Genomic DNA, 56,974 nt, shown 5'->3' on the forward strand with positions numbered 1-56,974 from the left:
GGTTTGGCACCTCGATGTCGGCTCGTCGCATCCTGGGGCTGGAGTCGGTCCCAAGGGTTGGGCTGTTCGCCCATTAAAGCGGCACGCGAGCTGGGTTTAGAACGTCGTGAGACAGTTCGGTCCCTATCCACTGCGCGCGTAGGAATCTTGAGAAGAGCTGTCCTTAGTACGAGAGGACCGGGACGGACGAACCTCTGGTGTGCCAGTTGTCCTGCCAAGGGCACGGCTGGTTGGCTACGTTCGGAAGTGATAACCGCTGAAAGCATCTAAGCGGGAAGCACACTTCAAGATGAGGGTTCCCACAGAGTTGATCTGGTAAGGCCCCCGGCAGACCACCGGGTGATAGGTCGGATGTGGAAGCACAGCAATGTGTGGAGCTGACCGATACTAATAGGCCGAGGGCTTGTCTTACTACAAAGATGTTACGCGTCCACTGTGTTGTTCCCGAGGTACGGTCGGGAACCGGCCCCCGCACTGATGGGGGTGGTTGTTGGTTGATATCTCCATAGTGTTTCGGTGGCCATGTCGAAAGGGAAACACCCGGTCCCATTCCGAACCCGGAAGTTAAGCCTTTTAGAGCCGATGGTACTGCAGGAGGGATCCTGTGGGAGACTAGGACGCCGCCGGACTTATACATACCCCCTGTCGGGACTCTTCATGGGTTCCTGGCAGGGGGTATTTTCATGCCCGAGAACGGGTGCCCGCGGGCGGCGGTATGTCCACTCGCGGCGGTGTGTCCGCAAACGACAGTGGCAGCGCGGGGTGGTGGTGTTGGGTGGGGGTGGGGTGTGCTCACCCGCCCGTTCCGGGACGGGGCAGTCACGGTTGCACGATGCGAATCATCCGCAGCACCTGGTTGCGCGGCAGCCCAGCCTCGACCATTTGCTCCCTGAAGCCTGCTGAAGGGGTCCATGACAGAAAGCCGGCGGAACTCCTTGCCAGCAATCCCAGTGACCGCTGCGTGGCGTGGCCAGGGGGCGAGGGCCTCGGACATCGATGGGCCGGAACCCATCCTCGTTTGAAAGTCGACATGGAGACAGTCGTCGGTGATGGCTCCGATCACGGGGCGGCAGGGGCGGTCGGGCCCGCGCAGGTTCCATCGTGACCATCCCGGCAGCGACCCAGCGGCCAGGAGTGGCGCGGCTCAATGGTTGAGGGCCGGTCTGCGAAACCAGATTCGGCCCCCGGTTGAAGGCCACATAGGCTGGCAGGTATGCAGAATGTTCCCGCGTCCAGTGAACTCTTCGATCGCGCCCAGGAGGTCATCCCCGGCGGCGTGAACTCCCCGGTACGCGCCTACCGGGCAGTGGGTGGGGTGCCGCGCTTCGTCACCAGCGCCAAGGGCGCCTATGTCACCGACGCGGACGGCAATGAGCTGGTCGACCTCGTCGGATCCTGGGGTCCGATGATCCTCGGGCACGCCCATCCTCAGGTGCTGGATGCGGTCCAGGCCACCGCAGCGCGTGGCACGTCCTTTGGTGCCCCCACCCAGGCCGAGGTGGAGCTGGCCGAGCTGATCGTCGAGCGCACCCCCATCGAGCAGGTGCGCCTGGTCAACTCCGGCACCGAGGCCACCATGAGCGTGCTGCGCCTGGCCCGTGGCATCACCGGCCGCAGCAAGATCCTCAAGTTCGCCGGCTGCTACCACGGCCACGTCGACTCCCTGCTCGTCGCCGCGGGCTCAGGCCTGGCGACCCTGGGAGATGCCGAGAGCCGCGCCATCCCGGCAAGCCCCGGCGTCCCGGAGGTCGTCGCGGCAGACACACTCGTTGCCCCCTACAATGACCGCGCAGCCGTCGAGCAGATCTTCGCCGAACACGGCAGCGAGATCGCCTGCATCATCACCGAGGCCAGCCCCGGCAACATGGGCGTCATCGAGCCGGGGGTGGAAGACGGCGAGCATTTCAATGCCTTCCTCAAGCGCATCGCCCATGAGAACGGCGCCCTGTTCGTCAGTGACGAGGTGATGACCGGATTCAGGGTCACCCGCAGCGGACAGTTCGGCAAGGACGGCGTCGAGCCCGACCTGATGACCTTCGGCAAGGTGATGGGCGGCGGCTTCCCGACCGCAGCCTTCGGCGGCCGCCAGGAACTGATGCTCAACCTCTCACCGGTCGGGGGCGTCTACCAGGCAGGCACGCTCAGCGGCAACCCCGTCGCCTCGACCGCCGGCGCCACGACCCTGCGGCTGTGCACCGACGAGGTCTACGCACACCTGGACGAAGTCTCGGCCACCCTGCAGCGCGCCGTGCACACGGCCCTGGGTGCCTTCGGCGTCCCTCACACGATCAACACCGCCAACTCCATGTTCAGCGTCTTCCTGGGCACCGAGGGGCCGGTGACCAACTACGAGCAGGCGCAGCAGCAGAGCTCCGATGCCTTCGCAGCCTTCTTCCATTCCATGCTCGACCAGGGCGTCTACCTCCCGCCGTCGGGCTACGAGTGCTGGTTCCTGTCGGCGGCACACGACGATGCGGCGATCGAGCGCGTCGTCGAGGCCCTGCCCAAGGCCGCTGCCGCCGCAAGGAAGGCACTGTGACCATGGCTGCCTCGCGCCGTGCCCTGATCACGGCCGGTCTCGGGCTCCCGTTGGCCACCCTCGTCGGGTGCTCCGACGCAACGGGCGCCAGCGAGGAGGACGGCTATGCCGTGGGTGACGGCAGCTACACCCGCATCCCCGTCGACAAGCGCACCGCCGTCCCAGAACTGTCCGGGACGACGCTCGACGGCAAGAAGCTCGCCCTGTCCGACTACAAGGGGTCTGTCGTGGTGCTCAACGTGTGGGGATCGTGGTGCCCGCCGTGCCGGGCCGAGGCCTCCGAGCTGGTGAAGGCGGCCACGCGCACCAAGGGCAAGGCCCAGTTCGTCGGGCTGAACACCCGTGACCTCGACCAGGCCCAGGCACAGGCCTTCGTCCGCTCCTTCAAGATCAACTTCCCCAACATCTACGATCCCGACGGCAAGCTGCTGCTCAAGTTCGGTGCGGTTCCGGCCAAGGCAATCCCCAGCACGATCATCATCGACCGCGAGGGACGCATCGCCGGGCGCATCCTGGGACAGACCACCGCCTCCACCATCATCGGGTCCGTCGAGGACATCGCGGCAGGCAAGTGAGCCGATGACAGTCGATCCCACCGCGGCCCTGATGGTTCCGCTGCAGACCACCTGGGCCACCGAGGCCCTGGGCGGTTCCATGCTCGTCGCGATCCCCGTCGCGGCCCTCGCCGGGCTGTTGAGCTTCTTCTCCCCGTGCGTGGTGCCCCTGCTGCCCGGATACCTCAGCTTCGCCACGGGCATGAGCGCCGCCGAGGTCGCCGAGGGCGGCAACCGGCGCCGGATGCTGGCAGGCACCAGCCTGTTCGTGCTCGGCTTCGCCGCCGTCTTCATGCTCACCGGCGCCCTGATGGGAACCCTCGGCACCCTCATGCTGGAACACCAGCGGGGCCTGAGCATCGGCATCGGAGTGGTGACCATGCTGCTCGGCGGGATCTTCATGGGCCTGGTCCCCCTGGGCCAGCGCGACATCCGCCTGCACCGCGTACCGCGCCTGGGCCTGGTGGCCGCACCCCTGCTCGGCATCGTCTTCGGCCTGGGATGGACGCCCTGCATGGGCCCCACACTCGGCGTCGTGATGGGCCTGGCGCTCAACGAGGGCTCCAGTCAGCGAGGCGCACTGCTCGCCTTCTGCTATGCCCTCGGGCTCGGGGTACCCTTCATCATCGCGGGGCTTGCCATGGGCCGGCTGGCCACCGCGATCGGCTTCGTCCGTCGCCACCAGCAGGCCGTGCAGCGAGTGGGCGGGGCCCTCATGGTGCTTGTCGGACTACTGCTGGTCACTGGCGCCTGGGACCAACTGATGGCCGTCATCCGCCAGTGGACGCTGGCCTACGGCGCACCCATCTGATCCAGTAACGAGCACCACCAGGACCCCCGCGGTCCACCACCTGCACCACCCCGGGTCACCGGCGAGAGGACACGATGAGTACACCGAGCGCGCCACGAGCGACTGGGGGCACAGCTGGCACCCCGTCGTCCAGCGGGAGCACCGCCGCCACGCCCCCCTCGGGCCGCCCATCGCCGCAGGCCCTCGGTCCCGTCGAGATGCTGCGGTGGGGCTGGACGCAGCTGACCAGCATGCGCACCGCCCTGGCCCTGCTCTTCCTGCTCGCGCTGGGCGCCATCCCCGGATCACTCATCCCGCAGCGCAGCCAGTCCGCCCTCAAGGTGCGCGAGTTCGCCGAGCGCAACCCCGGGCTGGACAAGTTCTACCAGCCGCTGGGCATGTACGACGTCTACACCTCGGCCTGGTTCAGCGCCATCTACCTGCTGCTCTTCGTCAGCCTCATCGGCTGCATCCTGCCCCGCATCAAGGTCTACTGGCGCGCCGTCAAGGGAAGGCCGCCGCGCCTGCCCGCACGACTCGACCGACTGCCCGAGCACCGCAGCGCCCCGCTGGAGTCCGACACGACCCTGGCCATGGACTCCGCCGAGCAGTGGCTCAAGCGCAAGCACTTCCGCACCGAACGCCAGACCCTGCCCGACGGCAGCCAGGCCATCAGTGCCGAACGCGGCTACCTGCGCGAGTTCGGCAACCTGCTCTTCCACACCAGCCTGGTCCTGGTGCTCATCGGGATCGCGTGGAACAACCTGCTCGGCTTCAAGGGCTCCTCGATCATGGTCGAAGGCCAGGGCTTCAGCAATGCCATCACCCAGTACGACGAGTACCGCGCGGGATCCTGGGTGGACACCGACAACCTGCCGCCCTTCATGCTCAAGCTCAACAAGTTCGTCGTGCGCTTCGAGACCGGCGAGGTGCAGCGCGGCGCCGCACGTGACTTCCAGGGCCGCCTCGACGTCACCACGGCCGAAGGGGAGAGCTCCCAGCAGACCGTGCGGGTGAACCACCCCGTCACCGTCGACGGCAACCGGATCCACCTGATCGGCCACGGCTACGCCGCCCACGTCACCGTCCTCGACGGCAATGGTGACAAGGCCTGGTCGGGCCCGGTCGTCTTCCTGCCCCAGGACGGCAACTTCACCTCCTCGGGCGTCATCAAGGCACCCGACGGGCGCCCCGAACGGCTGGCCCTGCAGGGCATCTTCCTGCCCACCGCCCCCGAGAAGGGCATGATGGGCCACTCACTGTTCCCCGACGCGATCAACCCCAAGCTCTTCCTCAACGCCTGGTACGGCCCGCCGAAGGCCGAGACGGGCAAGCCCGAGAACGTCTACGGCCTCGACACCGCCGGCATGACGCAGTTCACGGAGGGCGACGACGTCCTGCGCTTCGTCCTCAAGCCGGGAGAGGGCTATGACCTGCCCGGCGGGAAGGGCAGCGTCGTCTTCGACGGCTGGTCGCGCTGGACCAAGGTGCAGATCAGCCGCTCGCCCGGCCTGCCCATGACCTTCGCCTCCACCGCCGCCTGCGTGCTCGGGCTCTTCCTCAGCCTGTTCGTGCGGCCCCGCCGGCTGTGGGTGCGCACCCGGCAGGTCGGCGGACAGCACCTGGTCGAGGTGGGCGGACTCGACCGGGCCGACGCCCGTACCGGCCTGCCCGAGGACGTCGAGGCACTCACCACCGCCGCCACCGGCCGCGCCCCAAGGGCATCAGGAAGCACCGCGGCAGCAGCAACCAAGGAGAAGCAGTGAACATCCAGGAACTCTCGTCGCTGGGCATCGTCACCGCGGCGGTCGTCTACCTCGTCGCCTTCATGGCCCACGCCGCAGAATGGGCCTCCGCGCGCGGCCTGCCCGTACTGGCCGGGGGAGAGCAGCTCGATGCCGACCACGAGAAGGCACTGCTGCGGATCGACACCTGGGGCCGGATGGGCCTGGGGCTCACCTTCGTGGCCGCCGCCTGCCACCTGCTCGGCACGGTGCTGCGCGGGGTCTCGGCCGGGCGTGCCCCCTGGGGCAACATGTACGAGTTCACCATCTCGTCGACCCTGTTCATCGTCATCGCCTACCTGGTGCTGGCCGTCACCCGCAACATGCGTTGGCTGGGCCTGCCCATCACGCTGCTGCTGGCCATCGCCAACGGTCTGGCCGCCACGGTCTTCTACGTCGCGGTTGCCCCGTTGGTGCCGGCCCTGCACTCGGTGTGGTTCCTGATCCACATCGTGGCGGCCTGCATCGGAGGTGCCGCCTTCAACCTGGGCGGCATGGCCTCGGTCATCTACCTCTTCCAGTCGCGCGCCGAGCGTCGGGCGCAGGAGACCGGCCAGCCCCGCACCGGCTACCTGGCCAAGCTGCCCACCGCCCGTCAGATGGACACCTTCGCCTACCGCGCCCACGCCTTCGGCTTCCCCATCTGGACCTTCACCATCGCCGCCGGGTCCATCTGGGCCGAATACGCCTGGGGTCGCTTCTGGGGCTGGGATCCGAAGGAGACCTGGAGCCTGGTCACCTGGGTCGTCTACGCCATGTACCTGCACGCCCGGGCCACCGCCGGCTGGCGGGGCCGCCCGGCCGCAGTCATCGCGATCGTCGGCGTGATCAGCTTCTGGTTCAACTTCGTCGGCATCAACCTGCTGGTCAGCGGCCTGCACTCCTACGCCGGCATCTGATTCTCGCTCAATGACCCGTCTGTGGGGCCGGTCGCGCTGGACGGACAGCGCGACCGACCCCGCCGTCTAGGCTGGGTGCCATGCATGCACTCGTGACCGGAGCATCCGGCGGCCTCGGCCAGGCCTACTGCGACCACCTCGCCGCCCAGGGCCACGACATCGTCCTGGTGAGCCGCCGCACCGAGCAGATGGAGCAGATCGCCGAGGGGCTGCGCCAGCGCCACCATGTCGAGACGCTGGTGCTGGGCGTCGACCTGGCCCAGCAGTCGGAGCGCGACCGGCTCGCCGCCGAGCTGGAGGATCGCGGCGTCGAGGTCGGTGTGCTGGTGAACAATGCCGGCTTCGGCACCATCGGCGACTTCGCCGAGGCCGACGTGGAGCGGATGAACGACGAGATCGCCCTCAACTGTGCGGCCGTCGCCCACCTGTCGCGGCTCTTCCTGCCCGCCATGCTGGAGCGGGGGCGCGGCACCGTCATCAACGTCGCCAGCACCGCCGCCTTCCAGCCCATCCCCACCATGGCCGTCTACGCCGCCACCAAGTCCTTCGTGCTGAGCCTCAGCCAGGCCCTGTGGGAGGAGACGCGTCGCACCCCGGTGCGCGTCATCGCCGTCTGCCCCGGTGCCACGAAGACCCCCTTCTTCGACACCGCCGGCGACGACAAGGTGCTCTCACGCCGTCGCACCCCCGAGCAGGTGGTCACCAGCACCTTCACGGCGCTGGAACGCAGGGCTCCCAGCGTCACCGACGGCGTGTTCAATGCGCTGCAGGGACAGGTGGCCAAGTTCTCCCCGGCCCGGATCGCGGTCCCCGTGGCTCGGCGCGTGGTGCGCCCGGACCAGTGAGCGTCCTGGACGGCATCGACTGCCCCTGCGGCAGCGGCGACGACTTCGGCAGCTGCTGCGGGCCACTGCTCGACGGGCACCGCGCCACCACCGCCGAGGCCCTGATGCGCTCACGCTACACGGCCTTCGCACTGGCCGGCCGTCATCCCGCGGCCGCCGACCACCTGTGGCGCACCTGGCACCCCGCCAAGCGGCCGGCTGACATCGCCCCCGACCCCGGCCAGCAGTGGCTCGGCCTGACGATCGTCGAGACCGTCGACGGGGGAGCCGAGGACCAGGCCGGCGAGGTCCGTTTCGTCGCGCGATACCAGCACGGCAAGGCGCTCGGGGTGCTCAGCGAGCGCAGCTTCTTCGTGCGTCGGGCCGGTCGCTGGGTCTACCTCGACGGCGAGGTGGACTGAGCCCGTCGGGCAGCCTTCGCGGCCCGTCGCGCGATGGCTGTCGGTGGCTGCCGGTACGGTGGCTGTCATGGAGCACTTCGACCTGGTCATCATCGGTTCCGGCTCGGGCAACTCGATCGTTGACGAACGGTTCGCCGACCTGCGCGTGGCCATGGTGGAACGCGGCATCTTCGGCGGAACCTGCCTCAACGTGGGCTGCATCCCCACCAAGATGTTCGTCCTGCCCGCCGACCACGCCGTCTCCCCCGAGGAGGCAGGGCGCCTGGGAGTCGAACTCGAGCTCCAGGACGTGCGCTTCGACGAGATCCGCGACCGCATCTTCGGCCGCATCGACCCGATCAGCTCCGGGGGCAAGCAGTGGCGTGAGCAGTCGGACAATGTCACGGTCTTCACCGGCAATGCCCGCTTCGTCGACACCGACGTGCTCGAGATCAGCCTTCAGGGCGAGGACGAGCCGGTGCGCGTCAGCGCCGACCGCTTCGTGATCGCCGCCGGCTCCCGGGCGCAGCTGCTCGACGTCCCCGGCGCCAATGACCCGGCCGTCGCCCCGCGGGTGCACACCTCCGACACGATCATGAGGCTTCCGGCGCTCCCGAAGTCGATGGTGGTGGTCGGCGGCGGCTACATCGCGGCCGAGTTTGCCCACGTCTTCAGCGCCTACGGCACCGAGGTGACCCTGGTGAACCGCAGCGAACGGCTGCTGCGCCGCGAGGACGACGAGGTCGCCGCCCGCTTCACCGAACGGATCGCCGAACGGGTCCAGCTCAAGCTCAACCAGAAGACCACCCGCCTCGAGGCGCACGAGGATGGGGTCCTGGTGGTCACCCAGGACCCCAATGGCATCGAGTACAGCTACCCGGCCGAGGTGGTCCTGGTCGCCACGGGCCGCATCCCCAACGGTGACGGGCTGGAACTCGAGCGCACCGGCGTCGAGATGGACGACAAGGGCTATGTGATGGTCGACGAGCACCAGCGCACCAGCCGCGAGAACATCTGGGCCCTGGGCGATGTCAGCTCACCCTGGCAGCTCAAGCACGTCGCCAACCACGAGATGCGTGTGGTCCAGCACAACCTGCTGCATGAGATCCAGGGCACCGGGGAGTTGCGCAGCTCCGACCACCGCTTCGTCCCGCACGCCATCTTCACCGACCCGCAGATCGCCTCGGTCGGCGCCACCGAGCAGGAACTGCGCCAGGCCGGGACCCCCTACCTGTCCAAGGTGCAGGCCTATGGCGATGTCGCCTACGGCTGGGCGATGGAGGACCAGCACCACTTCGTGAAGCTGCTCAGTGATCCCGAGGCCAAGCAGCTGCTGGGGGCCCACGTCATCGGACCCCAGGCCTCCACCCTGGTGCAGCCGCTGGTGCAGGCGATGAGCTTCGGGCTGGGCATCGAGGAGATGGCGCGCGGCCAGTACTGGATCCACCCGGCGCTGACCGAGGTGGTCGAGAACGCCCTGCTGGGGCTCGTCGAGCAGGCTGGGCAGAGCCAGGAGGCCACTGATGCCTGAGCAGCGCAGGAGCCGCACCGCTGTCGTCGCCCTGGCCGCGGCACTGGCCATGGCCGGATGTTCCGCCGGTCAGCAGGCCGCCGCCCCCGAGGCGAGCCCCGTCGCCAGCGAGGCCTCCCCGGCCGTCTCCGCGCCGGCCTCGACACCGGCTGCCAGCACAGTGGCATCGCCGAGCGGCACACCGTCGGCCAGCACGGCTGCGAAGACCTGCAGCGCGCTGGCCGGCGAACTCGACACCGCCGAGAAGATCGGGCAGCTGTTCATGGTGGGCACCACCTCGGGTGAGAGCACCAGCCTGGAAGGGCTCGTGCGGGAGCACAAGGTGGGTTCGGTGATCCTGCTCGGCAGCGACCCGCGCCCGCTGGCCAAGACCGCCTCGCTGTCCCATGAACTGTCCGGCTTCAGCACCCGTGAGGACATCCCCGTCCTGGTCGCCACCGACCAGGAGGGAGGCGAGGTGCAGCGGCTGCAGGGCGAGGGCTTCAGCGACATCCCGCCTGCCGTCGAGCAGGGCCGGCTCACCAACGCCGAACTCAGCGCCCAGTGGGCCCGCTGGGGCCAGGAACTCAAGGCGGCCGGGGTCCTGTACGCCTTGGCGCCCGTCGCCGACGTCCCCACCGCCGGCAAGGAACAGGGCAATGCCGCCATCGGGGCCCTGGGGCGCCACTACGCCACCGACCCCGCCACCGTCGCCAACAAGACCACGGCTGTGGTCAAGGGACTGCAGAAGGCCGAGATCGCCTCGAGCCTCAAGCACTACCCGGGCCTGGGCAGGGCCGCGGTCAACACCGACCATGGCGTGGCCACCGATGCGGTCACCACGCTGGCCGATGCCAAGCCCTTCCTCGCCCCGATGAAGGCCGGAGCCAGCTCGGTGATGATCAGCTCCACCATCTACTCCAGGATCGATCCGGGAGTGCCGGCCGTCTTCAGCTCCAAGTTGATCACCGATGGCCTGCGCAGCACGCACGGCTGGGACAAGGTCGTGATCAGTGATGACCTGGGTGCGGCGGCCGCGGTCGCCGACGTGCCCGTTGCCGAGCGGGGAGTGCGCTTCATCGCCGCCGGTGGGGACCTGGTGATCGACGCCGACCCCGCCAGCCTGGCCGAGATGGTCGGCGGCGTCACCGAGCGCGCCGAACAGGACCCGAAGTTCGAGGCCGCCCTGGGCACACACGCCGCGAGGGTGCTGGCGCTGAAGTCCGAGGTCGGACTGGTCGACTGCACGCCCTGAGCCGGCCGCTCCGGCGATCAGCCAAGGCAGTCGGCGGGGGCAGTAGCGTGCCGTCATGCCCATTGCCACCGTCGACGACCTGCGAACTGCCCAACGGGTGCTCTGCTACGGCGTGACGGGCGCCGGCAAGTCGACCGCCGCCCGGGAGCTGGGAGGCAGGCTCGGCCTGCCCGTGCACCTGGTGGACGACGAGATCGGCTGGTTGCCGGGCTGGGTCGAGAGGTCCGTGCCCGAACAGCGCGAGATCGCCGCCCGGCTGGTGGCCGGTGACCGTTGGGTCCTCGACTCGGCCTACGGCCACTGGCGCGACCTCGTCCTTCCCCGAAGCCAAGTGGTGCTCGCCCTCGACCTGCCGGGCTGGCTCTCCCTGGCACGGCTGGTGCGGCGCTCACTGCACCGGGTGCTCACCCGCCAGGAACAGTGCAATGGCAATGTCGAGACCTGGCGCAAGCTGCTGTCCCGCGATTCCATCCTCTGCTGGCACTTTCGCTCCTTCGACAACAAGCAGCGACGGATGCGTGCCATGGAGGCCGCTCCGGACGGGCCGCTGGTGCTGCGGGTGGGCAGTGCGCGGGAGCTCCGAAAGGTGCTCGAAGGGCTCGGGTGAGGCCGATACGGCGCAGCGATCGCAGCACATACGGCCACCGAGGCAATTGGAACGTGTCATGAGCCGCCGGCATTGCAATCGCTGCGGACCAGGTGCCGGAGGCCAGGGTCTGGGGCAGGGGACCAGCACCTGTGCGCCGACCAGTGCCGGGTGAGGAGTGGGATAACCTCGACGGGTACGTCGCGAGACGACTTCCGACGAGCTTTCGAGGGATGCATGAACGAGCCGCAGCACCGTTACACCGCCGAACTGGCTGGCCAGATCGAGACCGCATGGCAGGACCGCTGGGAGTCCGAGGGCACCTTCCGCGCCCCCAACCCCGCCGGCCCCTGGGCCGAGCCCGACAAGGTCGCCGGATGCGAGAAATTGCTCGTGCTCGACATGTTCCCCTACCCGTCCGGGTCAGGCCTGCACGTCGGCCACCCGCTGGGCTACATCGCCACCGACGTGTTCAGCCGCTACCAGCGCATGCTGGGCAAGAACGTGCTGCACGCCATGGGCTACGACGCCTTCGGCCTGCCCGCCGAGCAGTACGCCATCGAGACCGGGACACACCCGCTGGCCACCACCGAGAAGAACATCGCCACCTACATCCGGCAGCTGCGCCGCCTCGGCCTGGCCCACGACGACCGTCGCACCATCCGCACCATCGACCCGGGCTACTACAAGTGGACGCAGTGGATCTTCACCCAGATCTTCAACGCCTGGTACGACCCCGAGGCCACCCGCGCCGACGGCGGCAAGGGCAAGGCACGTCCCATCAGCGAGCTTGTCGAGCAGTTCGCCGCCGGCCGCCGTGAACTGCCCAAGCCCTTCGCCGGCAAGGCCTGGGGCGAGCTGGACGCCAAGCAGCAGGCCGATGTCCTGGACCAGTACCGCCTGACCTATGCCGACGAGGCGCCCGTGAACTGGGCGCCCGGCCTGGGCACCGTGCTGGCCAACGAGGAGGTCACCAACGACGGCCGCTCCGAGCGCGGCAACTTCCCCGTCTTCAAGGCCAACCTGCGCCAGTGGAAGATGCGCATCACCGCCTACGCCGACCGTCTCGCCGAGGACCTGGACCGCGTCGAGTGGCCCGAGAACATCAAGTCGCTGCAGCGCAACTGGATCGGCAAGAGCCACGGTGCCCGCGTGCACTTCACCGGCCCCCACGGCGAGGACATCGAGGTCTTCACGACCCGCCCCGACACCCTCTTCGGTGCCTCCTTCATGGCGCTGGCCCCCGAGCATCCGCTGGTGGAATCGCTGTTGGGTGACGGCTCCAGCTGGCCCGAGGGCACCCGCGAGGCCTGGACCGGCGGCAAGGCGAGCCCGCGCGAGGCCGTCGAGGACTACCGCCGCGAGGCCGGGCGCAAGAGCGACGTCGAGCGCCAGATGGACGACAAGACCAAGACCGGTGTCTTCACCGGCGCCTGGGCCACCAACCCGGTCAACGGAGCCCCCGTGCCGGTCTTCGTCGCCGACTACGTGCTGATGGGCTACGGCACCGGCGCCATCATGGCCGTGCCCTCGGGCGACGAGCGTGACTTCGAGTTCGCCAAGGCCTTCGACCTGGACATCATCGACGTCATCAGCCCCGCCGATGCCGATGGCAGGCCGCTGGTCGACTGGCCGGGCACCGTCGCCAGCGATGCCGCCTTCACCGGCGCCGGGGTCCTGGTCAACTCCGCCACCGATGGACTCGACCTCAACGGCCTGCCCGTCGAGGAGTCCAAGCAGCAGATGATCGCCTTCCTCGAGGCCAAGGGTGCCGGGGAGGGGACCGTCAACTACCGCATGCGCGACTGGCTGTTCAGCCGCCAGCGCTACTGGGGCGAGCCCTTCCCGATCGTCTACGACGAGCACGGTGCACCGCATGCCCTGCCGGAGTCGATGCTGCCGCTGGAACTGCCGGAGGTGGACGACTACTCACCGCGCACCTTCGCGCCCGACGACAAGGACTCCCGCCCCGAGGCGCCGCTGGCGCGCGCCACCGAGTGGGTCGAGGTCACCCTCGACCTGGGTGACGGACCCAAGAAGTACCGCCGTGAGACCAACACCATGCCCCAGTGGGCCGGCTCCTGCTGGTACTACCTGCGCTACCTCGACCCGGCCAATGACCAGAGCTTCGTCGACCCCGAGGTGGAGCAGTACTGGATGGGCAAGCACGACCAGCCCGTCGCCGGTGCCCCCGAGGGCACCACCGACCCGGGTGGCGTCGACCTGTATGTCGGCGGCCAGGAGCATGCCGTGCTGCACCTGCTCTACGCGCGTTTCTGGCACAAGGTGCTCTTCGACCTGGGCCACGTCAGCTCCGAGGAGCCCTTCCGCAAGTACTTTGCCCAGGGCATGATCCAGGCCTACGCCTACCTCGACGAGCGCGAGGTCTACGTGCCCGCCGCGGAGGTGGAGGAACGTGGCGAGGGCAAGCAGGCCACCTACTGGTACAAGGACGCCCCCGTCGAGCGCCGCGCCGGCAAGATGGGCAAGAGCCTCAAGAATGCCGTCAGCCCCGACGAGATGTACGAGCTCTACGGTGCTGACACGATGCGCGTCTACGAGATGAGCATGGGCCCGCTCGAGATCAGCCGCCCGTGGGAGACCCGTGCCGTGGTTGGCTCTCAGCGCTTCCTGCAGCGTCTGTGGCGCAACATCGTCGACGAGGCCACCGGCGAGGTGACCGTGGTCGACGAGCCCGCCGACGAGGCCACGCTGCGGGCCATGCACAAGACGATCGACGCGGTCGGGCGCGACTACCGGGCGCTGGGCTTCAACACCGCCATCGCCCGCCTGATCGAGTTCAACAATGCGCTCACCAAGCTGGACGCGGTGCCGCGTGAGGCGGCCGAGGTGCTGGTGCAGATGGTGGCCCCGGTCGCGCCGCACATCGCCGAGGAGCTGTGGAAGCGGCTGGGCCACGACCAGACCATCGCCTATGTGCCCTTCCCGCAGGCCGACCCGGCGCAGCTGGTGGAGGACACCGTCACCTGCGTGCTGCAGATCAAGGGCAAGGTGCGTGCCACCCTGGAGGTGCCGGCCAGCATCTCGGCCGACGAGCTGAAGGAGATGGCACTGGCCCATCCCAAGGCAGTTGCCGCCACCGAGAACGGCGTGCGCACCGTGATCGTGCGCGAGCCAAAGCTGGTCAACGTGGTTCCCCTCTGACGATGCGGACGCCGTCGTGAGGGCTGGTGCGGTGGTGGTGCTCGTGGTGAGCACCTCCATCGACGCCCACGTGCTCAACGCCACCCTTCCGGTCCAGGGGCTGGTGGAGCGCGGGGCCAGGGTGCTGTGGTGCCTGCCCGAACGCTTTGCGGAGCATGCCCGTGCCTGTGGCGCCCAGGTGATGCCGCCCCTGCACCCCGACCCGTTACGCGCGGAGCCCAGCCGGTGGACCTCGCGTGGGGCAGCCGACGCCTTGGTGCGGGTGCGCTCGATGTACCGCGACGCGCTGGCCGCCCCCGCCGGCGACCAGGCGGCGCAGCTGCGCGCACTAGTGCATCGCCACGGCGTGGACGTGCTGGTTGCCGACAGCCTGATGCTGGCAGCGGGAATCGCGGCCGAGGCCGAGGGCATCGCATGGGCAAGCCTCGGTGACGGTCCGCTGCAATGGCCCGACCCAGACCTGCCACCTTTCGGGACCGGGTTGCCCCTTCTGGCGGGCGCACCCGGGCGGCACCGCAACCGCACCGTGCGCCATGTCGTGGACTCCACGGTCTTTGCTCCCGCGTTGGCCGAGCTGAACCTCGCTCGTGGCCGGCACGGGCTGTGGCCGGTGGCCGACCTGCTCACGGCCGCGGTGTCGCGACAGCTGCATCTGCAAGGATGCGCTTCCGGTTTCGAGTACCCCAGTAGCCGAAGACCGGGCTTCGTCCACTTCGTCGGGGCGCTGGGGCCGGGGCCCGGGTTCGCGCCGCCACTGCCCGAACCGCTGCGCCGCGCCACTCGCACCCAGCCGCTGGCGGTGGTCACCCAGGGCACCCTGCGGCCCGATGCCACCGAGCTGGCGCTGCCCGCCGCCACGGCCCTGCGACGCGAGGGATTCGACGTCCTGGTGCTGGGCCGTGGGGCCGTCACTGTCGCGGAGCGGGTTCCCGGGACGACCGGCATGGCCGCGGTGGACCTGCCCGACGCCCTGAGCGAGGCCGACCTGCTGGTGACAAACGGCGGGTGGACGACGGTCACGCTGGCACTGGCCGCCGGGGTGGGCGTGCTGCAGTGCGGGGCCACGGAGGAGAAGGCCGACATCGGCGCCCGGATCCGTCACACCGGGGTTGGTGCGTCGCTACGGCTGACCCGCCCGCCGCACTGGTGGGTGGCCCGGCTGGCGCGCAGGGTGCTGGACGACCCCCAGCGTCGGCAGGCCTCGGCACGGATGGCCGCCGACTTCGCCGTCCTCGATGCTCGGGAGATCAGCGCCAGACAGATCATCGCCCTGGCTGGTGGCCGTCCATGAGTGGGACAGTGCTGGAACTCGTGGGGGTCGTGCAGGGCTTCGGTGACCGCACCGTCCTGGACCGGATCGACCTGACGGTGGCCCGGGGCAGCACCGTCGCCCTGATGGGTGCCAATGGAGCAGGCAAGTCCACCCTGCTCGACCTGGTCTGCGGCCTCACCCGCCCCCGCGCCGGGTGGGTGCGCGTGGACGGCACCGATGCCCACACTGCCGTCCGCACCGGCCGGGTGGGTGCGATGCTGCAGAGCGGTGGCCTGTTGCCAGACCTGAACGTGGGGGAGACCTTGGGGCTGTTCGTCGAACTCTTCGACCACCGGGTGGACCGCGATGGCCTGCTCGACGAGGTGGGGCTCGCGGCCCTGCGAGACAGGCGGGTCGGGGCGTGCTCGGGCGGCGAGCAGCAGCGGCTGCGCTGGGCGATCGCCCGCGCCTCGGACCCAGACCTTCTGGTGCTCGACGAGCCGACGGCCGGGATGGACTGGCTGGGACGCCACGAGTTCTGGGAACAGGTGCGGGCGCTGACCCGCCGCGGGTGCACGGTGCTCTACAGCAGCCACTACGCCGACGAGGTGGAGGCCATTGCCGACCGGGTGCTGCTGTTGTCGGGTGGCCGGCTGGTGGTCGACGCCGGCCCGGGCGAGCTGACCGCCGCCGGGGACGGGCGCTTCTTCGACGGACTCGCCCGACGCGCGGGGCAGCGACCATGAGCCGACCGAGGAGCCTGAACGCCCGACTGACGGCGCCACTCGTGCGTCTTGAGCTGAGACGGGCCTGGCGCGACCCGGTGCTCCTCTTCTTCGTGGTGGTGCTGCCGCTGGTCTGCTACCTGGGCTTCGGTGCAGTGCTTCCGCTGGACTCCCTGCCGGGTGTCGACGGCGGCTTGCTGAACACCAGCCTGATGGTCGGCCTGGCCGGCTACGGCGCGGCGACGGCGGCTGCCACGATCACCGGCCAGGCGGCGGTCGAACGACTGCAGGGCTGGGGGCGCCAGCTGGCACTGACCCCTGCCGGGGACACCGGCTATGCGACGGCCAAGGCGGTGGTGGCCAGCGTCGTTGCCTGCCTGCCCATCGGCCTCACCTTCGCCGCCGGTGCCGCCACCGGGGTGCGGCTGCCGTGGTGGGGCTGGTGCGGATCTGCGCTGGTGCTGGCCACCGGTTCAGCGATGTGGGCGGGCTATGGACTGGCGGTCGGGCTCACCGGTCGCAGCCAGTCGGCGCTGGCCATCGCCTCGGGAGGGCTGGTGCTGTTCAGCTTCATGGGCGGGGTCTACCTTCCGCTGACCGGCCAGCTGCTGTCACTGGGGCGCTGGACGCCTCTGTACGGCTACGTCACGCTGGCCCGGTGGCCGGCGACCGGCGGCCAGTCACCACTGCTGGGCGAGCCCTCTGACCAGCTGGGGATGGCCGTGATGAACTGCCTGCTGTGGACCATGGCCTTCGTGGCCGTCGCCGGGCGACAGGTGAGCGCCTCTCGAGCCCGCTGACCTGTGCAGGTACGCACCACCCCGGGCGCGGTGGTGCCCCAGGCCCAGGCGTACACAATCAGGCCCAGGCGCGCACAATAATGACCACCTCGACCCCAGGAGAACTTGATGAGCAACCATGACGTGATCGTTGTCGGAGCGGGAGTCACCGGCCTGAGCTGCGCAGCACGACTGCACCAGCAGGGACTCGACGTGCTGGTGCTGGAGGCCGGCGACAGGGTGGGCGGCCGGGTGACCACTGACGAGGTGGACGGCTTCCTGGTGGACCGCGGCTTCCAGGTGCTCAACCCCGCCTACCCCCACTTGGCGCAGGCTGTCGACCTGCGTCGTCTCGGACTGCGCGGATTCCCGCGGGCGGTGCGGGTGCGCACGGAAGATGGCCTCCAGGAGGTGGTGGATCCGAGCCGCCGCCCCGACCGGCTACCCGCCACGCTGCGCACCGGACTCGTCACGCCCCGGGACGCCTCGTTGGCCGTCGTGGCCGGACGTGCCGCCCTCACCGATGAACCACGCGGCATGGCCTTCGACCGGGCAGGATTCACCTCGACCCTTCGTCGCCAGGTGGTGGACCCCTTCCTGGCGGGTGTGGTCTGCGAACGCGACGGCAGCACCTCCTCCCGATTCACGGCCTGGCTGCTGGCCATGTTCGCGGCCGGAACCCCCGGCCTGCCCAGCGGTGGCATGCGGACCCTGCCCCGGGTGATGTCCGAGGAACTCCAGGTGGTCCTCGACAGCCCCGTGGCGGAGGTTGACCCCAAGTCAGGTCTCGTGCGCACTGCGCGCGGGCAGTTCGGTGCCGGTGCCGTCGTCGTGGCTGCCGGTCTGGAGTCCACCCCGAGGCTGGCGGACGAACCGGCCCCTTCCGTGCACGGCACCCGAACCTTCTGGTTTGCCACCGACACCGCCCCCAGTGACACCGCTGCGATCCACGTCGACGGTTCGGGCCGGGGTCCGGTGGCCACCACCACCGTTGTGAGCCACGCCGCGCCGGAGTACGCCCCGGCCGGTCAGCACCTGGTGGCCGCGCTGTGCCTCAGTGTCGACGCGCCCGACGAGCAGTCGGTGCGTGAGCACTGCGCCCACCTCTACGGGGTGGACGCCGTCGGCTGGCGACTGCTTGCCTGCCACGACATTCCGGCTACCCTGCCGGCGCTCGAAGCGCCCTACCGTCCGCGTCACCGCACCGAGGTGAAGGGGCGGCTGGTGGCCTGCGGTGACCAGTACGGCAATGCCTCCCTGGACGGGGCCGCGGCCTCGGGTCAGGCAGCGGCGCAGCGGGTGCAAGAGCTGCTCGGATGAGCAGGGGTGCCCACCAGGTGGTCGGCCGCCCGTCGGGCGCCATCATCTTCCGGGCTGGATGCCATCTGTGCCACCTGTGCCGCTCGTCGGACGGTCGGCGTGGCCAACGCCCCCTGCAGGGCCCAGACGAGGGCGTCCTCCCGTAGCCGCCAGCGAGGGCCGGGGCTGGTGCCGGCGCCGAGCTCCCGGACCCGTCGGGCATGCCACGCCTGGTCGCCCAGGTGGGGGATGACCACTTGGGGCCTTCCCGAGGACAGCGCCGTGGCCGTCGTGCCCGCCCCGCCGTGGTGGACGACGGCCGCCAGCCTGGCGAGCAGCAGCCGATGGTCGACGCCGGGGGCATTGGCCACTGTCGAACCCGCCGGCCCGGTGGGCAGCAGTGAGGTCTGCACCAGCAGAGGTCGGCCGAGGCGACGCGCGGCGACCTCGAAGAGGTGCAGGTCGGCGCGCTCATCGGCCACCGGGCAGGTGCCGAAGCCCATCAGTACCGCGCCGGGGTGAGCCTCCAACCACTGGTCGAGCCAGGTGGGCACGGTGCTGTCCAGGCGCGGCGCGATGCGTCCGGTCTGATGAACCTCCAGTGCGCCGACACCGTGGGCCCACGACGGATCGGGTGTGCAGAGCACCGGCTCGGTAGCCAGCAGCAGTGGGCCAGGGCGTGCTCGTGATGCTCGTGCGGCCTGGCGACCCACGCGTGCCAAGGCGCGGGCGGTGATCGCTGCTCCCATCGAGCGCATCATCTGCCAGCCGACCGTGGAGACCCCCAGGGTCACCGGTGCCGGCAGGTACGCAGGGGCGAGCACGGTGCTGGCGGCGCTGCCGGAAGGAAGGATCGGCCCGAGCAGCAGACCGGCCGACGTGGTGCCGCGGCGGGCCGCAAGCAGTCGGGTGGCGTCGTGGGTGAGGATGCCCGAGACCACCAGGTCGGCGTCGTCCAGGGCGTCGGTGAGGGTGTCCAGGATAGCGCCCGCGGCCAGCGTGACCCGGCCGGTCATCTGGCCCCACATCGCCCCTGGCTGGGCCAGGGCCAGGCGCCGCATCCCGGGGCTGTCCGGCCAGAGCGCCTCGGTGCCGCGAGGCACCGGGCAGGCTTCCAGCCCGGCCTCGCGCACCAGCGGAGCACCGGATTCGAGGACCACGACCCGCACCCTGTTGCCACGGGAGGCGAGCTCCTGGCCCAGTCCGACGAAGGGGACCACGTCGCCCCGAGAACCGATCGAGACCAGCGTGCAGCGCATCGATCAGGCCCGGGCCCGCACCAGGTGCAGGATGTCGCGCTGCCAGCCGCCGACCGTGCGGGAGGCCACGTCATGGAAACCTGCCCGGTGCAGGTGCTCGGCCAGCTCCGGCATGGTGCAGAAGTCGTCGACCGAGCCGTGAAGATACTCGTACAGGCTGCGATCGCCGGTGATGATGCCGGCCAGCGGCAGGATGATGCGACGGTTCACCAGGCCCCATCGGCGGCGGGCCGCCACCGACCCGCGGACCGAATAGTCCTCGGCCACCAGGACACCATCGGGAAGCAGTGCCGCCTGGATGCCGACCAGAGTGGCGTCCAGGTCGGTGACATTGCGCAGCAGATAGCAGGTCAGTGCCCCGTGGGCAGGTGGCAGACCAAGGTCCTCGAGTCGCTCACCGCGTCCATGGACGAAGGTGACACCCTCGGGCCAGCGCCGGGAGCGCGCTCGCGCGAGCATCCCGGCCGAGGCGTCGACGCCGATGATGCGCGGGGTGATGCCCCGGCGGCGGGCGGCGCGCAACAGCGCGCGGGTGGACAGGCCAGACCCGCATCCGAGGTCCAGCAGGGTGGGCAGCGGATCGTCGATGCCGTCCAGCAAGGCCTCGGCGGCGGCGCGCAGGTGCCTGCGGTACCCGGGGTTGAGGGCCACCATCAGGTCGTAGTGGGTGGAGGCCTCGTCGAAGCCACCGGACAGGTCGTCGCGGGTGAGGGGCTGGTTGGTAGGTGTCACACGTCCTCCTGGGGTCGGCCCCACTGTTGCACACGATGCGGCCCGGCAACGGGTCAGGCGGCACGTTCCGCACCCACCCTGCCGACAGCCAGCAGCACCACGACGCTGGCACCCAGGAGTGCCAGTGACAACGCCACGGCCACGTCGAGGTTGCTCTCGAAGCCGACGAAGATGGCCAGGGGCATGGTCTGGGTGACGCCCTCGCGGTTACCGGCGAAGAAGATGGTGGCGCCGAACTCGCCCAGTGCGCGAGCCCAGGCCAGGACCAGGCCGGCGCCCAGGGCTCGCGCCGTGCAGGGCAGTGCGATGTGGCGGAACAGGTGCCCCTCCGTGGCGCCGTCGACGAAGGCGGCCTCCCGCACGGCCGGGTCGAGCGCGGCGAAGCCGACGCGGGCGGCGCGCACGAAGAAGGGGCCTGCCACGAAGACCTGGGCGAGTACCACGGCGGTCGTGGAGAAGGGCACCGTGATGCCCAGTGCGGCCAGTGGCGTGCCGGTGGCGAGGACCAGGACCATCGAGAGGGTGCTGGTCTGCAGGGACAGCCGGATGGCCCTGCCGACGTCGGGGTCGGACAGGGCCTCCAGTGGTGTGTCGGTCAGTCCTACCCAGGCCAGGGTGGCCACGGGTAGGACGAGCAGGGCGACCAGGGGGACGGCGAGCCACAGGAACAGTGTGCCCGCCGGTCGGGTGCGTGGGCAGGTCACGCGGACTGGTAGCCCGCGTCGGTCAGGACGGCGTGGCCGCGGCCCGTGGCGAGCCAGTCGACGAAGGCCTCGGCGGCATCCTGCTGGCGGCCGGCAGTCACGGGGGCGGCCGACAGTGCCAGGGAGGTGTTGAGGTCCTCCGGGATCTCTACGGTGTCAATGTCGGTGGAGTACTTGGGGACGTCGGTGACGAAGACGATGCCCGCATCGGCCTCGCCCATCCGCACCTTGCTGACGATGGCCTGGACCCCCATCTCCCGGGAGACGGTGTTGGCCAGGACCTTCTGGGAGAAACCTGGGTGCGCGGCGTCGATGCGGGCAAAGGTCTTGGCCGTGGTCTTCCAGATGGGCAGGGTCTCGGCGGCGAGCAGCACCGTGACGTCCTTGCCGGCCAGGTCCTCGACGGAGTCGATCCGGGCCGGGTTGCCGGGGGCGGTGAGCACCACGAGTCGCGTGGTGGCCACGGGGGTGACGGCCTTGGCCGCCACGAGGTTCTCCTGGGCCGCGGCAGCCATGTCCGTCGGGCTTGCGGAGATCCACACGTCGGGGGCGGCGCCCTTGGCGAGCTGCTCCCGCTGGACCGGGGTGTGTCCCACCTCGAAGACGACTGTGCCCAGACCCTCCGCCGTGTACGCGGCGGTCAGGGCCTGGGTGTGGGCCGCGAGTGCCCCGGGGGCGAAGACGGTGAGCTCGGGCGCGGTGGACGGCGAGCTGCTGCCGTCCTGGACGGGAGCGCTCGGCGTGGTGCCGCAGGCGGCCACTGGGAGCAGCGCGGGAGTGGCGAGGAGGGTGCGTCGGGTGGTCATGGTGTTTCCTTGGGGTGAGTTCCCTGTGTCCTGTCAGAAGTCGTCGGACGGGGCAGCGTGGTTCCCGGCGGTGGCGGATCGTGACCCTTTTGTGACCGACGACCGGGTCAGGTGGCGGCACGTGACCATGAATACCCCTGGGGCATCAGGTGGCCATGGTCGACTTCCCGGGGATCGAGGGGGCGCCTCGGCATCATGGCCCCGAACCCGTGGCAGTGTGTGTTTCGTGATGGCATGGTGGCTGCTCCCCCTGGCGCTGGCAATCGGCACCCTGCTCGGTCTCCTCGGGGGTGGGGGAGCGATCCTCACCGTGCCGGTCCTCACCACGCTCATCGGCCAGGACGCCCACCGGGCGACCACGGGATCACTCGTCATCATCGGCCTGGCATCCATCGTGGGTGTCGTGCCGCTGCTTCGGCAGGGCCGGGTCCGAGTGGCCGATGGCCTCCTGTTCGCCGCATTGGGCGTGGCAGGATCGCTCATCGGGTCACGCCTGTCCGCACGGGCCCCCGAGGACCTGCTGATGGCCCTGTTTGCGGGGCTGCTGCTGGCCGTGGCCACCCTCATGGCGCTCAAGATGCGGTCTCCAGCTCCGGTTGGTGCGGGCGAGCGCGGATGGACCGTGCGTACGCTCGCCGCGACCGCCGTCGGGCTTTTCACCGGTTTCTTCGGGATCGGTGGTGGCTTCGTCGTCGTGCCCGCACTGACGCTCGTGGTCGGCCTGTCAATGTCCCAGGCAGTGGGGACATCGCTGCTGGTGATCGCCATCAACTCCGCCGTCGCCCTGGCTGGAAGGGCTGCACACGGACTCGATGTCGACTGGACCGTCATCGGCCCCTTCGCGGTGGCCACGGTCCTCGGCACGCTCCTGGGCGGGCGCCTGTCGAGCCATTTCGACCAGCGGAGACTGCGGATCGGCTTCATCGCAATGCTCGTGCTCGTCGGCTTGGCCACTGCAGCCCAGTACCTGCCGAAGCTCGTGAGCTGAGCGCCCGGTGCGGCCACTCCCGGAAGAACCATCCCTGACCGCCAAAGGGCGCGGGCGGCGCGACGTCGCCGGGATGGGTAGTGTCGAACCATGATGCGCATCCTGAGCCGTGACCGCGATTCACTGACCTGGCGTCCTGGGCGCGACGCCCGCGCGCAATGCCACCCCGGTCCCAAGGGAACTCCTCGCGCGCACGGCCGCAGCGTGGTCGTTGTGGGTGGTGGGATCGCGGGTCTGTCGGCCGCCACCGAACTGGCCGAGCGCGGCGTGCAGGTGACTCTCGTGGAGCGAGAACGGCAGCTGGGTGGCCGCGTCGGGTCCTGGCCGGTGGAGGCGGCGGGCAGCCCCACCACCATGAGCCGCGGCTTCCACGCCTTCTTCCGCCAGTACTACCAACTACGTGCCCTGCTGCGACGCGTCGATCCGCAGCTGCGCTGCCTACGCGCGGTCGATGACTACCCGCTGGTGCTCAAGGACGGTCCGCGTGACTCCTTCGCCCGGGTGCCCCGCACGCCCCCGTTCAACCTGCTGGGCTTCGTGCTGCAGTCGCCGAGCTTTCCCGTCACTGCGCTGGCCCAGGTCGACATCGACGAGGCGATGGGTCTGCTGGACGTGCGCTTCCCGCAGACCTACACCGACCACGACGGGGTGAGTGCGGCCGATGTGCTGGACCGGCTGCGCTTCCCCCACAGCGCGCGGCACCTGGCGTTGGAGGTCTTCGCGCGCAGCTTCTTCGCCGATCCCAAGGACTTCAGCGGTGGTGAGCTGGTCGCGATGTTCCACACCTACTTCGTCGGCTCCGCCGAAGGGCTGCTCTTCGACGTCGCCGCCGACGACTTCACCACCGTGCTGTGGGATCCGCTGGCGCAGTACCTGCGACGGTTGGGCGTCACCATCCACACCGGCTGCAGCGCGCAGCGCATCGACAGTGACCAGAGCGGGGTCGTGGTCCACACCGACGCTGGCGAGCTGCGGGCCGACGCCGTGGTGCTCGCCACCGACATCGCCCCGCTGCAGCGCATCGTCGAGGCCAGCGACGGCCTGGGTGACGGACCGTGGCGCTCCCGGGTGGCGGGGCTGCGCAGGGCACCACGTTTCGCGGTCTGGCGACGCTGGCTGGCGGCCCGCCCCGCCGACGGCACCCCCGACTTCTTGGGCACCAGCGGCTATGGCCCGCTCGACAATGTCTCGATGGTCCACCAGTTCGAGCGCTCCGCACGGGCGTGGACCGACGAGCACGGCGGCAGCGTCGTGGAGTTGCACGCCTATGCCGTGCCCGATGATGCCGACCCCGACGAGCTGAAGGTCGAACTGGCCCGGCAGCAGGACGTGCTGCACCCCGAGCTGGCCGGTGCCGAGCAGCTGGCCGAGCAGTGGCTGCTGCTCGACGACTGCGCCCTGGTAGACACCTCTCCGTGGGGCCAGCGTCCGGGGGTCGAGACGCCCGACGAGCGCGTGGTGCTGGCTGGGGACGGGATCCGGTGCGACTACCCGGTGGCACTGATGGAGCGGGCGGCCACGACGGGCGTGCTGGCCGCCAACGTGTTGCTGGCGGGGTGGGGTGTGGCGGGCAGTGACATCTGGACCGCTCCGACGAAGCCACGTTTTGCCATCACATCCCCGCTGCGCAAGGGATTGCGTCGGATTCTGAGTTCCACCCCAGTGGAATGAAGATCTTGATACCTTGTACGCATGACAGGGGACCAGATCGGTAGGCAGGCGGCAGGACACCCGTCTCGGGCCGGTGCCCAGTACCAGCGCGCCCTCGAGGTGGCCCGCGATTCCACCTTCTGTGCCGTGGTGCACAGTGCCCGCCGTCTGACGGCCGAGGCCGCTCCCGAACTGCACGAGGCCGGCGCCTCGGTGGAGCTCTTCCTGCTGCTCGCGCAGGTCTACCAGGAGCCGGACTGTTCCCCGGCCGAACTCGCCCGGGCCTGCGGTTTCTCTGCACAGCACCTGGCCGGGCTACTGGACCGCGCCGAGGGGTGGGGGCTGATCGCCCGCATCGGGCGACGCGGCCGAGGGTTGCGCACCCGGATCCGGATCGAGCCGGCCGGCGTCGACCTGCTCGCGGTCACCTGGCCGCGGGTGCAGCAGGTCGGTGCGGACCGGCTCAGCTCAAGACAGCACCAGCAGTTGCGTTCATTGCTGCGACGGCTGCACGGCCAGGCAGTGCTGCAGGACGACGACCTGGTCGTGCTCAGCGACGAGGACGGTCACGACACCGGCACCGCCCACAGGCTCGAGGTGCACGGCAACGCCACACCGCGCCACCGGGCCTTCTCCACCTACCTTCGTGATGAAACCGGCCGGGTGCTGATCACCCGTCGCGCGCTGCACAAGGCCACGTGGCCTGGGGTGTGGACCAATGCTGCCTGTGGCCATCTGAGGCCCGGAGAGAGCCACGAACAGGCTGCGCTGCGTCGGGTGCCCGAGGAGCTGGGCACGGCACCCCGCGGGCTCTCGACGGTGCTGCCCGACTTCCGCTACCGCGCCGTCGATGCGTCGGGCCTGGTGGAGAACGAGCTGTGCCCGGTGATGACCGGCTGGGTGGATGCCGGGGCCGTCGACCCTGACCCCGAGGAGGTCGCCGAGCACGCCTGGGTGGAATGGGCCGACCTGCGCCGCACCGCCGAACAGATGCCCGTGCTGCTCAGCCCGTGGAGCGTGCTGCAGATCCGGGGCCTGGCCGAACTCGAGGACGACGGCCACCAGCTGTGGGGCCGGCCGTGAACCCCCCTGGCAGTGCCACGTCGTGGCGTCCTGTGCAGGCGGGGCTGACAGCAGCTCACGGTGGGGGACTGGGCGACACGCTGCGGGCCGTCGACGAGCTGTTGGAACAAACCCTGGAACGGCTGGATGCCGACTGGCGCGCCGTGGCCGGCCGGCGGGCTGACGTGCTGGGCGAACAGGACCTGCCGCGACTGGCCCGCGAGGCCGCTGTCGGCGGCAAGCGGATGCGGCCTGCGATGGTGCACTGGGGCTGGGTGGCCGCAGGTGCCCCCGCAGGCCCCCATCCACAGGTGGTCCAGCTGGGTGCGGCACTCGAGCTGGTGCACGTCTTCGCGCTGGTGCAGGACGACGTGATGGACCACTCCGAGCTGCGCCGGGGCCAGCCCAGCGTCCATGCCCGCAGCCGCGACCTGCACCGGGCCAGCCCTGCGCAGGGTTCGTCCGAGGAATTCGGCAAGAACATGGCGGTACTGGTCGGAGACCTGCTGCACTCCGAGGCCACCCTGCTGGTGGCAGGCCTGCCGGCGCCGGTGTGCGAGACCTGGCGCACCATGGTCGTCGAACTGGTGCTGGGCCAGCGGCTCGACCTCACCGGCGCGGCAATGGGACGCCGAGACATCACCCAGGCGATGGAGGTGGCCCGGCTCAAGACCGGCACCTACACCATCCAGCGTCCGCTGCAGATGGGCGCCCAGCTCGCAGGTGCCGGCGACGAACTCGTCGAATGCCTGCTGCGCTACGGCGACCACGCCGGCAAGGCCTTCGGGCTGCGCGATGACCTGCTGGGCACCTTCGGCCAGCCCGAGACCACCGGCAAGTCGAGCTTCGACGACCTCGAGGCCGGCAAGGCCACCGTGCTGCTGGCCCTGGCTGACCAACGCCTCGACGAGAGGGGCCGGATGCTGCTGCGCGCCACCGGCACCGGCAGCCTCGATCGGCAGCAACTGTCCGAGCTGGCAGCCATGATGATCGACCAGGGGGTGCGTGAGGAGGCCGAACAGCTGGTGGTGCGCGAAGTGGAGCTGGCCTGCGCAGCACTGGACACCAAGGTCGTCAGCCCCGAGGGGATTGCCCACCTGACCAACGAGATCCGCAGGATCGCCTGGAGGAGTTCATGAGCACCGTCATCGTGATCGGGGCCGGACTGTCCGGCCTGTCGGCAGCCTGCCACCTGGCCGGCCAGGGCCACCGGGTGGTGGTGCTGGAGCGGGAGGACACCCCTGGCGGCCGCGGCCTGCGGGTGGAACAGGCTGGCTTCACCTTCGACCTGGGCCCCACCGTCATGACGATGCCCGAACTGCTCGACGAGCCGTTGCGGGCCATCGGCTCCTCACAGGCCCGGGCCGTGCCGATGCGTCGTCTGGACCCCGCCTACCGGGGGGTCTTCGCCGACGGCAGTGAGCTGCTGATGCGCGGCTCCACCGAGGCCACCGCCCGCGAGGTGGAGAGGCTGTGCGGGCCCGAGGACGCCCGTGCCTTCCGCGAGCTGGAGCCCTTCCTGGCCGAGCTCTACCGCACCGAACTGCCCAACTTCATCGACCACAACTTCGACTCGGTGCTCGGCCTGCTGCACAATCCCGTCGCAGGGCTGAAGCTGGTGCGCATGGGTGCCTTCGGTTCCCTGTCGCGCATCATCGACTCCCGCATCGGCGACCAACGACTGCGGCGGATGCTGTCCTTCCAGGCCCTCTACGCCGGACTTTCACCCACCGACGCGCTCGGCGTCTACGCGGTGATCACCTACATGGACACCTATCGCGGCGTGTACCTGCCCGAGGGCGGCATGGGAGCGATCCCGCAGGGCATGGCCGCGGCGCTGGCCCCACACGTCGAGATCGGCTACGGCACCACCGTCACCGGCCTGTTGCGCGACTCGGCGGGGAAGGTCACGGGCGTTGCCACCGGCGACGGTCCGGTGGCCGCCGATGCCGTGGTGTGCACCATCGACACCCCCGTCGCCTACCGGTGGCTGCTGCCCGAGCTGTCCCTGCCGCGCTCGCTGCGACGGCCCGTGTACTCGCCCTCGGCGGCGGTCTGGCACGTGGGCGTGCGGGGACAACTGCCCGAGCGAGCCGCCCACCACAACATCCACTTCGGCGAGGCCTGGGAGGACTGCTTCGACGAGCTCGTCACACGGGGTGAACTGATGAGCGACCCGGCGCGGCTGGTCACCATCCAGACCATCGGCGAACCGCAGCTGGCCCCCGACGGTGCCCACACCCTGTACGTGCTGGAACCCACCCCCAACCTCGACGGCCGGGTGGACTGGGCCACGGAATCGGGGCCGATGCGCGAGCGGCTGCATCAGTTCCTGCAGGACAACCACTACCCGAGCGACGTGGTGGCCGAGCGCCTGGTCACCCCGCGGGAGTGGGCCGAGCTGGGCATGGGCGGCGGCACTCCCTTCGCGCTGGCGCACCTGTTCCGCCAGACGGGCCCCTTCCGTCCGGCCAACCACGAGCCACGGGTGCCCGGGCTGTTCTTCGCAGGCTCCTCGACGACTCCCGGTGTGGGGGTGCCCATGGTGCTGATCAGCGGCAAGCTCGCCGCCGAGCGCGTCGGGACCTACCTGGGAGGTCGCCGATGAGCAGCGAACTGGACCAGAAACTGCGCGTCGGCTACCGCGAGTGCCGCAGGATCACCTGGGAGCACGGCACCACCTACTTCTGGGGAGCGGTCTTGCTGCCGCGGGCCCAACGCCGACATGTCTACGCCGTCTACGCGCTGTGCCGAATGGCCGATGACATCGTCGACGCCCCCCGCGCCACGAGCGATGCCGACCGGGTGCCCACCACCCGCGCCGCGCTCGAGGAGTTCCGTGCCCGCTTCCACGCCGCCGCTGACGATCCCGCCGCCGCCGAACCGGTCTTGGCGGCGGTGGCCACCTCGGTTGCGGCGGCGGGGATCGACATGGAGTGCTTTGACCGCTTCTTCGACGCCATGAGCATGGACCTGGACACGGAGAGCTACGAGACCTGGGAGGACCTGCTGGACTACATGGAGGGCTCCGCCGCGGTGATCGGCGAGATGATGCTTCCAGTGCTGCGGCCCCGCTCGGCGGCGGCACGTGAGCCGGCGCGGGCGCTCGGCTTCGCCTTCCAGCTCACCAACTTCCTGCGTGACGTCGGCGAGGACCTGGACCGTGGCCGGGTCTACATCCCTCAGGAGGACCTGCGTCGCTTCGGGGCCGACCCGTGGCGTCGGGTCGCCGACGAGCCGTGGAAGGCACTCATGGCCTTCGAGGTGGAGCGCAACCGCGAGCTCTACCGCCAGGCGTGCGCGGGGATCACCCTGCTGCCAGGACCGTCGGCGCGCTGCGTGGCCACCGCCCAGGTGCTCTACGCCCGCATCCTCGACCTGGTGGAGGCCAATGACTACGACGTGTTCGGCGAGCGCCTGCGAATCCCCACCTGGCGCAAGGCTGCGATGGCCCTGGGTGGACTGGTGCGCGTCCCGCGCGAGAAGCCGTGATGGTCGCCCAGTCATCGCCTCGGGCCCGTAGCGCCGCAACACGCCCGGGCGGGCATATCTCTGCCAGCGGGGTGGACGTCGCGGTGGTGGGCCTGGGCCCGGCCGGTCGCGCCCTGGCGCACCGGCTGCTCGCCCACGGGGCTCGCGTGCTGGCGGTCGACCCGGAACCCGACCGGGCCTGGCAGCAGACCTTCGGTGGCTGGGCCGGGCAGTTGCCCGACTGGCTTCCCGAGGACGTGGTCGGGGCCCGCGCGCCCCGCACCGTGCTCCAGGCCCACGGCCGTCGGCCACTGCACGACGAGTACGTGGTACTCGACACCGCCCGGCTGCAGCAGGCCCTCTCACTGGACGGGGCAAGGATCCGGCGGGAGCGCGTTGCCGACCGGGAGCTGGCGGCACTGGCGCCAGTGGTCGTCGATGCCAGGGGTTCGCGGCCCCTGCTCGACGGCCCACACGCCGACGTTGCGGTGCAGACGGCCTTCGGGATGATGCTGCGTCCCGAACAGGCGACGGCCCTGCTGACTGGCAGTGACGGTGCCCGCGACGGGGCCGTCCTGATGGACTGGCGTTGCTTCGACGGTGCCCCGAGCTGGGGGGACCGTCCGGCGAGCTTCTGCTACACCATCCCGATGCCCGACGGCCAGGTGCTGGTCGAGGAGACCGTCCTGGCGGCCCTCCCCCCGGTGGGGGTCGACGAACTGGCCCGCCGGCTGCGGGTGCGGTTGGCGGCCCACGGCATCACCCCCGACGATGCGACCGCGACGGAGCTGGTGTGGATCCCCATGCTGCCCCAGCAGTCGGGGCACCGGCTGCCACGCTTCGGGACGGCCGGGGCACAGCTCAACCCGATCAGCGGCTACAGCCTGTTCGCGAGCCTGGCCCAGGCCGATGCCGCCGCCCGCCACCTGCTGCAGCACGGCACCGTTCCCAAAGCCCCGCGGGGCAGCCGCCTGGTCCGGCGCCTGGCCCTCGGCGCCGTGCTGGGGCTCACGGGCGACGAGACCGTCGACCTCTTCGAGGCATTCAGCCGCTTGCCGCGACGTGCCCAGCAAGCCGTCCTCGACCCCGCCGCCCCCACCTCCGCGGTGCTGTCGGCCATGGCGGGGCAGTGGTGTCGGATGGGCCCGTCGCGGCCTGCCCTGGTGCGCGCCACGGCATTCGGCCCCTGGCGCCTGCGCCCGCGTGCCCGCTCCCGTGCCGGGCAGGCCTGGGCCGGGCCTGCCACCCGGAGCGATGGATGACTGATCGAGCACGAAGGGGCATCGATCGCAGACGCGCCCGCCACCCGGGCGAGGTCCCGGTGCCCGCCGCCGGCACCGGCACCGATGGCCGGCCCACCATCCAGCAGACCGACGGGCTGTGGCGGATCCGGTCGCTGTCCGCGGCCAGACAGGTGCTGCGCGCCCGGCACCAGACGACACAGGCCGGCTTCACGGCGGAGAAGATCCCCGCTGACACCTCCTGGATCGGCCTGGAGCACCGGCCCATCCTGATCAGCGACGGCCCCCTGCACGACGAGCAGCGCAGTGAGGTGGCGCGCTTCTTCGCCCCCACCGTCGTACAGGAGCGCTACCTCGAGCTGATGGAACGGGTGGCTGCGCGCCGCGTCGCCCAGGCCATGGGCACGCGGGGGCTGGCCGTCGACGAACTGGCCCTGCACTACGCCGTCGAGGTGACCGCCGAGGTGGTCGGGCTCACCCACGAGCGTCCCGGCGAGGATCCGGCCGGACGCGAGCGGCGCCTGGCGCGGATGTCGGCACGGCTGGAGTCCTTCTTCGACCAGCCGCCCTTCGACATCACCCGCGACGACCTGGGCCGGACCCGTCGCCAATGGGCGCAGGCGGCACGGCGGGCACTGCTGCCGATCCTCAAGTTCTGGTGGAGTGACGTCCGCCCGGCACTGGCCGAGCGTCGCCGTCGGCCCCGCGAGGACGTGATGAGCCACCTGATCGGCCTGGGATGGAGCGCCCCCAACCTGCTGGTGGAGGCCGTCACCTATGGAACGGCGGGCATGGTGACCACCCGCGAGTTCATCTGCATGGCGCTGTGGCACCTGCTGAGCGACGACGACCTGCGCGACGACTACCTGGCCGGGGACCGCGAACACCGCTTGGCGGTGCTGTACGAGGTGATCCGGCTGGAACCCGTCGTCGGACACCTCTACCGGCGCACCACCGCCCCCGTCACCGTGCTGGCGGACGGCCGCGAGCAGGTGCTGGAGGCGGGATGCCTGGTGGACATCGACGTGCGGGCGGCCAATGCGGACCCCGCGGCGGTGGGCGACGAGCCGCTGGGGCTGTGCCCCGGACGCACCACGGCCCGTGGCGTCACTGCGGCCGGACTGGCCTTCGGTGACGGTGCCCACAAGTGCCCGGGCCAGGCGCTGGCGATGCTCGAGACCGAGGTGCTGGTGAGCCGCATCCTCGTCCAGGGGCCACGTCTGGTGGCCGAGCCCACGGTTGCCTGGGACGAGCTGGTGGCCGGCTACCAGGTCCGCGGAATGCGCCTGGACTGGGGCTGAGTGCCTCGGTCGGGAGCCCGGACGGCCTCGCCGACAAGCCATATCGCCGTCAACTGTCTAGTCTGGAACAGAGACTTCCCCGTCGGCCCCCCTGTGGCGATGCCCGACGGACCCGCACACCAACCCCGAACGAAGGAGCACCCATGAGCCCCACCCGGAGCCGCGGACGCGGACGCGGCCGCTCGAACCAGAAGAAGGGCCTCGAGCAGGCCCAGCAGGGAACCCTGCGCATCCTGCCGCTCGGCGGGCTCGGCGAGGTCGGCCGCAACATGGCCGTCCTGGAGTTCGACGGTCGCCTGCTGGTCATCGACTGCGGCGTCCTGTTCCCCGATCCCGACCAGCCCGGCATCGACGTCATCCTGCCCGACTTCGAGCCCATCGCCGACCGTCTGGACGCCATCGAGGGCATCGTGCTCACCCACGGCCACGAGGACCACATCGGCGGCGTGCCCTACCTGCTCAAGCTGCGCCCCGACATTCCCCTGATCGGTTCCCAGCTGACCCTGGCGCTGATCACCGCCAAGCTGGTGGAGCACCGCATCAAGCCGGTCACCAAGCAGGTGGCCGAGGGCGACCGGATCCAGCTCGGCGCCTTCGACTGTGAGTTCGCGGCCGTCAACCACTCCATCCCCGACGGCCTGGCCGTCTTCGTGCGCACCCCCGGCGGCACAGTGCTGCACACCGGCGACTTCAAGATGGACCAGTTCCCGCTCGACGACCGCATCACCGACCTGCGCGCCTTCGCCCGCTTCGGCGAGGAGGGCGTGGACGTCTTCATGGTCGACTCGACCAATGCCGAGGTGCCCGGCTTCACCACCGGCGAGCGCGACCTGGCCCCGGCCATCGCCGAGGTTTTCCGCACCTCGCCGAAGCGGATCATCGTCTCCAGCTTCGCCAGCCACGTTCACCGCATCCAGCAGGTGATCGACGCCGCCCACGAGCACAACCGCAAGGTGGCCTTCGTCGGCCGCTCGATGGTGCGCAACATGGGCATCGCGCGCGACCTGGGCTACCTGAACATCCCCGAGGGGATCCTCGTGGACCACCGCGACCTGACCAAGATGCCCGACAACAAGGCGGTGCTGATCTGCACCGGCTCCCAGGGCGAGCCGATGGCCGCCCTGTCGCGCATCGCGAAGAACGACCACCAGATCAAGGTGGGCCCCGGTGACACGGTGCTGCTGGCAAGCTCGCTGATCCCCGGCAACGAGAGCTCCATCTACAACGTCATCAACCAGCTCGCCGAGCTGGGCGCGAACGTCGTCCACAAGGGCAATGCCAAGGTCCACACCTCCGGCCACGCCTCGGCCGGGGAGCTCGCCTACTGCCACAACATCATCAAGCCGAGGAATGTGCTGCCGGTGCACGGCGAGTGGCGCCACCTGGACGCCCAGGCCACCATCGCCAAGAAGACCGGCGTGCCCGCCGACCACGTGCTCGTGGTGCGCGACGGCGCCGTGGTGGACCTGGTCAAGGGGCGCATCCAGGTGGTCGGCCAGGTGCCGGCCCGTCAGGTCTTCGTCGAGGGCGGCCAGGTGGACGTCGTCAACGACGAGACGCTGGCCGACCGTCGTGCGCTGGCCGAGGACGGCGTGGTGACGGTGCTGCTGTTCATCGACCCGAAGAATGGCGACATCGTCGAGGACCCCGAGTACATCAGCAAGGGTGCGCTGCCGGGGGCCGACGAGTTCGAGGAGCTCACCCCGAAGATCCAGAAGGCCCTGCACCGCGCCATCTCGACCGGCCGCACCGAGCAGGAGGACCTGGAGCAGGAGGTGGAGCGCACCGTCAGCAGCTGGTTCCGCCGTGGGCGCCGCACCAGCCCCGTCGTGATCCCGGTGGTCATCGACAACTGAGCCGGCGACCCGCCAGCCGACCGGGCCCGCCCCGTGACCGTGCGTCGCGGGGCGGGCCCTGTGCCTGTGGGGCCGGTAGCCTTGGGGCCATGCCCAAGATGAACGTGGAGAGCTTCAACCTCGACCACCGCAAGGTCGCCGCCCCCTACATCCGCCTCGCGGACCGGAAGGTTCTTCCGGCCGGAGACGTGCTGACCAAGTTCGACGTGCGCTTCTGCCAGCCGAACGAGGCCCATCTGGAGATGCCGGTGATCCACTCGCTGGAGCACACCATGGCCGAGAACTTCCGCAACCATGCCGACTACATCGTCGACTTCTCGCCGATGGGGTGCCAGACCGGTTTCTACCTGATCACCGTCGGCGACCACGAGCCGGCCGAGATCGAGGAGCTGGTGGCCGCCACCCTGGCCGACGTGCTGGAGGCCACCCAGGTGCCCGCCGCGAACGAGGTGCAGTGCGGCTGGGGTGCCAGCCACACGCTGGAGGGCGCGCAGGAGGCGGCCCGCACGATGCTGGCCAAGCGCGACCAGTGGTCCCAGGTGATGGCGTGATCGACGTCCTCCTGCTGGCCGCGATGGCCGAGGAGACCGCGCCGGTGCTGGCCGGCCACCAGGCCGTCGCGCTCGAGGTGCCGCATGGCAAGGCCTGGCGCCTGGAGCACGAGGGCCGCAGCGTCGTCCTGGTCACCTGCGGCATCGGCCTGGTGAACTCGGCCGCCGCCACGGCGCTGGCCATCGCCCAGCACCAGCCGCGCGTGGTCATCTCGCTGGGCTCGGCCGGCGGTCTGGGTGCCTCGGTGCTGCCCGGAGACATCATCGTCGGCCGCAGCTACCGCTATGCCGATGCCGACGCGACGGCCTTCGGCTATGAGTACGGGCAGATCCCGTCGATGCCGAGCAGCTATCCCGGCGGCGAGCAGCTGATCAGCCTGGTCGAGGCCGACGACAGCGACGCCTCGGTGCACGTCGGCGAGATCATCAGCGGAAACTCCTTCGTGGCCGGCGAGATCACCCCGGTGCTGCGCGAGCGCTTCCCCGAGGCGCTGGCCGCCGACATGGAGTCCACCGCCATCGCGCAGGTGGCGTGGAGCAGGGGAGTGCCCTTCGTCTGCGTGCGGGCGATCAGCGACCTGTGCGGCCCCAGCGCCGGCGATGACTTCCGCGGCTCCATCGATGACGTGGCCGAGCGCTCCGCCGCCGCCGTCTGGCGGCTGGTGGAGAAGCTGCCCGCCTGATTCCCGCCCGACCCGCCAGGGGCACAGTGCGGCCGACGCTTGCTGCAATTGCGCCCCTGGCGGCGCACGACACGTTCAAATGTCATCCGTGGCCGTATGTGCTGCAATTCCTGCGCCCGTGCTCCCGGGTGCTGCGCCTCAGAGCTGCGTGACGTTCCACCAGGTGGCGGGCACCGGCGCCTTGCCGCAGCTCTCCGGCACCTGTATTTCGTCGCTGGAGCGCTTCTCGACGGCCAGCGTCCAGGTGCGCCCGTCGCGGTGGCTGGCCCGCACCGTCTGGCCGTCGACCTCGTAGACCACGGCACCGGGATCGGTCTCGCCGGTGGCCGCTCGCAGCCAGGCATCCGCGATGCGTGCCATCGCCGGAAGGCAGGTGCGGCCGCGGTCGTGCTGCCCGTCGAGGGCCAGCAGCTGGCCCCTGAGTGCCCGCACCGCCAGCTCCTCGTCCACGCGGGCGGTCATCTGGCGTGCGGGCAGGGCCAGGGCGGTGGTGGCGAAGCGGTGCCCGCCCAGGTGGGTGGCCTCCCAGACCCGGTCCCCGAAGCGTGCGGCCAGGCTCCGCGCCAGCGGTGCGCCCTTGGTGGCACAGCAGCGATCGCGCTTGCCATTGGTGCACACCAGCAGCACGGGCTCCGCCGGCTCCAAGGGGGGCGGGGGAGCGGTGGCGACGGACAGGTCAGCCCAGCCCTCCAGCAGACCGGGTAGTTCGGCGGCATCCTCAATGGTGCAGCGGCCCAGCCATGGGGCCTCGACGGGCCCGCCGGCGACGAGCACGCGGCGGGGGCCCGGCTGGTCGGGGTGGTGCAGAGGGCTTCGCACCAGCAGCATCCTCCCGCCGGCCAGCTGCGCGGTGCGCTCCAACAGGGCGCCCAGCTCGGGGTCCAGATGCGACTGGGTGAAGGCTTTGGCTCCCCACGGGCCGGGCTGTTCCAGGGCCACCCAGAAGCGGGCATCGGGCGCAGTCCCGAGGGCGGGCAGTGCGGCATCGACCCAGGCATCCGAACACGTCATGGCACCAACCCTATGCGGCGGGCGCGGCAAGCAGACAGGTCCGTTGCCCCTGGGAGAACGGGCGACGCCCCCGCGATGGCTCGCGGGGGCGTCGGTTGGGTGGTCGTGGACCGGATCAGCCGAAGCGGCCGGTGATGTAGTCCTCGGTGGCCTTCTGGTCCGGGTTGGAGAAGATCTTGTCGGTGTAGCCGATCTCGACGAGCTTGCCGGGCTTGCCGGTGGCGGCCAGGTTGAAGAAGGCCGTCTGGTCGGAGACGCGGGCGGCCTGCTGCATGTTGTGCGTCACGATGACGACGGTGAACTTCTCCTTCAGCTCCTGGATCAGGTCCTCGATGGCCAGGGTGGAGATGGGGTCCAGGGCCGAGCAGGGCTCGTCCATCAGCAGCACCTCGGGCTCGACCGCGATGGCGCGGGCGATGCACAGGCGCTGCTGCTGGCCACCGGACAGGCCGACACCGGCCTTGTCGAGGCGGTCCTTGACCTCGTTCCACAGGTTGGCGCCCTTCAACGAGCGTTCCACCACCTCGTCGAGCTTGGCCTTGTTGGTGACGCCGTTGAGGCGCAGGCCGGCCGCGACATTGTCGTAGATGCTCATCGACGGGAAGGGATTGGGGCGCTGGAAGACCATGCCCACCAGGCGGCGCACGGCCACCGGGTCGACACCGTCGCCGTAGAGGTTGACGCCGTCCAGCAGCACCTCGCCGGTGGAGTAGGCGCCGGGGATGACCTCGTGCATGCGGTTCAGGGTGCGCAGCACGGTGGACTTGCCACAGCCCGAGGGGCCGATGAAGGCGGTGACGGTGCGGGGCTCGACGGTCAACGAGACACTGTCGACGGCGTGGAAGTTGCCGTAGTAGATGTTGAGGTCCTTGACCTCGATGCGCTTTGCCATGTCTTTTCTTTCCTTCTCGGGCTTACTTCTCGGCGAGCTTGCCGCGACGGGCAATTGCGCGGGCAATGAGGTTGAGGATCATCACCAGCAGCACCAGGGTCAGGGCCGCGCCCCAGGCACGGACCTCGCCGGTGGAGCCGACGGCGAAGCGGCGGTCCTCGTTGATCATCGTGGGCAGCGAGCCCATGTTGGAGGCGAAGGGGCTCACATTGGTGCCGGTGGCGAAGGCCACCAGGATCAGCAGCGGGGCCGTCTCGCCCATCACGCGGGCCATGCCGAGCACGATGCCGGTCAGGATGCCCGAGCTGCAGGTGGGCAGCACCACCTTGAGGATCGTCTTCCACTTGGGCACACCCAGCGCGTAGGAGGCCTCGCGCAGGCTGTCGGGCACCAGCTTCAGCATTTCCTCGGTGGAGCGCAGCACGGTGGGCAGCATCAGCAGCACCAGGGCCAGCGAGGCGGCGAAGGTGGAGCGTCCGAAGCCACCGATGGTGATCACCAGGGCGAAGATGAACAGGGCCGCGACGATCGAGGGCACGCCGGAGAGGATGTCGATGGCGAAGCTGACCACCTTGGCGATCTTCTTGCCGCGGGCGTACTCGACCAGCCAGATGGCACCCAGGACGGCGATCGGGACCGCGATCAGCGAGGTGATCAGGCCGATCTCCAAGGTGCCGATGATGGCGTGCTTGGCGCCACCGACCGACGAGTTCTGGGTGGCCTGGCCCTCGTCCTGGGTCCACCACTGGAGGCTGAAGTGGCGGGCGGTGCCGGCGCCGATGCCCTGCGGCTCGCCGATGACGACCTCGCGTGAGACGGCGGACGGCTCGGTGGACTTGCTGAGGCCCTTGAGCCTCTCACCGACCGCGACATAGCTGCCCGACTCGGTGTAGCGGTAGTCCAGCGGCTTGGCCGGGTTGTCGCCGCACTGGGACTGCTCGACGCGGACCCACTTGCCGCCGTCCTTGGTCGCACAGGTCTTGACGTAGTCGGGCTGGGCGGTGACCAGCGGCGCGGCGCCCTTGATGGCCACCGTGGACAGGATCCACAGCAGCGGGATGATCGCCAGGGCGCCGGCCAGCCAGACGAAGGCGGTGGCTGCCTTGTCGATCAGCTGGCGCTTGCCGCTGGGGGTGCGCAGCTGCACCTTCGACTCCCCGTTGGGGGCGGATGCGGTGTGGTTGACGGCGGTGCTCATGCCTTGACCTTTCCGGCATTGGCGAGGGTACGGGCGAAGGCGTTCACCACGAAGGTGAGGACGAACAGCACCAGGCCGGCGGCGATGTAGGCGCCGGTCTTGTCGGCGCTGTCGAGCTCACCCGCGCCGTTGGCGATGCGGGCCGCGAAGGTCTCGCCGCCGTCGAAGATGGAGAAGTTCAGGTCCTGCACGGTGGACAGGATGATCATCACGGCGACGGTCTCGCCGAGGGCACGGCCCAGGCCCAGCATGGCCGCGGCGGTGACTCCGGAGCGGCCATAGGGGATGACGGCGGTGCGGATCATCTCGGTCTTGGTGGCGCCCAGGGCCCAGGCGGCCTCGATGTGGTCACGGGGAGTCTGTGCGAAGACGTCGCGGCTGATCGACGTGACAATCGGCAGGATCATGATGGCCAGCACCGTGGAGGCGGTGAAGACGGTGCCGGGGGAGGGCAGCAGGCCGGGCTTGAAGAAGGGGATCCATCCCAGGATGCGGGTGAGGAATTCGCCCAGCGGCACCAGTGTCGGTCCGAGGATGCGCAGGCCCCACAGGCCGTAGACGACCGAGGGGACAGCGGCCAACAGGTCGACCATGAAGCCGACGACATTGGCCAGGCGGCCGCGGGCGTAGTGGGTGATCAGCAGGGCGACGCCGATGGCGATCGGGACGGCGATCATCATGGCGATGATCGAGCTGAAGACCGTGGTCCACAGCAGGCCCAGGATGCCGAAGCGGAAGTTCTGCCCCAGGTCCCATTCGTTGGAGGTGAGGAAGTTCGCGTTGTTGCGCATCAGGGAGGGCACGGCCAGCGCCAGCAGGAAGAGGGCGATGAAGCCCACGACTGCGACGATCATGCCGGCGGAGATGCCGGTGGCGGACTTGAAGGCGAGGTCGGTGCCGGGCTTGACCTGGGCCAGGGTGACCGGCCCGGTCTCGACATCCGGCGTGCTCGCGGCCCGGCGCTGGGTGGCCACGGCGCGGCGCACCGTGGGCGTGGGCGGTTCGGTGTGGGGTTCGGTGGCGACCACGTCGGCGGGCGAGACGTCGGCATCTGCCGGCGTCACGTCCTGACGGGGGTCATTGCCTGGTGTTGGCATTGCTCTTCCCTGTTCCTGTTGGAGGCTCTGGTGCGGTTCGTCCGCGCGGGCGGGCGGGGTGGGGATGGACCCGACCCCGGACAGTGAGAGGGGAGCGACCCTCTCGCCGGGGCGAGAAGGCCACTCCCTCAGTCAACTGCTCGGGTCACGACCGCTGGTCGACACCGCTGGGTGCAGACGATCAGGCAATGGCCTTGATGGAGTCCTGCACCTTGGTCTGCATCGACTTCGGCAGCGGGGCGTAGCCGGCATCCTCCAGCTGGCCCTGGCCCTCGTCGGAGGCGGCGTAGGTCAGGTAGTCCTTCAGCAGGGCGGTCTTGTCGGCGGCCAGGCCCTTCGAGCAGACGATCTCGTAGGTGACCAGGATGGCCGGGTAGGCGTCGGCCTCCTTGATGGCGTAGTCGAGGCTCAGCTTGAGGTCATTGCCCTTGCCCTTGATCTCGGCGCCCTCGACGGCCTTGCCGACCGTCTCGGGGTTCAGCTCGACGGCGCCGGCACCGTTGTCGATCAGGGCCATGCTCAGGTCATTGGACTGGGCGTAGCTGAGCTCCATGTAGGAGATGGCACCCTTGGTCGACTTCACGGCCTCGGCGACGCCCGAGGAGCCGTCCTTGCCCTCGCCGGCCTTCAGCGGCCACTTCTTGCCGGTCTCGGCGGCGAAGGCCGTCGGGGCGGCCTCCTTCAGGTACTTGGTGACGTTCTCGGTGGTGCCGGACTCGCCGGAGCGGTAGAAGACGGTGATCTTGTCACCGGGCAGCGTGGCCTCGGGATTGGCCTTGGCGATGGCCGGGTCGTTCCAGGTGGTGATCTTGCCGGCGAAGATGTCCGAGAGCAGCGCCGGGGTCAGGGCCAGCTCGTCGACGCCGTCCAGGTTGTAGGCGAAGGCGATGGGGCCGACGACCATCGGCAGGTTCCAGGCCTCGTTGCCGCCGCAGCGCTTCTTGGCGGCGTCGACCTCGATGGTGCCATCGTCCTTCGGCTTGTCCTTCAGGGCGGAGTCGGAGCCGGCCCAGTCGACGAGCTTGCTGTTGAAGTTGGTGATGCCCTTGCCGGAACCGGTGGGGTTGTACTCGATGGTGCCCTTGCCGCCGCACTTGTCCTGGTAGGACTTCTTCAGCTCATCCATGGCGGTCTTCTGGGCGGAGGAGCCCTCGCCCTTGAGGCTGCCGGCGGGGCAGGCCAGGTCGGCCGAAGCGACGGCGGCGTCGGAGGAGCCGGAGTCGGTCGCCTTCGACGCAGCGCTGCCGGCTGCGGAGGTGGCGGACTTGCCAGCTTCCTGGGCACCGCCACAGGCGGTGAGGCTGAGGGTTCCGAGGAGGGCCAGTGCGGCGAGCTTGCCGGTGCGATTCATCGTCACGTGATTCCTTGTGTCGCTGTCGCGGCAGAGCCGCGCCGGGAGCCCTGTGCTCCCTGTGCGTCACGGTAGGCAGGTCATGTGTCCTGTTCCGAGCGGTTTGGTTAACGAAGGGTGAACGTTGGCGTGGCATTGCGCCAATTGCCTGCGCCAGCGCGCCTCATGCGGAAGATTTGTGGGTTTCTGTGGCGACGGCGCGGCCCTTGTCGTCGAGGTGGACCACCAGGACCTCGCCGGTGAGCATGGCGGCATCCTTGACCCCCGCCCCGGCACGCATGTCGGGCAGTACGGGACGGTGGCCGCAGACCGCGACCACCTCATTCTTGCGGGCCGTCTCGCGGCACAGTTCGGCGACGAAGTCCTGCACCTCCCGGCTCTTGCCCTCGGCCTCCTCCTCGCTGAGCAGGCTGACTCCGGCGATCGGCATCGCGCTGGCCCGGGCCTTGGGGATGAGGGTCTGCATGCAGCGGGTGGAGGTGGAGCTGACCAGGCGGGTGGTGCCGTAGGCCGTCAGCAGTCCCACCATCCGGCGGGACTGGCGGCGGCCGCGGGAGGACAGCGGACGGTGCCAGTCGTCACCATTCCAGTGCTTGCGCAACATCGCCTTGCCGTGGCGCACCACCAGCAGGGTGCTGGTGGCCGGCAGCTCCAGGGCATTGCGCAGGACCTGCTTCTCGTCCTCGTAGCTGAGTTTCGACAGGGCCTTGTCGATGGGCATCCAGACCGCCTTCTCCACTTCGCGGTCAGGACGGCGACGACGTTCGGCGTCCACTACGCCGACCCACCAGCGCACCACCTTGGTCTTCTTGCCCACCTGGTAGCGCGTCCGGCCGGCGGGCATCCCCAGGTGGATGCGCACCCCGGTCTCCTCGTGGACCTCGCGCACGGCAGTGGCGGGCAGGTCCTCGTCGGTCTTCGGCTTGCCCTTGGGCAGGGACCAGTCCTTGTAGGTGGCACGGCGTACCACCAGGACCTCGCGACGGTCCTCGCCACCGCGCAGCACCACGGCTCCTGCCGCGGTGATCCTGCCCTTGCTCCCCATCGCGTCCCACTCCTCAGCCGTGCCTGCTCCCGGTCCCCTGGGTCAGTGCCGCCGTCGGGAGGCCTCCAGGATGTAGTGCTCCTGCAGGTCCACCAGGGGCTGGCCGTGCTCGTCGGTGGTGTGCGGCTCCCAGGTGCGGTCCACCAGCTGCCAGCTGACGGTGCCGTCGTCGAAGCAGGCGTCGAACATCTGCTCCACCTGTTCGATGTGGCGCGGATTGGTCAGGCTCACGATCACCTCGACGCGACGGTCCAGGTTGCGGTGCATCAGGTCGGACGACCCGATGCCCACCGAGGCATTGCCGCCGTTGGCGAACCAGAAGACGCGCGAGTGCTCCAGGAAGCGGCCCAGTACCGAGCGGACGCGGATGTTCTCGCTCAGGCCCGGCACCCCGGGGCGGATGGTGCAGATGCCGCGCACCCACAGGTCCACCGGAACGCCCGCCTGGCTGGCCCGGTACAGGGCATCGCTGATCTTCTCGTCGACCAGGGAGTTGACCTTGATCCGGATGCCGGCCGGAAGCCCCTTGCGGGCATTCTCGATCTCGGTGTCGATGCGCTCCAGCAGACCCTTGCGGATGCTGTGCGGGGCGACCAGCAGGCGCCGGTAGTTGGTCTCCTGCGTCATGCCCGAGAGGTGGTTGAACATGCGCGCCACGTCGTCGGTGATGATCGGGTTGGACGTGAGCAGGCCCATGTCCTCGTACATCCGCGCCGTCTTCGGGTTGTAGTTGCCGGTGCCGATGTGCGCGTAGCGACGCAGGCCGTCGACATCGTCGCGCACCACGAGGCACAGCTTGCAGTGGGTCTTGAGGCCCACCATGCCGTAGACGACGTGCACGCCGTACTTCTCCAGCTTGCGCGCCCAGGCGATGTTGTTCTGCTCGTCGAAGCGGGCCTTGATCTCCACCACCGCGAGCACCTGCTTGCCGGCCAGGGCGGCCTCGATCAGGGCGTCGACGATGGGGGAGTCACCGCTGGTGCGGTAGAGCGTCTGCTTGATGGCCAGCACCTTCGGGTCCGCGGCGGCCTGCTCGACGAAGCGCTGCACGCTGGTGGCGAAGGAATCGTAGGGGTGGTGCAGCAGCACCTCGCGCTTCTTCAGCGCCGCGAACATGTCGGCGGGCTTGGCGGTCTCCACCTCGGCCAGGTCGGGGTGGGTGATGGGCAGGAAGTTGGGGTACTTCAGGTCATCACGGTCGACGCCGGCCAGGCTGAACAGCCCGGTCAGGTCGAGCGGCGCGGGGAGCTTGAAGACCTCCTTGGGCTTGACGTCCAGCTCGCTCATCAGGAGCTCGAGCATGGGTTCGTCGATGTCGTCCTGCACCTCCAGGCGCACCGGCGGACGACCCACCTTGCGGCGCAGCAGCTCCTTCTCCAGCGCGAAGAGCAGGTTCTCCGCGTCGTCCTCCTCCACCTCGAGGTCTTCGTTGCGGGTGACGCGGAAGGTGGTGTGCTCCAGCACCTGCATGCCGCTGAAGAGCTGGTCCAGGTGACGTCCGATGATCTCCTCGAGCGGCAGGAAACGCCCGCCGCCCAGGGTGACGAAGCGGTCCAGGATCGTGGGCACCTTGACCCGGGCGAACTGCTTGGCACCGGTGAGGGGGTTCTTCAGCAGCACCGCCAGGTTGATGCTCAGCCCGCTGATGTAGGGGAAGGGGTGGCTGGGGTCCACCGCGAGGGGGGTCAGCACCGGGAAGATGCGTTCGCTGAACAGCGTGCGCATCTCGTCCTTCTCGGCGGCGGTCAACTCCTCCCAGGTGAGGATGACGATGCCGTTGTCGGCCAGGGCCGGGCGCACGTCCTCGGCAAAGACGCGGGCCTGCTCGGCCACCAGCTCGTGGGTGCGCTCCAGGATGTCGTCGTGCAGGTCGCGCGGCATCTGCCCGGTGACGGTGCGCACGGCCACGCCGGCATCGATGCGGCGCTTGAGGCCGGCCACGCGCACCATGAAGAACTCGTCCAGGTTCGACGAGAAGATGGCCAGGAACTTGGCCCGCTCCAGCAGGGGGATGCGCAGGCTGTCCCGGGCAAGGTCGAGCACCCGGTTGTTGAAGGCCAGCCAGCTCATCTCACGATCGAGGTAGCGGTCGGACGGCAGGTCCGGCAGGGGCTCGTGCTGGGCAGCGTCGGCGTCGTTCATGGGGTTCACGGGTCTCCTCAGGAGGCGTAGCTGGCGTCACGGGTGACGACGACAAACCTAGCGGATTCGTACATCTTCACCACCCGGTGTTCCGATGCCTCGACGTAGAGCCGGACCCGTTCCACGCCCCGCTCCACAAGGTGTTCCATGCCGGCATTGAGCAGGGCACGCCCGATGCCGCGGCCCGAGGCCCCGGGGCTGACCCCGATCACGTAGACCTCGCCCAGCAACTCATCGGGATGCTCGGTGTCGCCGTGCTCGGTCTTGGTCCAGTGGAAGCCGAGCATGGCGCCGGTCTCCTCGTCGGCCGCCACGATGATGCCCTGGGGGTCGAACCAGTCCTCGTCGGCACGCAAGCGGAAGTCGGCCAGTGTCATCTGCCCCTGTTCGGGGTGGTGGGCGAAGGCCTCGGCGTTGACCTCCACCAGCGCGGAGGCATCGGCCTCGCTGAAGGGGCGAAGCACCACTCCCTGCGGGGCGTCGGTGGGCTCCAGCGGGCGCTCGGCGAGATTGCGTTCCATCACCAGCAGCTCGCGCACCTTGCGCGCGCCCAGGCTCTCGGCCATGGCGCGGGCGGCGGGCAGGTCGCCGAAGGCCCACCAGACCGGCTGCTTCTCCACCTTGGCCACCTCGGCGGCAAGGCAGGTTGCCACCCCGCGGCGCCGGAGCTCGGGGTGCACCACCATCTGCACCTGGTGGTTCGGCCGGTCGCACTGCGCGTAGCCGGACAGCACCCCGCCGCAGTGGGCCAGCCAGTGCACTGCGTGGCCCCGTCCGTCCAGGGCAAAACCGGCGGCCTCGTTGAGGGGGCGGACCCGATCCTCGGTGGTGGCCCGCTCGACCAGATCCAGGACGGCCTCGCGCTGGGCGGGCGTCAATGCCCCGGTACGGCTGATGTGTGTGTTCACATCCTCCACGCTAGCGGCCCTGCAGCAGCTGTCCACCACCGTGTGCAGCCCCGTGGTCCGCCTGGCCCTCGGCCTGGTCCACACCCGCGTGCTGTCGCGCTGGTCGTGTCGGGCACCGATAGTCTGCTGTGCATGAGCCACCAGGCAGAGCAGGTGCCACTGGCCGGCGGCGTGCGAGCCCAGCCGGCCATCGCGGCGCGCGCCCGTCGCCTGTTGCTGCAGCTGCAGCTGGCCGTGGTCGTCTCCGTGCTGGGCCTGGGAGCCAACGTGATGGCCTCGCGGACCCTGCTGCGCTTCGAGGGCAGTGCCCGCCTGTGGCCGATGCTCGCCAACCTGGCCGCCATCCTGGTGCTGCTGGTCTGCCTGCTCCAGCTCTTCGTGTGGAGTCAGGCACAAAAGGAATGGACCGGGCGCAAGGACGTGTCCTTGGCGGTTCTGCTGGCGCCCTCCGCGGCGGGCCGGTGGCTCGGCGTGCTGTGTGGGCTGGGCGGCCCGCTGGCGGCCTCCCGCATCATCGAACAGACCTCCCGCCAGGAACAGGCCCACTGGTGGGCCCTGTCCGGGGCCCTGTGCACGATCGTGGCCACCGCCTTCGGGGCCATCCAGTTCTTCGACCCTGCCGGGCCCCGCGGGGTGCTCCCGAGCCGCATCGCGGGGGGACGGCAGGCGCCCGGCCGGGATGGCCACCAGGACGAGACCGTGGTGTTGGGCACCCGTAGGGATGGTGTGGTGCTGGGCACCCGTCCGGATGGTGTGGTGCTGGGCACCCGACCGGATGATCGGGACGGCGCCACCCCGCCCGAACCGGGTCGCTGAGCATGCGGATCGCTCACCTGCACCGCGCCGGGGCACCTCCGCTGCCGGCCAGCTTCGGGCTGTTGGACCACGAGGTCGTCGCGATCGCGGACCCGACCGTGGAACTTCCCGCCGGGTGCGTGCTGGTGCTGGTCGATGCCCGCGCCGACCTGGCCGGCGCCAAGGAGGCGTGCACCCAGCTCCAGCTGCTGCAGGAGCCGGCGCCGGTTCTGCTGCTGGTCGACGACGACGCCCTGGGTCTGCTGGGGCCCTCCTGGGGCGCGGACGACTTCGTGCTGGCCGAGGCCCGGCCCCAGGAGCTCGAGGCGCGGATCCGGATGGCGCTGCGCGAGGGTGAGCCATCCCACCTCGTGCGCAGCGGCCCGGTGTCCATCGACGAGCAGGCCTACACCGCCACGCTGGGCGGGCAGGCCCTCGACCTGACCTACACCGAGTTCGAGCTGCTGAAGTACCTTGCCCTGCACCCCGGCCGGGTGATGACCCGCGAGCACCTGCTCAGCGAGGTCTGGGGCTACGACTACTACGGAGGCACCCGCACCGTCGATGTCCACATCCGGCGCCTGCGGGCCAAGCTGGGACCCGAGTACGACGCCCACATCGTCACCGTGCGCAATGTGGGCTATCGCTTCCTCGCCACCCGGTGAACGGACGAACCGGCGTCAGCGCGCGCCGAAGAGCTCGTCGGAGTCGAGCAGGATCGTCACCGGACCGTCATTGACCAGGCCCACTTGCATGTCGGCCCCGAAGCGTCCGGTCTCCACGTGGGCCCCCAGCTCGCGCAGGCAGGCGACGAAGTGCTCCACCAGCGGCTCGCTGACCGGACCGGGGGCAGCGGCGCTCCACGACGGGCGACGGCCCTTGCGGCAGTTGGCGTAGAGCGTGAACTGGCTCACCACCAGCAGCGGCGCCTGCTCGTCGGAGGCGGAGCGTTCACCGTCCAGGATGCGCAGGCCCCACAACTTCTCGGCCATCCGGCGCATTACCTCCTGGTCGTCCTCGTGGGTGATGCCGACCAGGAGCACCAGGCCGGGGGAGGGCAGGCTGCCCACCACCTCCCCGGCGACGCTGACCTGTGCCTCCAGGGCTTTCTGCACGACGACTCGCATACCTCCCAGACTAGGGGTGCGCAGCCGGGGGGTGCGCAGCGGGAAGAAAGCGTCGGTGGTGCTCGTTAGACTCCAGTGGTGGCCCAAACCAATGTGATCATCCTCGTGGCCGCCTGCGCCCTGGTGGTGCTGGCGTGCCTGGCAGTCCTGGCCACCCTCCTGCTGCCCGGGGGATGGCGACCACGACGAACGAAGCGAGACGCCTGATGCCCTTCCAGATTCCCGAGGACCTGAACCCCAAGCTCTTCCCGCTGGCCTGGATGATCGGCCGCTGGCGCGGCAATGGCCACGGCACCTGGCCCGGACACGGCGAGTTCACCTACGGCATGCAAATCGACTTCGAGACCAATGGCGGTCCCTACCTGCACTACGTCTGCCAGACCTACAAGGTGGACGACGCTGGCCAGCCCGTCGAGCCGATCAGCATGGAGACCGGCTTCTGGCGCCCCAGCGAGGACAAGAAGAACCTCGAGGTGGTGCTGACCGCACCCGAGGGCTGGGCCGAGGTGTGGACGGGCACCATCGACGGCGCCCGCATCGACCTGGTCACCGATGCCGTGATGCGCACCGAGAGCGCCGAGGTGGAGTACACCGGCGGCTCGCGCCTCTACGGCCAGGTGGAGGGCGACCTGCTGTGGACCTTCGACCGCGCCACCACCAACCACCAGCTGCAGCCCTACCTGTGGGCGCGCCTGCAGCGCGTCGCCTGAGGCCGGCATGAGCGACATCCTGGTTGACTCCGGCATCGACGAAGGGCTCGTCTGGCACCACGGCGACCCGATGCGCGAGCAGCGCACCATGGCGGCCGGTGGCGGGCAGCTCCGTCTGTCCAACCGTCCCGTCCTGCAGGTCAGCGGACCGGACCGGCTGCCCTGGCTGCATTCGCTGACCAGCCAGCACCTGGAGGGGCTGGCCGAGGGCGAGTCGGCCACTGCCCTGGTGCTGGACCCCAATGGCCGCATCGAGCACGTGCTGCACGGGGTCGAGCTTGACGGCAGCTTCTGGGCCTGGACCGAACCCGGCCGCGGCGAGGAACTGGCCGGCTGGCTCGACCGGATGCGCTTCATGATGCGCGTCGAGGTCAGCCTGCGCGAGGACCTCGAGCTGGTCTGGACCGGACGTGCCGCAGTCGAGGGCACCCCTGAAGCGGCAGTGGCCGTGCGCTCCAGCGACATCGCCGAGGGCCGTGAGTTCTTCGTCCCGCGCGGCACCGACCTGGGCGCGGACCCGGTGGGCGTCTGGGCACACGAGGCGCTGCGGATCGAGGCGGGGGTGCCGCGCATCGGCATCGACACCGACCACAAGACCATCCCCAATGAGCTCGGCCTGCTGGGCACGCACCTCGAGAAGCGTTGCTATCGCGGTCAGGAGACCGTCGCGCGGGTGCACACGCTGGGCCGTCCGCCGCGCCGCCTGGTACAGCTGCACCTGGACGGTTCCATGGAGTCGCTGCCCGCACAGGGGCAGCCAATCGTGCACGGCGAGCGGGAGGTCGGCTTCGTCGGCGGCTCCCAACGCCACCACGAACTGGGCCCGATCGCCCTGGGCCTGGTCAAGCGGAATGTGCCCGTCGAGGCCAGCCTGCTCATCGGCGACATCAGCGCCGGCCAGGAGGCCTTGGTGGACCCCGAGGTGGGACTGCACGTTCGTCCCAGGCTCTGATCGCCAGGAGGCAGACGATGACCACCGGCCAACCCTCGCCCGTCCTGGTCCACGTGGTGCGCCAGGACTTCCTGGAGTGCGTCCACCGCGGCCGGGTGGTGTTCACCGATCCCGACGGGAGCATCGCCCTGGCCCTGGGCGATGCCGAGGCACTGCTCTATCCCCGTTCGGCCAACAAGCCGATGCAGGCGCTGGCCATGGTGCGCAGCGGACTCGACCTCGACGGCGAGCTGCTGGCCCTGGCCGGGGCCTCGCACTCGGGGGAGTCCTTCCATCTGGACGGTGCCCGCAGGATCCTCGCCGAGGTGGGGCTGGGCGAGGACGACCTTCAGTGCACGCCCGACTTCCCGCTCGACGAGCAGGCGCGTACCGAGTGGATCCTGGCCGGGCACGGCAAGGAGCCGCTCGCGATGAACTGCTCGGGCAAGCACGCCGCGATGCTGCGGACCTGCCTGCGGGCTGGCTGGCCGACCCAGGGCTACCGGGAACAGGACCATCCGCTGCAGCTGGCCGTGGCGGCCACGATCACCGAGCTGGCCGGGCAGGCCAGTCATCACACCGTGGACGGCTGCGGCGCTCCGTTGTTCGCGATGCCCCTGCGCGGGCTGGCACACGCCTTCGGCCAGCTCGCCGGTGCCGACGACGGGGAGGCGAAGCTGGTGGCGGACGCCTACCGCACGCATCCCGAATGGGTCTCCGGCACGCGCCGCGAGGAGGTGGTGCTGCACCGGGCCGTGCCCGGGCTGGTCTGCAAGATCGGCGCCGAGGGCTGCCTGGCGATCGGCTTGGCCGATGGTCGCGGCATCGCCATCAAGACCGACGACGGCAATGCGCGCGGACTGTTCACCATCGCCCACGCACTGCTGACCCGGCTGGGGATGGGCGGCCCGCAGCTCGATGCCCTCGCCCAGGCGCCCGTGCTGGGTCACGGGGAGCCCGTCGGCGCCATCCGTGCAGTCCCGAGCCTGTTCGATTGACCGTCCTGGATGCCACGATGCCCGGCCCCGGAACTTCCGGGCCGGGCATCGTCGTCATCGTGAGGCTGGTCAGGGGGTGACGATGACCTTGTCACCCACGCGCACCTGGCTGTAGAGCCACTTGGCGTCACTGAGCTTGTTCATGTTGACGCAGCCGTGGCTGCCCGGGCCGGAATGGCCGATCCGGGCGAACTCGGCGGAGTAGTGCACGGCCTCGCCGCCGTCGAAGAACATCGTGTAGGGCATGTTCACGTGGTACAGCGTCGAGTACCAGTTGGGGTGCTTCAGGTAGACCTTGAAGGAGCCATTGCGGGTCACGTGGCCCGGGCGGCCGGTGCGCACGTCATAGCTCTTCTGGATCTTGCCGTTGATCACCCAGTACATGCGGCGGTCGCCCTTGTCGATGCACAGGGCGCGGCCGGTCAGGCAGCGGCGGTCGAGCTTGGCGGCGATGCCGGTGGCGGGCTTGCGGTTCCTGTAGCGGCTCAGGATCAGGTTGTTGGTGCGGCTGTCGACCACGCCGGTGACCGGGAGCTTGTTGTCCTTCTGGAACTTCTTGACCGCGGCGGTGGTCTGGGGTCCGTAGACGCCGATGATGGCGCTGGCGGGCAGGTAGCCCAGGCCGTTGAGCCGGCCCTGGATCTGCTTGACGGTGTTGTTGCGGTGGCCGGGCTTGGCGACGACGGTGGCAGCGGGTTTGGGGGCCGGCTTGGCGGTGGGCTTGGGGGCCGGCTTCGGGGTGGGCCTGGCCGTGGTCTTGCGGTTCTTGTAGGCGGTGATGATGCGGGTGTTGGTGGTGGTGTCCACGATGCCGGTGACCGGGAGCTTGTTGTCCTTCTGGAACTTCTTGACCGCGGCGGTGGTCTGGGGTCCGTAGACGCCGATGATGGCACTGGCGGGCAGGTAGCCCAGGCCGTTGAGCCGGCCCTGGATCTGCTTGACGGTGTTGTTGCGGTGGCCGGGCTTGGCGACGACGGTGGACGGGGCGGCAGCCCTGACCGTGGCGGCGGCCTGGCTCGGGGTGGCGCTGGCGGTCGCCGACGGGGCCGGCGTCGGCGTCGGCGTCGGTGCGGCCTGGGCGATGACGGCAGGCCCGGCCAGCAGGCTTGCGCTGGCGAGGCTTGCGACGAATGCGCGGTTCAGGGTGCTGGACATGGTTTCCTCCGTGGGTGGCTTCCTGACTGGTACACGCTCCACGAGGCCGCGGGGTTGCACGGGATGCCAATTTTTTCCTGAAGGCCCCGGGGGGATGGAGCCAAGGCCTCATCCTCGCATCGTGAAGGGTCGCATCAGTGCTTGCCGTGGACGTGTCAGGAGGAAAAGAACCGCCGCCCACCCGTGGGGGTGGACGGCGGTTCAGCCAATCGTCAGCAGCTCACTTCTTGTTGGCCGCCTTGAGGCGGCTGCGCACCTTGGCGCGGTCGTTCATGCTGAGCTGCACCTTGCGGATGCGGACATTCTTCGGCGTCACCTCGAGGCACTCGTCCTCGGCGCAGTACTCCAGCGACTCCTCCAGGCTCATCAGTCGCGGCGGGATGAGGCGCTCGAGTTCGTCGCCGGTCGCGGAGCGCACATTGGTGAGGTGCTTCTCCTTGGTGGGGTTGACGTCCATCTCGTCGGGGCGGGAGTTCTCTCCCACCACCATGCCCTCGTAGACCTCCTCGCCGGGGCCGACGAACAGGGTGCCGCGCTCCTGCAGGTTGAACAGCGTGTACGAGGTGGTGACGCCCATGCGGTCGGCGACCAGCGAGCCGGTCGGGCGGTTGCGCATCTCGCCGGCCCACGGGAAGTGGCCCTCGTAGACGTGGTTCATGATGCCGGTGCCGCGGGTCTCGGTGAGGAACTCGGTGCGGAAGCCGATCAGGCCACGGGCGGGAAGCACGAACTCCATGCGGACCCATCCGGTGCCGTGATTGACCATCTGTTCCATGCGCGCCTTGCGCACGCCCATCATCTGGCTGACGGGGCCGACGAAGTCCTCGGGGCAGTCGACGGTGAGCCGCTCGAAGGGCTCGTGCAGCTTGCCGTCGATCTCGCGGGTGACCACCTCGGGCTTGCCGATGGTCAGCTCGAAGCCCTCACGGCGCATCATCTCCACCAGGACGGCCAGCTGCAGCTCGCCACGGCCCTGCACCTCCCAGGTGTCGGGACGCTCGGTGTCGTTGACCACGAGCGAGACATTGCCGATCAGCTCCTGGTCGAGGCGGTTCTTGACCATGCGGGCCGTCAGCAGCTTGCCGACGCGGCCCGCCAGCGGCGAGGTGTTGATGCCGATCGTCATCGAGATGCTCGGCTCGTCGACGTGGATCAGCGGCAGCGCCTTCGGCTGGCTCGGGTCGGCGATGGTCTCACCGATGGTGATCTCGGGGATGCCGGCGATGGCGATGATGTCGCCGGGGCCTGCCTCGTCGACGGGCTTGCGCTCCAGGGCGTCGGTCATCATCAGCTCGGACAGCTTCACGGTCTGCTGGCTGCCGTCACGACGGATCCAGGTGACCTGCTGGCCGCGAGTGATCGTGCCCTCCTTGATGCGGCACAGTGCCAGGCGGCCCAGGTAGGGCGAGGAGTCCAGGTTGGTCACCAGCGCCTGCAGCGGAGCCCCCTCGGTGTAGGTGGGTGCCGGGATGGTCTTCTCGATGGTCTCGAAGAGCGGCTGCAGGGTCTCGGAGTCAGGCATGGCGCCGTCCTCCGGCTGGTTGAGGGAGGCGCGGCCGGCCTTGGCGGAGGCGAAGACCACCGGGAAGTCCAGCTGCTCGGCGTTCTCGTCCTCGACCAGGTCCATGAACAGCTCATAGGTCTCGTCGATGACGGCGGTGATGCGCGCGTCGGGGCGGTCGACCTTGTTGATGACCACGATCAGTGGCAGCTTCTTGGCCAGGGCCTTGCGCAGCACGAAGCGGGTCTGGGGCAGCGGACCCTCGGAGGAGTCCACCAGCAGGATGACGCCGTCGACCATCTCGAGACCGCGCTCGACCTCGCCACCGAAGTCGGCGTGGCCGGGAGTGTCGATGATGTTGATGGTCAGTTCCTGGCCATCGTCCATGGTGTGGCGAACGGCGGTGTTCTTCGCGAGGATCGTGATGCCCTTCTCGCGCTCGAGGTCCATGGAGTCCATGACGCGGTTGTTGACGTCCGACCCCTCACGGAAGGCGCCCGACTGCCAGAGCATGGCGTCGACGAGAGTCGTCTTGCCGTGGTCGACGTGGGCCACGATGGCGACATTGCGCAGGTCTTTGCGGATGGGCATGCAGAAAGCTCCGAAACTTGAGGGGAATTACCTGTGGAGTCTATGCCCCCACGCAGTGTGCACCTGACCGTCTGCTGTGGCGCAAGGCCCCGCCACAGCCGCGCCACAGCTGGGGCTCAGCTCTTCCTGCGGTCGGCGGCGACAGCCTCTTCCACGTCCGGCGACAGTGCACGGCCCGTCGCCAGGCGGGAGTGGCGGTAGCCATAGCCGAAGTAGACGGCGATGCCCAGGGCCAGCCAGACCAGGAAGCGCAGCCAGGTCTCGACGGCCAGGTTGAGCGTCAGGCCGATGCAGATCACTGCCGACAGGATCGGCAGCACGGGCGAGAAGGGCACCTTGAAGGGACGCTCCAGGTCCGGATGGGTGCGACGCATCACCGGGATGCCGATGCTGACCAGGATGAAGGCGCTCAGCGTGCCGATGTTCACCATCTCCTCCAGCATGCCGATCGGGGTCAGGCCGGCCAGCAGGGCGATCACCACGGTGAGGATGGCGATGATCTTCGTCGGGGTGCGGTGCTGGGGGTGGATGGTGGCCAGCCCCATCGGCAGCAGGTTGTCGCGGCACATGGCGAAGACCAGCCGGGAGCAGCCGATGATCATGGTGAGCACCACGGTGAACAGGCCGACCACGGCACCGGCCGAGATCAGGATGGCCATCCAACCCTTGCCGTGGTGGGCGAAGGCCTGGGCCAGCGAGGCCGACGGTTCGAGCTGGTCGTAGCGCACCATGCCGGTGACCACGACGGCGACGGCGCAGTAGAGCACCGTGGCGATCAGCAGCGAACCGATGATGCCGCGGGGCAGGTCGCGCTGCGGATTGCGGGTCTCCTCGGCGGCGGTGGCAACGACATCGAAGCCCAGGTAGGCGAAGAAGACCAGCGCGGCGCCGGCCAGGATGCCGCCCACGCCGAAGGCGGCCGGCTGCAGGCCGAACAGGGCCTGGACCAGGGGCTGGGTCATCGTGCTGTGGGCGCCCTCGCTGGGCACCGGGGCCGGGATGAAGGGCGTGTAGTTGGACGGATTGATCAGCCCGATGCCCGCCACGACGACGAAGAGCACGATGGCCACCTTGATGCCCACCAGCACCGTCTCGACCCGCATCGACTCCTTGATGCCCAGGCTCACCAGGGCACCCAGGAAGAGCGCCAGCAGCACCGCCGGCACGTCGACGGCACCGCCATAGCTGTACTGGGCGGGCAGCGTGATGCCGACATGGCCGAGCAACACGCCCAGGTAGGCGCTCCAGCCCTGCGCCACCACGGCGGCGGCCAGCAACAGTTCGAGGATCAGGTCCCAGCCGATGATCCAGGCCACCAACTCGCCCATCGAGGCATAGCTGAAAGTGTAGGCCGATCCGGACACGGGCACGGAGGAGGCGAACTCGGCATAGCACAGGGCGGCCAGGCCACAGCACAGGGCGGCCAGCAGGAAGGACAGCACCACCGCGGGGCCGGCCACCTGGTTGGCGGCCCGCCCGGTGAGGGTGAAGATGCCCGCGCCGACGATGATGCCCACCCCGAAGACGGTCAGGTCGAAGGCGCTGAGCGTCTTGGCCAGCTTGTACTCCGGCTCCTCGGTGTCGGCGAGGGACTGCTCGATCGACTTGGTGCGAAAGATCTTCACGTGGGGCTCCGACATCGGTGGGCTTGGCCACCACATCTTCGGCCCTTCGGGGCTGCGCCGCACAACTTCCCGCATCGTGGACCATTCTCGGGGCCTCGCCGCCGGGCGGGGAGCGGCCTAGAGTTGGGGCATGGCACACGAGACCCACCCCAACCTGATGGCCTCCGGCCCCGAGACCTTGCTGCCCGCCGACCCGGCCCTGGCCGAGCTCGAGGAGCGCGGCACCGAGGGATTCATCGACGTGGTGCGGGCCAACCCGACCTCCAGCCTGTGCTGGGCGCTGCTGGCCGAGGCCGGCCTGGCCGAGAACACGCCCGAGGCCGACGTCACCGCCTACGCCTATGCCCGCACTGGCTACCACCGCGGACTCGACGCGCTGCGCCGCAATGGCTGGAAGGGTTCCGGCCCGGTGCCGTGGAGCCACGTGCCCAACCAGGGCTTCCTGCGCTGCCTGCGGGCCCTGACCGTGGCCGCCGACCGGATCGGCGAGGATGCCGAGGCCCAGCGTTGTGCGCAGTTCCTGCGCGACTCCTCCGAGGAGGCCCACCAGGTGCTGGTCGAGGGCAACTGAGGGCCCTCCTGGGCCGCCCCTGGACAACGTCCAGGGGCGCCCCACCGGCCGTGGGCTAGAATCGTGCGGCACGAGCCTCTTGCCCATGCAGGAGGCTTCACCTGTTTCTGGCGGCGACCACAGTCGGGGCGCCGCCCATTGATCTTGGAGGGCTGAAATGCCTGGCATCGTGGTGATCGGGACCCAGTGGGGCGACGAGGGCAAGGGCAAGGCGGTGGACCAGCTCGGCGAGAGGGTCGACTTCTGCGCCCGCTACTCGGGCGGCAACAATGCCGGCCACACGGTGGTCGTCAACGGCAAGAAGACCGTGCTCCACCTGCTGCCCTCGGGCATCCTCAACGACAACACCACCTGTGTGCTGGGCAATGGCGTCGTGATCGACATCGACGTCATGTATCACGAGCTCGACGAGCTGGCCGCGCAGGGCACCGAGGTGGCCCACCCGCTGGTCTCGGCGACCGCGCACGTGCTCACCAGCTACCACCAGACGATGGACAAGGTGACCGAGCGCTTCGCCGGCAAGCGCAAGATCGGCACCACCGGCCGCGGCATCGGCCCCGTCTACTCCGACAAGATCAACCGGATGGGCATCCGCGTCCAGGACCTCTTCGACGACCAGGTGCTGCGTGACAAGGTCGAGGCCGCCCTGGTGCTCAAGAACAGCCAGCTGGTCAAGATGTACAACCGGCCCGAGATCGAGGTCGACGAGGTCGTCGAGCAGCTGCTGGCGCACCGCGAGCGGATCCGTCCCTTCGTGGTGGACTCCGGCCGCGTGCTCAACGACGCCCTCGACGAGGGCAAGGTGGTCCTCTTCGAGGGCGCCCAGGCCCACCACCTGGACGTCGACCACGGCACCTATCCCTTTGTCACCAGCTCCAACCCCTCCGCCGGCGGCGCCTGCACCGGCACCGGTGTCGGCCCCACCCGCATCGACCGGATCGTAGGCATCGCCAAGGCCTACACCACCCGTGTGGGCGAGGGTCCCTTCCCGACCGAGCTCTTCGACGCCGACGGTGATCGGCTGCGCACCGAGGGCGGCGAGTTCGGCGCCACCACAGGGCGCCCGCGTCGCTGCGGCTGGTTCGACGCCCTCGTGGTGGAGCAGGCCGCCACCTACAACGGCTGCACCGACATCTTCCTCACCAAGCTCGACATCCTGTCCGGCTGGGATCGCATCCCCGTCTGCGTCGCCTATGAGGTGGACGGCGAACGCCTGGAGCACTTCCCGGTGGACGCCAACCAGCTGGCCAAGGCCACGCCCGTCCACGAATTCCTCGACGGCTGGCACGAGGACATCTCCGGCTGCCGAACCTTCGACGAGCTGCCCGCCAACTGCCAGGCCTATGTGCACCGCCTGGAGGAGCTGATCGGCTGCCGCATCTCCGGCATCGGCGTCGGCCCCGGCCGCGAGCAGACCGTCACCATCAACGACCTGCTGTAATCGTTCTCCCCTGAGCAAGGGGGACGACCCCCTTGGACCCCCGCTGCGCTCGCACGCACCGCCGTTCGCAGGCCCCCGCTGCGCTCGCACGCACCGCCGTTCGCAGGCTCGCGGCTGTGCTCGCGTGGCACGGAAGGAACCCATGCACGCCTGGATCGATGTCAGCGCCGGGGTGGCCGGCGACATGCTGCTGGGTGCCATCCTCGACGCCGGGGCCCCGCTGGACGAGGTCCAGCGGGTCCTCGACCAGGTGGTGCCCGGATCGGTCCGGCTGCACGCCGAACCCGTGGTCCGGGGTGGCCAGCGCGGCACCAAGGCCCAGGTCGAGGTCCTCGTCGACGACCCTCCTCACCGCACCTGGGCCACCATCAGGACAATGCTGCAGGAAGCGGCGATCCCTGCCTGGACGGCCGACCGCGCCCTGGACGCCTTCGGCGCCCTGGCGCTGGCCGAGGCCCGGGTGCACGGCACCAGCCCTGACGAGGTCCACTTCCACGAGGTCGGCGCGCTGGACTCCCTCGCCGACGTGGTGGGCACCTGCGAGGGCCTGCGACTGCTCGGCGTGGAGAGCCTGTCGGCCTCGCCCGTCGCGCTGGGGGAGGGACGGATCCGTGCGGCCCACGGCGACATCCCCGTCCCGGTGCCCGCCGTCGTGGAACTGGCTCTGGGGTGGCAGGTGCTGCAGACCCGCTACTCGGGAGTCCTCGCGCCGGCCCCCGGAACCTCCGCCCCGCACCAGCACGCCGGACATTCCCACGGCCACGACGAGCCCGCCGAGGTGACCCTTCCCGGAGCCGTCGGCGAGCTCGCCACCCCCACCGGCATGGCGCTGGTGCGGGCACTGGCCGCCAGCTGTGAACCGATGCCGTCCATGACGATGGTCGGCGTCGGGATCGGCTGCGGCGGCAAGGACTTCGCCGACCACCCCAATGTGGTGCGCATGGTGCTCGGCGACCGTGGACAGGACGCTCCCGCCGCCCGCACCGAGGACCCGCTCGGCATCGCGGTGCACGAGCTCGAGGCCACCGTCGACGACATGGACCCGCGCCTGTGGCCCGGAGTGATCGACGCCCTGCTCGCGGCCGGCGCCCGCGACGCCTGGCTGGTGCCCTGCGTCATGAAGAAGGGACGGCCCGGTTTCGTGCTGCACGCCCTGGCCGCCGCACCGGAGCAGGAACGGGTCGGCGACGTGATGCTGCGCCAGACCTCCACCCTGGGC

The 56,974-nt window shown here is 69.7% G+C and carries 51 protein-coding genes and 2 rRNA genes (1 of these 53 cut by a window edge); 37 read left to right on the forward strand and 16 right to left on the reverse strand.

Annotated elements, in window-relative coordinates; translation table 11 throughout:
- From ACHFFZ_RS05945 to ACHFFZ_RS06025, 17 genes are all read left to right on the forward strand, one after another.
- A 23S ribosomal RNA gene (locus tag ACHFFZ_RS05945) occupies nt 1-411 on the forward strand; the annotation flags it as partial.
- A gap of 101 nt (nt 412-512) precedes the next feature.
- A 5S ribosomal RNA gene (rrf, locus tag ACHFFZ_RS05950) occupies nt 513-629 on the forward strand.
- A 584-nt stretch (nt 630-1,213) separates the two neighbouring features.
- Entirely contained in the window at nt 1,214-2,539 is a 1,326-nt protein-coding gene (gene hemL, locus ACHFFZ_RS05955) for a glutamate-1-semialdehyde 2,1-aminomutase (protein WP_394275741.1), read from the forward strand.
- 2 nt (nt 2,540-2,541) lie between these two features.
- Nucleotides 2,542-3,114 carry a TlpA family protein disulfide reductase gene (locus ACHFFZ_RS05960; RefSeq protein WP_394275742.1) on the forward strand — a complete coding sequence of 191 codons (573 nt, stop codon included), beginning with the start codon at nt 2,542-2,544 and terminating at the stop codon, nt 3,112-3,114.
- Nucleotides 3,115-3,193: 79 nt separating this feature from the next.
- Complete coding sequence (locus ACHFFZ_RS05965) at nt 3,194-3,904, forward strand: cytochrome c biogenesis CcdA family protein (RefSeq protein WP_394275788.1); 711 nt, start codon at nt 3,194-3,196, stop codon at nt 3,902-3,904.
- 74 nt (nt 3,905-3,978) lie between these two features.
- Complete coding sequence (locus ACHFFZ_RS05970) at nt 3,979-5,649, forward strand: cytochrome c biogenesis protein ResB (protein WP_394275743.1); 1,671 nt, start codon at nt 3,979-3,981, stop codon at nt 5,647-5,649.
- Nucleotides 5,646-6,566 (forward strand): c-type cytochrome biogenesis protein CcsB, encoded by a 921-nt coding sequence (ccsB, locus tag ACHFFZ_RS05975; protein WP_394275744.1) that lies wholly within the window; start codon nt 5,646-5,648, stop codon nt 6,564-6,566. The genes ACHFFZ_RS05970 and ccsB overlap by 4 nt, the downstream gene beginning before the upstream one ends.
- A gap of 80 nt (nt 6,567-6,646) precedes the next feature.
- Nucleotides 6,647-7,411 (forward strand): SDR family NAD(P)-dependent oxidoreductase, encoded by a 765-nt coding sequence (locus ACHFFZ_RS05980; protein WP_394275745.1) that lies wholly within the window; start codon nt 6,647-6,649, stop codon nt 7,409-7,411.
- Entirely contained in the window at nt 7,408-7,812 is a 405-nt protein-coding gene (locus ACHFFZ_RS05985; RefSeq protein WP_394275746.1) for a YchJ family protein, read from the forward strand. Before ACHFFZ_RS05980 ends, ACHFFZ_RS05985 begins: the two co-directional genes overlap by 4 nt.
- Nucleotides 7,813-7,879: 67 nt before the next feature.
- The gene (locus ACHFFZ_RS05990) at nt 7,880-9,322 is read left to right on the forward strand and encodes a mycothione reductase (RefSeq protein WP_394275747.1); all 1,443 of its coding nucleotides are present in this window, start codon (nt 7,880-7,882) and stop codon (nt 9,320-9,322) included.
- A complete protein-coding gene (locus tag ACHFFZ_RS05995) occupies nt 9,315-10,556 on the forward strand; it encodes a glycoside hydrolase family 3 N-terminal domain-containing protein (protein ID WP_394275748.1) in 1,242 nt (413 codons plus the stop codon). The genes ACHFFZ_RS05990 and ACHFFZ_RS05995 overlap by 8 nt, the downstream gene beginning before the upstream one ends.
- A gap of 55 nt (nt 10,557-10,611) precedes the next feature.
- On the forward strand, nt 10,612-11,163 hold the full coding sequence (locus ACHFFZ_RS06000; protein WP_394275749.1) for an adenylate kinase: 552 nt from the start codon (nt 10,612-10,614) through the stop codon (nt 11,161-11,163).
- 216 nt (nt 11,164-11,379) lie between these two features.
- Entirely contained in the window at nt 11,380-14,307 is a 2,928-nt protein-coding gene (leuS, locus tag ACHFFZ_RS06005) for a leucine--tRNA ligase (RefSeq protein ID WP_394275750.1), read from the forward strand.
- Nucleotides 14,308-14,353: 46 nt separating this feature from the next.
- Entirely contained in the window at nt 14,354-15,598 is a 1,245-nt protein-coding gene (locus ACHFFZ_RS06010) for a glycosyltransferase (protein ID WP_394275751.1), read from the forward strand.
- The gene (locus ACHFFZ_RS06015; protein WP_394275752.1) at nt 15,595-16,305 is read left to right on the forward strand and encodes an ABC transporter ATP-binding protein; all 711 of its coding nucleotides are present in this window, start codon (nt 15,595-15,597) and stop codon (nt 16,303-16,305) included. The genes ACHFFZ_RS06010 and ACHFFZ_RS06015 overlap by 4 nt, the downstream gene beginning before the upstream one ends.
- Nucleotides 16,302-17,084, forward strand: a complete 783-nt coding sequence (locus ACHFFZ_RS06020) for an ABC transporter permease (RefSeq protein WP_394275753.1) — start codon at nt 16,302-16,304, stop codon at nt 17,082-17,084. Before ACHFFZ_RS06015 ends, ACHFFZ_RS06020 begins: the two co-directional genes overlap by 4 nt.
- Nucleotides 17,085-17,192: 108 nt before the next feature.
- A complete protein-coding gene (locus ACHFFZ_RS06025; RefSeq protein WP_394275754.1) occupies nt 17,193-18,383 on the forward strand; it encodes an FAD-dependent oxidoreductase in 1,191 nt (396 codons plus the stop codon).
- Here ACHFFZ_RS06025 and ACHFFZ_RS06030 read toward each other — a convergent pair.
- From ACHFFZ_RS06030 to modA, 4 genes are read right to left on the reverse strand one after another with little or no spacing between them, the layout of a single operon-like run.
- Nucleotides 18,344-19,621 (reverse strand): glycosyltransferase, encoded by a 1,278-nt coding sequence (locus tag ACHFFZ_RS06030; RefSeq protein WP_394275755.1) that lies wholly within the window; start codon nt 19,619-19,621, stop codon nt 18,344-18,346. The two genes, ACHFFZ_RS06025 and ACHFFZ_RS06030, sit on opposite strands and share 40 nt — an antisense overlap.
- A 3-nt stretch (nt 19,622-19,624) precedes the next feature.
- Nucleotides 19,625-20,353, reverse strand: a complete 729-nt coding sequence (locus ACHFFZ_RS06035) for a class I SAM-dependent methyltransferase (RefSeq protein WP_394275756.1) — start codon at nt 20,351-20,353, stop codon at nt 19,625-19,627.
- A 53-nt stretch (nt 20,354-20,406) separates the two neighbouring features.
- On the reverse strand, nt 20,407-21,057 hold the full coding sequence (locus ACHFFZ_RS06040) for an ABC transporter permease subunit (protein WP_394275757.1): 651 nt from the start codon (nt 21,055-21,057) through the stop codon (nt 20,407-20,409).
- Nucleotides 21,054-21,863 (reverse strand): molybdate ABC transporter substrate-binding protein, encoded by an 810-nt coding sequence (gene modA, locus ACHFFZ_RS06045; protein WP_394275758.1) that lies wholly within the window; start codon nt 21,861-21,863, stop codon nt 21,054-21,056. The genes ACHFFZ_RS06040 and modA overlap by 4 nt, the downstream gene beginning before the upstream one ends.
- Nucleotides 21,864-22,092: 229 nt before the next feature.
- On the opposite strand from modA, the gene ACHFFZ_RS06050 reads away from it, so the two are divergent.
- From ACHFFZ_RS06050 to mtnN, 11 genes are all read left to right on the forward strand, one after another.
- Entirely contained in the window at nt 22,093-22,851 is a 759-nt protein-coding gene (locus ACHFFZ_RS06050) for a sulfite exporter TauE/SafE family protein (RefSeq protein ID WP_394275789.1), read from the forward strand.
- Nucleotides 22,852-22,941: 90 nt separating this feature from the next.
- Complete coding sequence (locus ACHFFZ_RS06055) at nt 22,942-24,522, forward strand: FAD-dependent oxidoreductase (protein ID WP_394275759.1); 1,581 nt, start codon at nt 22,942-22,944, stop codon at nt 24,520-24,522.
- Between the two features lie 465 nt (nt 24,523-24,987).
- Nucleotides 24,988-25,584, forward strand: coding sequence for an isopentenyl-diphosphate Delta-isomerase (idi, locus tag ACHFFZ_RS06060; protein ID WP_394275790.1), 597 nt, complete (start codon nt 24,988-24,990; stop codon nt 25,582-25,584).
- Nucleotides 25,581-26,702 carry a polyprenyl synthetase family protein gene (locus tag ACHFFZ_RS06065; RefSeq protein WP_394275760.1) on the forward strand — a complete coding sequence of 374 codons (1,122 nt, stop codon included), beginning with the start codon at nt 25,581-25,583 and terminating at the stop codon, nt 26,700-26,702. Before idi ends, ACHFFZ_RS06065 begins: the two co-directional genes overlap by 4 nt.
- Nucleotides 26,699-28,171, forward strand: coding sequence for a phytoene desaturase family protein (locus ACHFFZ_RS06070; RefSeq protein ID WP_394275761.1), 1,473 nt, complete (start codon nt 26,699-26,701; stop codon nt 28,169-28,171). The genes ACHFFZ_RS06065 and ACHFFZ_RS06070 overlap by 4 nt, the downstream gene beginning before the upstream one ends.
- Nucleotides 28,168-29,055: a phytoene/squalene synthase family protein gene (locus tag ACHFFZ_RS06075; protein WP_394275762.1), complete on the forward strand. Its 888-nt coding sequence runs from the start codon at nt 28,168-28,170 to the stop codon at nt 29,053-29,055. The genes ACHFFZ_RS06070 and ACHFFZ_RS06075 overlap by 4 nt, the downstream gene beginning before the upstream one ends.
- A gap of 71 nt (nt 29,056-29,126) precedes the next feature.
- A complete protein-coding gene (locus tag ACHFFZ_RS06080; RefSeq protein WP_394275763.1) occupies nt 29,127-30,296 on the forward strand; it encodes a lycopene cyclase family protein in 1,170 nt (389 codons plus the stop codon).
- Nucleotides 30,293-31,576 (forward strand): cytochrome P450, encoded by a 1,284-nt coding sequence (locus ACHFFZ_RS06085; RefSeq protein WP_394275764.1) that lies wholly within the window; start codon nt 30,293-30,295, stop codon nt 31,574-31,576. Before ACHFFZ_RS06080 ends, ACHFFZ_RS06085 begins: the two co-directional genes overlap by 4 nt.
- Before the next feature lie 143 nt (nt 31,577-31,719).
- A complete protein-coding gene (locus ACHFFZ_RS06090) occupies nt 31,720-33,432 on the forward strand; it encodes a ribonuclease J (RefSeq protein WP_394275765.1) in 1,713 nt (570 codons plus the stop codon).
- 89 nt (nt 33,433-33,521) lie between these two features.
- A complete protein-coding gene (locus ACHFFZ_RS06095) occupies nt 33,522-33,983 on the forward strand; it encodes an S-ribosylhomocysteine lyase (RefSeq protein WP_394275766.1) in 462 nt (153 codons plus the stop codon).
- On the forward strand, nt 33,980-34,666 hold the full coding sequence (gene mtnN, locus ACHFFZ_RS06100; RefSeq protein WP_394275767.1) for a 5'-methylthioadenosine/S-adenosylhomocysteine nucleosidase: 687 nt from the start codon (nt 33,980-33,982) through the stop codon (nt 34,664-34,666). Before ACHFFZ_RS06095 ends, mtnN begins: the two co-directional genes overlap by 4 nt.
- A 138-nt stretch (nt 34,667-34,804) precedes the next feature.
- Here the strand turns inward: mtnN and ACHFFZ_RS06105 are convergent, their stop codons facing one another.
- The 8 genes from ACHFFZ_RS06105 to mshD form a co-directional block, all read right to left on the reverse strand.
- Nucleotides 34,805-35,677: a sucrase ferredoxin gene (locus ACHFFZ_RS06105; RefSeq protein ID WP_394275768.1), complete on the reverse strand. Its 873-nt coding sequence runs from the start codon at nt 35,675-35,677 to the stop codon at nt 34,805-34,807.
- A gap of 115 nt (nt 35,678-35,792) precedes the next feature.
- Nucleotides 35,793-36,569 carry a phosphate ABC transporter ATP-binding protein PstB gene (pstB, locus tag ACHFFZ_RS06110; protein ID WP_394275769.1) on the reverse strand — a complete coding sequence of 259 codons (777 nt, stop codon included), beginning with the start codon at nt 36,567-36,569 and terminating at the stop codon, nt 35,793-35,795.
- Nucleotides 36,570-36,591: 22 nt separating this feature from the next.
- Nucleotides 36,592-37,767, reverse strand: coding sequence for a phosphate ABC transporter permease PstA (gene pstA / locus ACHFFZ_RS06115; protein ID WP_394275770.1), 1,176 nt, complete (start codon nt 37,765-37,767; stop codon nt 36,592-36,594).
- Nucleotides 37,764-38,864 (reverse strand): phosphate ABC transporter permease subunit PstC, encoded by a 1,101-nt coding sequence (gene pstC / locus ACHFFZ_RS06120; protein ID WP_394275771.1) that lies wholly within the window; start codon nt 38,862-38,864, stop codon nt 37,764-37,766. Before pstC ends, pstA begins: the two co-directional genes overlap by 4 nt.
- 181 nt (nt 38,865-39,045) lie before the next feature.
- Entirely contained in the window at nt 39,046-40,215 is a 1,170-nt protein-coding gene (gene pstS / locus ACHFFZ_RS06125; protein ID WP_394275791.1) for a phosphate ABC transporter substrate-binding protein PstS, read from the reverse strand.
- Between the two features lie 163 nt (nt 40,216-40,378).
- Nucleotides 40,379-41,260 carry an NUDIX domain-containing protein gene (locus ACHFFZ_RS06130; protein ID WP_394275772.1) on the reverse strand — a complete coding sequence of 294 codons (882 nt, stop codon included), beginning with the start codon at nt 41,258-41,260 and terminating at the stop codon, nt 40,379-40,381.
- Between the two features lie 42 nt (nt 41,261-41,302).
- Nucleotides 41,303-43,402, reverse strand: a complete 2,100-nt coding sequence (locus ACHFFZ_RS06135; protein WP_394275792.1) for an RNA degradosome polyphosphate kinase — start codon at nt 43,400-43,402, stop codon at nt 41,303-41,305.
- Nucleotides 43,403-43,419: 17 nt separating this feature from the next.
- On the reverse strand, nt 43,420-44,310 hold the full coding sequence (mshD, locus tag ACHFFZ_RS06140) for a mycothiol synthase (protein ID WP_394275773.1): 891 nt from the start codon (nt 44,308-44,310) through the stop codon (nt 43,420-43,422).
- A gap of 132 nt (nt 44,311-44,442) precedes the next feature.
- Between mshD and ACHFFZ_RS06145 the strand changes: the two genes are divergently transcribed.
- Nucleotides 44,443-45,126, forward strand: a complete 684-nt coding sequence (locus ACHFFZ_RS06145; RefSeq protein ID WP_394275774.1) for a hypothetical protein — start codon at nt 44,443-44,445, stop codon at nt 45,124-45,126.
- Nucleotides 45,127-45,128: 2 nt separating this feature from the next.
- Nucleotides 45,129-45,770 (forward strand): winged helix-turn-helix domain-containing protein, encoded by a 642-nt coding sequence (locus tag ACHFFZ_RS06150; protein WP_394275775.1) that lies wholly within the window; start codon nt 45,129-45,131, stop codon nt 45,768-45,770.
- Nucleotides 45,771-45,785: 15 nt separating this feature from the next.
- Here ACHFFZ_RS06150 and dtd read toward each other — a convergent pair whose 3' ends face one another.
- Entirely contained in the window at nt 45,786-46,232 is a 447-nt protein-coding gene (gene dtd, locus ACHFFZ_RS06155; RefSeq protein ID WP_394275776.1) for a D-aminoacyl-tRNA deacylase, read from the reverse strand.
- Nucleotides 46,233-46,310: 78 nt separating this feature from the next.
- Here dtd and ACHFFZ_RS06160 point away from each other — a divergent pair, with 78 nt between their 5' ends.
- From ACHFFZ_RS06160 to ACHFFZ_RS06175, 4 genes are read left to right on the forward strand one after another with little or no spacing between them, the layout of a single operon-like run.
- A complete protein-coding gene (locus ACHFFZ_RS06160) occupies nt 46,311-46,439 on the forward strand; it encodes a hypothetical protein (RefSeq protein WP_394275777.1) in 129 nt (42 codons plus the stop codon).
- Entirely contained in the window at nt 46,439-46,942 is a 504-nt protein-coding gene (locus tag ACHFFZ_RS06165) for an FABP family protein (protein WP_394275778.1), read from the forward strand. The genes ACHFFZ_RS06160 and ACHFFZ_RS06165 overlap by 1 nt, the downstream gene beginning before the upstream one ends.
- Before the next feature lie 7 nt (nt 46,943-46,949).
- A complete protein-coding gene (locus ACHFFZ_RS06170; protein ID WP_394275779.1) occupies nt 46,950-47,894 on the forward strand; it encodes a YgfZ/GcvT domain-containing protein in 945 nt (314 codons plus the stop codon).
- 17 nt (nt 47,895-47,911) lie between these two features.
- A complete protein-coding gene (locus ACHFFZ_RS06175) occupies nt 47,912-48,871 on the forward strand; it encodes an asparaginase (protein WP_394275780.1) in 960 nt (319 codons plus the stop codon).
- Nucleotides 48,872-48,940: 69 nt separating this feature from the next.
- Here the strand turns inward: ACHFFZ_RS06175 and ACHFFZ_RS06180 are convergent, their stop codons facing one another.
- From ACHFFZ_RS06180 to ACHFFZ_RS06190, 3 genes are all read right to left on the reverse strand, one after another.
- Complete coding sequence (locus tag ACHFFZ_RS06180; protein WP_394275781.1) at nt 48,941-50,026, reverse strand: peptidoglycan-binding protein; 1,086 nt, start codon at nt 50,024-50,026, stop codon at nt 48,941-48,943.
- Nucleotides 50,027-50,246: 220 nt separating this feature from the next.
- Complete coding sequence (gene typA, locus ACHFFZ_RS06185) at nt 50,247-52,118, reverse strand: translational GTPase TypA (RefSeq protein WP_394275782.1); 1,872 nt, start codon at nt 52,116-52,118, stop codon at nt 50,247-50,249.
- Between the two features lie 116 nt (nt 52,119-52,234).
- A complete protein-coding gene (locus ACHFFZ_RS06190) occupies nt 52,235-53,743 on the reverse strand; it encodes an APC family permease (protein WP_394275783.1) in 1,509 nt (502 codons plus the stop codon).
- 130 nt (nt 53,744-53,873) lie between these two features.
- Here ACHFFZ_RS06190 and ACHFFZ_RS06195 point away from each other — a divergent pair, with 130 nt between their 5' ends.
- The 3 genes from ACHFFZ_RS06195 to ACHFFZ_RS06205 all read left to right on the forward strand — a co-directional run.
- Nucleotides 53,874-54,314 (forward strand): DUF3151 domain-containing protein, encoded by a 441-nt coding sequence (locus ACHFFZ_RS06195; RefSeq protein WP_394275784.1) that lies wholly within the window; start codon nt 53,874-53,876, stop codon nt 54,312-54,314.
- A gap of 157 nt (nt 54,315-54,471) precedes the next feature.
- Nucleotides 54,472-55,755 (forward strand): adenylosuccinate synthase, encoded by a 1,284-nt coding sequence (locus tag ACHFFZ_RS06200; RefSeq protein WP_394275785.1) that lies wholly within the window; start codon nt 54,472-54,474, stop codon nt 55,753-55,755.
- A gap of 142 nt (nt 55,756-55,897) precedes the next feature.
- Nucleotides 55,898-56,974, forward strand: partial view of a LarC family nickel insertion protein gene (locus tag ACHFFZ_RS06205; RefSeq protein ID WP_394275786.1) — the 5' portion only. The gene runs 246 nt beyond the window's last position; only the first 1,077 of its 1,323 coding nucleotides appear in the window; its start codon is at nt 55,898-55,900; the stop codon falls past the right edge of the window.

It is taken from the genome of Luteococcus sp. (genome assembly GCF_043424415.1).
Classification (GTDB): domain Bacteria; phylum Actinomycetota; class Actinomycetes; order Propionibacteriales; family Propionibacteriaceae; genus Luteococcus.

Excerpts from the sequence above, each read along its gene's own strand:
- pstB (WP_394275769.1), bottom strand. The coding sequence starts at position 36,569 with ATGGCAAAGCGCATCGAGGTCAAGGACCTCAACATCTACTACGGCAAC.
- ACHFFZ_RS06175 (WP_394275780.1), top strand. The coding sequence starts at position 47,912 with ATGACCACCGGCCAACCCTCGCCCGTCCTGGTCCACGTGGTGCGCCAG.
- ACHFFZ_RS06200 (WP_394275785.1), top strand. The coding sequence starts at position 54,472 with ATGCCTGGCATCGTGGTGATCGGGACCCAGTGGGGCGACGAGGGCAAG.
- ACHFFZ_RS06170 (WP_394275779.1), top strand. The coding sequence starts at position 46,950 with ATGAGCGACATCCTGGTTGACTCCGGCATCGACGAAGGGCTCGTCTGG.
- leuS (WP_394275750.1), top strand. The coding sequence starts at position 11,380 with ATGAACGAGCCGCAGCACCGTTACACCGCCGAACTGGCTGGCCAGATC.
- ACHFFZ_RS06055 (WP_394275759.1), top strand. The coding sequence starts at position 22,942 with ATGATGCGCATCCTGAGCCGTGACCGCGATTCACTGACCTGGCGTCCT.
- ACHFFZ_RS05965 (WP_394275788.1), top strand. The coding sequence starts at position 3,194 with ATGCTCGTCGCGATCCCCGTCGCGGCCCTCGCCGGGCTGTTGAGCTTC.
- ACHFFZ_RS05995 (WP_394275748.1), top strand. The coding sequence starts at position 9,315 with ATGCCTGAGCAGCGCAGGAGCCGCACCGCTGTCGTCGCCCTGGCCGCG.
- ACHFFZ_RS06130 (WP_394275772.1), bottom strand. The coding sequence starts at position 41,260 with ATGGGGAGCAAGGGCAGGATCACCGCGGCAGGAGCCGTGGTGCTGCGC.
- ACHFFZ_RS06135 (WP_394275792.1), bottom strand. The coding sequence starts at position 43,402 with ATGAACGACGCCGACGCTGCCCAGCACGAGCCCCTGCCGGACCTGCCG.
- ACHFFZ_RS06020 (WP_394275753.1), top strand. The coding sequence starts at position 16,302 with ATGAGCCGACCGAGGAGCCTGAACGCCCGACTGACGGCGCCACTCGTG.
- ACHFFZ_RS06075 (WP_394275762.1), top strand. The coding sequence starts at position 28,168 with ATGAGCAGCGAACTGGACCAGAAACTGCGCGTCGGCTACCGCGAGTGC.
- ACHFFZ_RS06030 (WP_394275755.1), bottom strand. The coding sequence starts at position 19,621 with ATGCGCTGCACGCTGGTCTCGATCGGTTCTCGGGGCGACGTGGTCCCC.
- pstC (WP_394275771.1), bottom strand. The coding sequence starts at position 38,864 with ATGCCAACACCAGGCAATGACCCCCGTCAGGACGTGACGCCGGCAGAT.
- ACHFFZ_RS05970 (WP_394275743.1), top strand. The coding sequence starts at position 3,979 with ATGAGTACACCGAGCGCGCCACGAGCGACTGGGGGCACAGCTGGCACC.
- modA (WP_394275758.1), bottom strand. The coding sequence starts at position 21,863 with ATGACCACCCGACGCACCCTCCTCGCCACTCCCGCGCTGCTCCCAGTG.
- ACHFFZ_RS06105 (WP_394275768.1), bottom strand. The coding sequence starts at position 35,677 with ATGACGTGTTCGGATGCCTGGGTCGATGCCGCACTGCCCGCCCTCGGG.
- ACHFFZ_RS06025 (WP_394275754.1), top strand. The coding sequence starts at position 17,193 with ATGAGCAACCATGACGTGATCGTTGTCGGAGCGGGAGTCACCGGCCTG.
- ACHFFZ_RS06145 (WP_394275774.1), top strand. The coding sequence starts at position 44,443 with ATGAGCCACCAGGCAGAGCAGGTGCCACTGGCCGGCGGCGTGCGAGCC.
- typA (WP_394275782.1), bottom strand. The coding sequence starts at position 52,118 with ATGCCCATCCGCAAAGACCTGCGCAATGTCGCCATCGTGGCCCACGTC.
- ACHFFZ_RS06195 (WP_394275784.1), top strand. The coding sequence starts at position 53,874 with ATGGCACACGAGACCCACCCCAACCTGATGGCCTCCGGCCCCGAGACC.
- ACHFFZ_RS05980 (WP_394275745.1), top strand. The coding sequence starts at position 6,647 with ATGCATGCACTCGTGACCGGAGCATCCGGCGGCCTCGGCCAGGCCTAC.
- ACHFFZ_RS06095 (WP_394275766.1), top strand. The coding sequence starts at position 33,522 with ATGCCCAAGATGAACGTGGAGAGCTTCAACCTCGACCACCGCAAGGTC.
- ACHFFZ_RS05990 (WP_394275747.1), top strand. The coding sequence starts at position 7,880 with ATGGAGCACTTCGACCTGGTCATCATCGGTTCCGGCTCGGGCAACTCG.
- ACHFFZ_RS05960 (WP_394275742.1), top strand. The coding sequence starts at position 2,542 with ATGGCTGCCTCGCGCCGTGCCCTGATCACGGCCGGTCTCGGGCTCCCG.
- ACHFFZ_RS06150 (WP_394275775.1), top strand. The coding sequence starts at position 45,129 with ATGCGGATCGCTCACCTGCACCGCGCCGGGGCACCTCCGCTGCCGGCC.
- pstS (WP_394275791.1), bottom strand. The coding sequence starts at position 40,215 with ATGAATCGCACCGGCAAGCTCGCCGCACTGGCCCTCCTCGGAACCCTC.
- ACHFFZ_RS06085 (WP_394275764.1), top strand. The coding sequence starts at position 30,293 with ATGACTGATCGAGCACGAAGGGGCATCGATCGCAGACGCGCCCGCCAC.
- ACHFFZ_RS06090 (WP_394275765.1), top strand. The coding sequence starts at position 31,720 with ATGAGCCCCACCCGGAGCCGCGGACGCGGACGCGGCCGCTCGAACCAG.
- dtd (WP_394275776.1), bottom strand. The coding sequence starts at position 46,232 with ATGCGAGTCGTCGTGCAGAAAGCCCTGGAGGCACAGGTCAGCGTCGCC.
- ACHFFZ_RS06050 (WP_394275789.1), top strand. The coding sequence starts at position 22,093 with ATGGCATGGTGGCTGCTCCCCCTGGCGCTGGCAATCGGCACCCTGCTC.
- ACHFFZ_RS06180 (WP_394275781.1), bottom strand. The coding sequence starts at position 50,026 with ATGTCCAGCACCCTGAACCGCGCATTCGTCGCAAGCCTCGCCAGCGCA.
- ACHFFZ_RS06000 (WP_394275749.1), top strand. The coding sequence starts at position 10,612 with ATGCCCATTGCCACCGTCGACGACCTGCGAACTGCCCAACGGGTGCTC.
- pstA (WP_394275770.1), bottom strand. The coding sequence starts at position 37,767 with ATGAGCACCGCCGTCAACCACACCGCATCCGCCCCCAACGGGGAGTCG.
- ACHFFZ_RS06165 (WP_394275778.1), top strand. The coding sequence starts at position 46,439 with ATGCCCTTCCAGATTCCCGAGGACCTGAACCCCAAGCTCTTCCCGCTG.
- ACHFFZ_RS06070 (WP_394275761.1), top strand. The coding sequence starts at position 26,699 with ATGAGCACCGTCATCGTGATCGGGGCCGGACTGTCCGGCCTGTCGGCA.
- hemL (WP_394275741.1), top strand. The coding sequence starts at position 1,214 with ATGCAGAATGTTCCCGCGTCCAGTGAACTCTTCGATCGCGCCCAGGAG.
- ACHFFZ_RS06015 (WP_394275752.1), top strand. The coding sequence starts at position 15,595 with ATGAGTGGGACAGTGCTGGAACTCGTGGGGGTCGTGCAGGGCTTCGGT.